The following is a 44,220-nucleotide window of genomic DNA, read 5'->3' as shown; positions in this document are numbered from 1 at the left end:
TGCTCGCGCTGCTGCGCTGGCGTGGCTGAGAGCGCTGGGGCTCAAGATCAAGTCTCACAAGACCTATGCATCATTGATTGCCTGGTCAGCGTGGCGCGCGAGTCGGTCACAGAACGTCACGTCCCGGCGTAGGCCGGGGCCCGTCGACGGAGGCCCTAGCGGGCATCAAGGACATGTTCATGTCCGGGGGCGAGAACGTCTCCTTGACCCTGCTGGCCGCTAGTCGTCGTATCGACGACATGCGTTCGGTGCGGCCCGTCGCCCTCAAGATCATTTCCAATGCATAGGTGCGAGGAGCGGTGGCGGTGGTAGCGGTCAGGCAGAGGGCCGGTGCGGCCAGACGAACCGGGCCTCGAACCAGGTGCGTCCGGTCTCGGCGTTGCGCATGATCGCGACCTCGTAGTCGTCGACGGCGAGGGCGTGCAGGGCTGCCGTGGGGTCAGCACTCCGGCCCTTCTTCGTGAACCTGATCCGGCGGCGGCCGTCGGACAACGGGCTCATCCGTTGCACTAGCTCGTCGATTCGCTCGCGGGCGACGTCCTGGTCCATCAATCAGGTCCTCCTCTCCGGGTAGGACACCCGGCCGCCGGGCGTCGGTGAGGCGGGTCGGTAGCCACCACTCGACGCCGAGGTCGTCGAGCCAAGCTCGGGCGGCGTCGACGCCGTGGCGCTCAGTGACGTCGAGCAGCTCGGCGCGCGCGGGACTCGACGATCTTCCACGAGTGCGAGGGCAGGACCGCAACGTTCTCGCCCTCCAACTCAACGGCGACGATCTCCTCGTCGGTCTGCTCCTCGTCAAGGTCGACGACGTCGCAGCGCAGGTCGTGGTCACGCTGGGACCAGGTGAGCTGACGGCGTCCGCGGATCAGCTCCTCGTACTCGCGGAGCAGGTGGCGGGCGTGCAGGTCGGCGAGCTGCACGACCTGGCCGGTGTCGGGGTTCTCCATCCGGCGGCCCACGGTGGCGTCGTGCATCAGCTCGTAGATCGAGCGGGAGGTGCCGCGCGCGGCCTTGGTCGAGCCCATCACGGCCTCGGAGGCCAGGCCCTTGCAGAGGTAGCGGGCCCAGGCTCCGGAAGTCTCGGAAAGGCCGGCGGATCCGAGGTCGACGCGCTGGACGTCGAGACCGTGCTCCAGGGTCGGGGCGGGCATCCCGGCCCGCACCAGACCGGCCGACCAACGGGCGAACCAGCTCCCGGTCATGGCGTCGACGGCGTCGTCGGACATGGTCTGCTCAACGACGATCAGGGCGTGCACGTGGACGTGCCAGCCGTTGTCCATCGAGCGGGTGACCTCCAAAGCGCGGACCCATCCCCGCAGGCCAGCGGCGTAGTCGCGCTGGGCGGCGCGGCCCCCGGTGACCGCTCCCCACCCCTTGGTCAGCGCGGCCAAGCACTCGGCCAGGGAGTGCTCGCGGTGGTGGCGCATCGTGAGGGTGACCAGCAGCGGGACCCCGCCGGTGCCGACGTGGTGGCCCAGGACCTTCCCGACCTCCTCCGAGCGCTTGGCCGCGATCTTGACCGAGCACTCGGGGCACATCCAGACCGAGCCGCAGGACCAGAGCCCGGAGAACCCGGCGACCCGGCCGGTGGCGCCGGTCGAGCCCTGGGCCGGGGTACCGGTGGCGTCGGTGACCCGCAAGACGACCGAGCCGTCCGGGCGGCCGCCGGGGAGCCCGCAGCTCGCGGTCCGGCCCTGCGCGACCTGCCGCAACCCCTTGCGGATCGCCCACCGCTCAGCCCGGCGATCACTGCGCCGGTCCTGCACCGCGATCGGGTCCGTGCGGTCGAGCTTGGGCAGGGTCTCACGGAGGGTGAGCCAGCTCTGCACCTCACGCCGGACCTGGTCGTGGCCGTCCTGACCTGCAGCGGAAGAGTTGTTCGTGAAAGTGCCAAGGGCCTCGCTGCGCTCGGCCGCCGGGCCCGCGCTTGCGCCTCCGGCGCCGCGCGGCCCGGCTCCGGCTGCAGCAGGGGCCAGGGCATCGCCACGGGCACCTCTGAGCGCGCCGGAGACGGCCGATCGGGCGTCGTGTGTGTGTCGGCGTGGTGCACCGTCCGGTGCCCGTACCGTGGCGATCAGCCACAGCGGAAGACCTCTCCTTTGCAGGGACATCGACTCGGTCCGCCGCTGGTGCAGAGCCCTGGGCGTTCGCGCGCCTGGGGCTCTCGGCTTTCCTGGGGTCCGACAGTGGCCCCGGCGGGCCCCGATCAGGGGCGACACGCCGGGAGCGGTCGGGTCGATCTGCACAAGGGCCTCGCTGCGCTCGGCCGCCGGGCCCGCGCTTGCGCCTCCGGCGCCGCGCGGCCCGGCTCCGGCTGCAGCAGGGGCCAGGGCATCGCCACGGGCACCTCTGAGCGCGCCGGAGACGGCCGATCGGGCGTCGTGTGTGTGTCGGCGTGGTGCACCGTCTCCGGTGCCCGTACCGTGGCGATCAGCCACAGCGGAAGACCTCTCCTTTGCAGGGACATCGACTCGGTCCGCCGCTGGTGCAGAGCCCTGGGCGTTCGCGCGCCTGGGGCTCTCGGCTTTCCTGGGGTCCGACAGTGGCCCCCGGCGGGCCCCGATCAGGGGCGACACGCCGGGAGCGGTCGGGTCGATCTGCACGAGCTCAGGCCGCGATCGCGACGGGGCCGCTCTGGTCCGGCGGGCATGCCGCCCTGACCGCGGCGACGTACTCGGGGTATCCGCCCAGGTAGGGGGCCCGGAAGCGGGTCAGCTCCTCGCCGGGGGCCGACAGCAGGGCGACGCCGGGGCAGGCGACGGTGTGCTGGTCGGCCAGCTCGGCCGGAGCGCCGGGGTGCAGCAGCTCGACCGACGCCCGGTTGTCGGTGCGGAAGGAGATCCGCAGCGAGCACATGGCGCGCTCGAACGCCCCGACGATCGCGGCCTCGGCGCGCTGCACGATCAGCACCAGCCGGTAACCGGCCTTCGCTCCCTCGGCGAGCAGACGCCCGATCAGGGCGCGGATGCGCTTGCCGATCGGGTCCTTGGTCGTCGACGCGGCGTCGGCGACCCGGTAGAGCGCGGCCAGCTCCTCGAGGACGACGACCCGCAGCGGCTGGGCCGGGGTGATCTCGACGGTGTCACGGTCGGCAGGCATCGAGGAGATCCGGGCGTCCATGTCCTCGACCAGGGCCAGCAGGAGCGCTTCGTGGGCGGCCAGGTCGTCGACGCCGGAGACCTGCCACGCGGCGTGCCGGATCCCGGCGAACGGGCGCCAGAGCAGCCCGGTGGGGTCGCTGCCGCAGAGGGTGACCAGCGGGTCGGCGGCGAGCTGGGACAGCAGCCCGTAGGTGAAGACCGACTTCCCGGAGCGGGTGACGCCTTGAACGATGGTGTGGGCGACGTCGGCCCAGGACTGCACGAGATCCCGGGCGGTCTCGTCGCGGCCGAGCAGGACCCGGCCCGGGGCGGCGGGCAGGGGCAGACCCACGGTGCCGTCGAGCGGGTCGGCGCCGAGCAGCTCGATGCGGGCGTGGATCTGCCCGAGGGCGGTGACCCGCAGGGCGACGGCGCCCAGGTGCGGGGCGATGCGCAGCGCGACCCGGCGCAGGTCGCCGAGCAGCTGACCCGGGAGCAGCTGCACCGTCAGCACGACCGGCGGCCCGAGCACGACGTCGACGAGGCGGGGCACGGTCACGGTGGGGCCGGTGACGGTGTCGACCCGGGTGCACAGCCCGGCGCCCTCACAGGCCTGCCGCCAGGCCCACCACAGGGCGTCGACCTCTCGCTCGTCGAGAGCCCGCTCCTGCCGCGCGGTCCAGAATCCCATTTCTCTCCCCATTTCTAGCGATTGTTTTTTGGCGCAGCACGAATGCGGCCCCGCATTCCGAAATGGTCGGGAATGCGGGGTCGACGTCTCTTTCTCTACTTGGCCGGGCGGATCAGGCCGCGTCGCCCTGCGCCTTGCCCGGGCGCGGAGCGGCCTGACCGCGGATCCCGTCCGCGGACCAGCGCGGCGGGGTGAGCTGCCCGGTCTTGCGCTGCACGTAGCCCGGGGTCATCACCAGCCCCTCGAAGTGCAGCGGCTGCCCGAAACCACCGACCGCAGGCTGGTCGTGGGAAGCGACCAGGATCTCGACCACGGCCGTCTTGTCCCGCTCGTCGGCCTGGTCGGCCGGGGTGATCGCCTCGACCCGCCACAAGCCACGACCGTGCTCGTCGACCTCCTGGCGACCCTGCGGGTCGGGGCGCCGCGAGCCGTCGGACAGCTCCACCCACTTCGCCACCGGAATCACGGTGCCGGTGCTGATCAGGGTCACGCGGTCGGTATCGATCGGGTAGCTGCGCATCGTCGTCTCCTGGTGTCTGCGGCCCCGGTACTTAGGTGCCTATGCAGGTCAAGGTAACAGGTGCCTAGGCACCTACGCAACACCGGAGTCCAGGACGGAGAACCGCAGGTCAGAAGCTCAGAGGTTCGTGCTGCTCTCGCTGGTAACGATCACCGGCGCCTCCGGGTAGCAGTAGGTGCCCACCTCGATCGGCCAGCCGCCTTCGACCTGGATCGTGTCGACGATCCGCAGGAGCGGCTCACCCTCACCCACCCGCAGGGACTCGGCTTCCGGAGCGGTCGCGCGGACGATCCCCACAACGTGGTGGTGCCCCGTGAGATCCCGGCCCAGCCTCTCGGCGATGTAGGCCGGCGACCCCTCCGGGATCGAGTCGTCGTCGAGCAGCCGGGCGGTGACGTCGACCTGCTGGTCAAGGAGGGCGGGCAGGAACCATGAGGTCGCGACGGTGTACGGCTGATCGTCCCGGTAGATCACGCGCCGCCGGTAGACAAGCTGGGACGCGACCGTGGCGTCAAGGCAGGCGAGAACGATCTCTGGTGCATCGCTCCCCGGCGCCGTTCCGACGGTGCGTTCGCTGCGCTCGTTAGGCAGGTAGATGGGGCCACCGCTGAGCATCCGGCGCCACATCGCATCCGGGGTGACACCGGTGGTCGAGGACCCGGAGGCGACGATCAGACCAATACCGGGCTCAGTGTAGGCCAGGCCGGTGTTTCGGAGTTGCGCCGCAACCTTGTTAGCCGTTGCCCGGCTAACTCCCAATCCTCCTGAATCTGAACTCCGGTCGGGAGCCTGTCACCCGGAGACAGTTCACCCCTGGCGATTCTCTCCGAAATCGACCGGGCGATCTGCATATAAGGGGCCTCGGCCCGGGCCAACTTGTGGACTGCCATTTCGAGTGTTCCTTCCACTTCTCTCTACTACAGGGTGCCTATGGCTACATGATACCTAGGTACCAACGCAACAGCAGCCTCCCGACGACCAGCGCGCGGTGCACCTCCGCTCCCGCGGTCCGCTGGAAGGGGGGGTCCGCTATTGGACCCCGCCCCTGACCTGCGAGAACGACCTACGCCGGGGCGTCGAACTCGTAGTCGTAGATGTGCCGGTCAGCCGCCGCGACCGAGTCGAAGTACTCGACGACCTTGCCGTCCTGGTCGATGGCGTGGTGGGCCAGGACCACGACTGGAGCTCCTAGTGGGAGGTCCAGCGCGATCGCCTCCTCTTGCGTCGCGAGGCGCGCCCGCAGCCGCTCGCGGTAGCGGACGATCTCGTGGCCGTTGGCCTCCAATAGGCCGTAGATGCCGCCGGGAGCCGTCTGACCGGCGGAGTAGCCGATCTGCCGGTCGACGCTGGCCGGGATGTAGGAGTCCGCGAGCTGGGTCGGGACACCACCAACCCACATCCGCCGGCGCTTGACGACCGCCTCGTCCTCGCCGATGACCTTCGCGACCTCAGAAGAGACCGTCACCGTCTCGACCGGGGACAGTTCCTCGGAGCGCCACTCCAGGCCCAGAGCCTCGGCCTCAGCGGCAAGAGCGCCCTTGCCCTGAGCACGAGCCTCCCGCGAGAACCGGCTGTTCCGGACGGCGATGACCGGCGGCACCTCGCGAACGAACACGCCCTTGCCCTGGCGGGACTCGGTCAGGCCCTCCTGCACCAGGATCGCCAGACCCCGGCGGATGGTCGGACGAGTAGCCGAGGCAAGCTCCTCGATCAGCTCGGACTCGCTGGGGAGCTTGCTGCCTGGTCCATAGGTGCCCTCGGTGATCCGGCCCCGCAGGATATCGGCCACCTGCTGGTAGAGCGGCGTGGACGCCTTCGGGTTCAGCACCATCGATGCCACCTCCTAACTTGTCTGCTTATGTACACAAGCATACCGCTAAACGGGATATTCCCTAGTAGGCGGGGCCCTAACCCCATGCCTCCGGCGGCCACTGCGTGGTGCGCCTCAGCTCCCGCAGTCCCGAGGAGCCTGCGGCCGAGCAGGTGGGCGGGGTGGCTGGGGCGGCTCCGGCTGGCCCTGCGCTCACGTCGGCCCCGGAGGCAGCACGGCCGCCGCAGGACCCGCAAGCCTGGGCAGCTCGACCGCCGGTCGAGCCGAGATGTTGCGGGCCCCACGACGGCCAGGCGCAAGCGCGCCGACGTGACCGCAGACCCAACCTCCGAGGACACCACCTGTCTGGCGACAGGCTAGACGGGTGTGTCGTCGTATCAACGACATCAACGGTTGGCCGTCAAGACGGCAAGACGGTTCGACGGCAATGTCGTTGTTAGGTTGACATGACGTGACGGCGCTGTCGTCGTATAATTTACATATGGACACGGGGAAGGCGATTGACCGGCTGCGAGAGGTTTTTCCACGAGGCGAGATCGAGCACAGCGACACTATCGCGAAAGTCGCATCCGAATATCTTGATGCATTTTATATTCGCATCAAAGATGACGAAGAATACGATTTCAGCGAGGGTGAGCCTGCCGCTCTTTTCGCTATGTGTGAATCGCTGCGTAGTGCTGCCGATAGATACGAGCGGGATTTGCTGCGCACCCTGAAATGGGGGGCAGAAGGTATGACCTGGGAGCAGGTCGCCGAGGCGGTCGACGGGCAGCTCGGCGGCCGGCAGGCGATGCAGAAGCGGTGGACCCGACTCACGGCCGCGACCAGGCGGACGACGACCGGGGACATGCGACGGGGTGCCGCACAGACGTCACACCGTCATGACGGTAACGTCGACGATACGACGACAACGACGGAGTGGTCATGAGACTCACCGTGGGACACCTCAAGGGCGGCCCGGGAAGACGACGACGGCCGTGCACCTGGCGCTCGGGCTGGCCCGGTCCGGGCGGACGCTGCTCGTCGACGCCGACCCGGACCAAGACGGTGCGTTGGCCTGGTCGCAGCTCGCCAAGGATTGGCCAGCGGATCGGTGCATCGTCATCGAGGCAGCCGACCGGCACCTGGCCCGCCAGCTCCGACCAATGCTCGACGACTACACCCACGTGATCCTCGACGCCGGGCCGAAGAACCCGAACCTGTTGCGGCAGGCCCTCACGCTGTCCGAGCACCTGATCGTGCCGCGGGGCCGGGGCGGACCTGGCAGCGATCGAGCAGGTCTTCGAGCTCGCGGCCGAGGCAGACTCTCTGTCCCCGCTGACCGCGTCGCTGCTGCTGGTCGACGTCGACAGCCGGTGGAGGTCCGGGAGCGAGGCGCGGACGTGGGCCGAGGGCGAGGACATCCCGACGATGACCGCGCAGGTGCGCCACCTCGTGGAGTTCGCGGTGGCCCGGGGGACCGCACCCGAGCAGTTGGGCGACTACGAGCTGGTGCTCGACGAACTGATCAAGGAGACCTCGTGATGGCGGAGCGGAAGCGGGCCGGGGCCCGCCGGAGTCTCGCGGCAGCCGCCGGGGCGACCCGTCGTCGATCCGACGACAGCGCCGGTGGTGCGGTGGAACACCCGCAGCACTCGGACCAGATCACGATGCCGGAGCCTGCGGCGGTGACCGAGCCGGTACTGACCCCGCCGGAGCCCCGTCCGGTGCCCCCGGCGAAGCGGGCCGGGTCGAAGTACACGGCGATGCTCGACGACGACGTCGTGGACGCGTTCGAACAGGTGACCCGGATCGCGCGGCGGCGACTCGGGCGGCACGTCGACAAGATCGAGGTGCTGTCCGCGCTGCTGCTGCTCGCCGCCGATGACGCCAGCCTGCGCGATCAGGTGGTCGGAACGATCGGCGCGCGACCCCGGTGACCGAGCTGATCACCGACCGGTTCCCGCCGCCCTGGACCCACAGCGTGCAACACCTCGACGGCGTCCCGGTCCACCACCTGACCGACGCCGACGACGCGACGATCTACCGGGGGCCGGACGGCGACCGGGTGATCGTCTTCTGCCAGCACGCCAACGCCGAGACCGGCATCAGCCCGGTCTAACGAGCTTCCCCCGAGAGGATCGCCACTGCCTGCGCGAACGGGGTCAACGCCCGCCGCCGGGTGCCACCTCGACGGCGTTGAAGGACCAGAAGCCGCGCCAGATAGGCCACGGTGTGCTCCCCGATCGGGAGGACAGCGGTGTAGGTGACAGGATCAGACATGCAGGACCTCGGTGACGGTGTCGATCTGTGCTGGACCGACCGATCTACCGGGGTCCTGCCCCGTTCCCGCTCATCTCACCGCCCTCGGCGTGTCGCCACAACCTCCCACCCCGCTACTGAGAACACCTCAGTGAGCGGGAAAGCCTCGGCTCCGCAACAGCGCGACAGTCCAGTCACGTCCCAGACATCGGGACGCTGTAGTGGCTTGGATCACGAGGGCACTCCCACGACGGAACCCCCTCCACCATGCGCGGCATCAACGGATGCGGATGCCGCGGGCAAGTAGGACGAGGAACCCCGCACTCCAACTCCAGAACACGATCTTGAATCTGCTCGGCAGTCGCCACACACGCCACCTCGTGAGCAACCGAAGTCGTGAAGTGCACCGCGACACTCTCAGCAACAAACGCGCCGCTGACATCCCTACCCGAGTCGATCTCAACTGCAAGGTCCGTCCCCATTTCAAGGCCCGGGCGCGGCGACGACACCGGAGACGGCGACGCCACAAAAACACCACGCACTTCCCAGCCCAACGCGGTCAGCCCCAAGTCTCGAAGAACTCCTTCCGCTAGCCGCCGCGCCCGAGCCTCAACACCCGCCGCAACTTCTAAGACCTGATCTTCCTCGTCGTCAAAAACAATCCACGACCGAAAAGAAGGCCCCTGCTCCTCATTCATCAACGTCAACCGTAAAGAACCAGCGAATACTAGCTTTGCAGTACCACCACCGCCCAGATTGTGGCGATACGTGAAGAGATCCTGATAGTCAAGGACGTCGTTCACAAACACCGGATTCATCGAACCGTGAAAAATATAGTCCGCCGACTCTACATGACTAGAGTTACTCGGCCTCTTTCGCGCCGTTCTGCCACCACTGCAGACCCCTTTCTGTCACCGGTCCAACAACTGTCGACTTCACCGCCGGAGACAGTCTATATCCCCACGCAACCACTCCGTGCGACGGCAGACACGTGAACTGAAGCGACAGAACCCCATTCCGATCTGATCGGTCAAACCCTCTATGGCAGCCCAGGGTTTCAACTCGCTGATAATCTTGAGCCTCGAAAGAAGTAACACTCGTGAAGCGAGAACGGATCTTCTCTGCTTCACTCTGCGGCAACGGCCTATCAAACTCGAGCACAAGATGAGCAAGCCCATCAGGCGAACCTACCTCAACCCGATCCACTTCCCCCGAATCCTGCGCCATTGCAGCAGAAGAAACACTCAATAACAAAAACATCGCCATCCCTGCAGCAAAAATCACCTTCGCTACGGGCAAGACCATTCGTTGTCCAGATTTTCCAATCATCACCAGCTGAGTGAAACATCTCGCTCGCCCGACCCTCAAGAGCCACCACTCGACGGCCCGGACCACCGCCCGGCCGCCACCGGCGGCCACCCAGACCGCACCCCCGACTGAAGATCATCAGTGGATGCATAGGGGCTGGCGGTCCTGGTGGTTGTTGCTGGTGGTTGTTGACCGTGGATCCGGTCAACAACGCCGTGCCGCCGCTGCTGCGCTGGCGTGGCTGAGAGCGCTGGGGCCAAGATCAAGTCTCACAAGACCTATGCATCATTGATTGCCTGGTCAGCGTGGCGCGCGGGTCGGTCACAGAACGTCACGTCCCGGCGTAGGCCGGGCCCGTCGACGGAGGCCCTAGCGGGCATCAAGGGACATGTTCATGTCCGGGGGCGAGAACGTCTCCTTGACCCTGCTGGCCGCTAGTCGTCGTATCGACGACATGCGTTCGGTGCGGCCCGTCGCCCTCAAGATCATTCCAATGCATAGGTGCGAGGAGCGGGCGGTGGTAGCGGTCAGGCAGAGGGCCGGTGCGGCCAGACGAACCGGGCCTCGAACCAGGTGCGTCCGGTCTCGGCGTTGCGCATGATCGCGACCTCGTAGTCGTCGACGGCGAGGGCGTGCAGGGCTGCCGTGGGGTCAGCACTCCGGCCCTTCTTCGTGAACCTGATCCGGCGGCGGCCGTCGGACAACGGGCTCATCCGTTGCACTAGCTCGTCGATTCGCTCGCGGGCGACGTCCTGGTCCATCAGGTCAATCCTCTCCGGGTAGGACACCCGGCCGCCGGGCGTCGGTGAGCGGGTCGGTAGCCACCACTCGACGCCGAGGTCGTCGAGCCAAGCTCGGGCGGCGTCGACGCCGTGGCGCTCAGTGACGTCGAGCAGCTCGGCCGCGCGGGACTCGACGATCTTCCACGAGTGCGAGGGCAGGACCGCAACGTTCTCGCCCTCCAAACTCAACGGCGACGATCTCCTCGTCGGTCTGCTCCTCGTCAAGGTCGACGACGTCGCAGCGCAGGTCGTGGTCACGCTGGGACCAGGTGAGCTGACGGCGTCCGCGGATCAGCTCCTCGTACTCGCGGAGCAGGTGGCGGGCGTGCAGGTCGGCCGAGCTGCACGACCTGGCCGGTGTCGGGGTTCTCCATCCGGCGGCCCACGGTGGCGTCGTGCATCAGCTCGTAGATCGAGCGGGAGGTGCCGCGCGCGGCCTTGGTCGAGCCCATCACGGCCTCGGAGGCCAGGCCCTTGCAGAGGTAGCGGGCCCAGGCTCCGGAAGTCTCGGAAAGGCCGGCGGATCCGAGGTCGACGCGCTGGACGTCGAGACCGTGCTCCAGGGTCGGGGCGGGCATCCCGGCCCGCACCAGACCGGCCGACCAACGGGCGAACCAGCTCCCGGTCATGCGTCGACGGCGTCGTCGGACATGGTCTGCTCAACGACGATCAGGGCGTGCACGTGGACGTGCCAGCCGTTGTCCATCGAGCGGTGACCTCCAAAGCGCGGACCCATCCCCGCAGGCCAGCGGCGTAGTCGCGCTGGGCGGCGCGGCCCCCGGTGACCGCTCCCCACCCCTTGGTCAGCGCGGCCAAGCACTCGGCCAGGGAGTGCTCGCGGTGGTGGCGCATCGTGAGGGTGACCAGCAGCGGGACCCCGCCGGTGCCGACGTGGTGGCCCAGGACCTTCCCGACCTCCTCCGAGCGCTTGGCCGCGATCTTGACCGAGCACTCGGGCACATCCAGACCGAGCCGCAGGACCAGAGCCCGGAGAACCCGGCGACCCGGCCGGTGGCGCCGGTCGAGCCCTGGGCCGGGGTACCGGTGGCGTCGGTGACCCGCAAGACGACCGAGCCGTCCGGGCGGCCGCCGGGGAGCCCGCAGCTCGCGGTCCGGCCCTGCGCGACCTGCCGCAACCCCTTGCGGATCGCCCACCGCTCAGCCGGCGATCACTGCGCCGGTCCTGCACCGCGATCGGGTCCGTGCGGTCGAGCTTGGGCAGGGTCTCACGGAGGGTGAGCCAGCTCTGCACCTCACGCCGGACCTGGTCGTGGCCGTCCGACCTGCAGCGGAAGAGTTGTTCGTGAAAGTGCCAAGGGGCCTCGCTGCGCTCGGCCGCCGGGCCCGCGCTTGCGCCTCCGGCGCCGCGCGGCCCGGCTCCGGCTGCAGCAGGGCCAGGGCATCGCCACGGGCCACCTCTGAGCGCGCCGGAGACGGCCGATCGGGCGTCGTGTGTGTGTCGGCGTGGTGCACCGTCTCCGGTGCCCGTACCGTGGCGATCAGCCACAGCGGAAGACCTCTCCTTTGCAGGGACATCGACTCGGTCCGCCGCTGGTGCAGAGCCCTGGGCGTTCGCGCGCCTGGGGCTCTCGGCTTTCCTGGGGTCCGACAGTGGCCCCCGGCGGGCCCCGATCAGGGGCGACACGCCGGGAGCGGTCGGGTCGATCTGCACAAGGGCCTCGCTGCGCTCGGCCGCCGGGCCCGCGCTTGCGCCTCCGGCGCCGCGCGGCCCGGCTCCGGCTGCAGCAGGGGCCAGGGCATCGCCACGGGCACCTCTGAGCGCGCCGGAGACGGCCGATCGGGCGTCGTGTGTGTGTCGGCGTGGTGCACCGTCTCCGGTGCCCGTACCGTGGCGATCAGCCACAGCGGAAGACCTCTCCTTTGCAGGGACATCGACTCGGTCCGCCGCTGGTGCAGAGCCCTGGGCGTTCGCGCGCCTGGGGCTCTCGGCTTTCCTGGGGTCCGACAGTGGCCCCCGGCGGGCCCCGATCAGGGGCGACACGCCGGGAGCGGTCGGGTCGATCTGCACGAGCTCAGGCCGCGATCGCGACGGGGCCGCTCTGGTCCGGCGGGCATGCCGCCCTGACCGCGGCGACGTACTCGGGGTATCCGCCCAGGTAGGGGGCCCGGAAGCGGGTCAGCTCCTCGCCGGGGGCCGACAGCAGGGCGACGCCGGGGCAGGCGACGGTGTGCTGGTCGGCCAGCTCGGCCGGAGCGCCGGGGTGCAGCAGCTCGACCGACGCCCGGTTGTCGGTGCGGAAGGAGATCCGCAGCGAGCACATGGCGCGCTCGAACGCCCCGACGATCGCGGCCTCGGCGCGCTGCACGATCAGCACCAGCCGGTAACCGGCCTTCGCTCCCTCGGCGAGCAGACGCCCGATCAGGGCGCGGATGCGCTTGCCGATCGGGTCCTTGGTCGTCGACGCGGCGTCGGCGACCCGGTAGAGCGCGGCCAGCTCCTCGAGGACGACGACCCGCAGCGGCTGGGCCGGGGTGATCTCGACGGTGTCACGGTCGGCAGGCATCGAGGAGATCCGGGCGTCCATGTCCTCGACCAGGGCCAGCAGGAGCGCTTCGTGGGCGGCCAGGTCGTCGACGCCGGAGACCTGCCACGCGGCGTGCCGGATCCCGGCGAACGGGCGCCAGAGCAGCCCGGTGGGGTCGCTGCCGCAGAGGGGTGACCAGCGGGTCGGCGGCGAGCTGGGACAGCAGCCCGTAGGTGAAGACCGACTTCCCGGAGCGGGTGACGCCTTGAACGATGGTGTGGGCGACGTCGTCGGCCCAGGACTGCACGAGATCCCGGGCGGTCTCGTCGCGGCCGAGCAGGACCCGGCCCGGGGCGGCGGGCAGGGGCAGACCCACGGTGCCGTCGAGCGGGTCGGCGCCGAGCAGCTCGATGCGGGCGTGGATCTGCCCGAGGGCGGTGACCCGCAGGGCGACGGCGCCCAGGTGCGGGGCGATGCGCAGCGCGACCCGGCGCAGGTCGCCGAGCAGCTGACCCGGGAGCAGCTGCACCGTCAGCACGACCGGCGGCCCGAGCACGACGTCGACGAGGCGGGGCACGGTCACGGTGGGGCCGGTGACGGTGTCGACCCGGGTGCACAGCCCGGCGCCCTCACAGGCCTGCCGCCAGGCCCACCACAGGGCGTCGACCTCTCGCTCGTCGAGAGCCCGCTCCTGCCGCGCGGTCCAGAATCCCATTTCTCTCCCCATTTCTAGCGATTGTTTTTTGGCGCAGCACGAATGCGGCCCCGCATTCCGAAATGGTCGGGAATGCGGGGTCGACGTCTCTTTCTCTACTTGGCCGGGCGGATCAGGCCGCGTCGCCCTGCGCCTTGCCCGGGCGCGGAGCGGCCTGACCGCGGATCCCGTCCGCGGACCAGCGCGGCGGGGTGAGCTGCCCGGTCTTGCGCTGCACGTAGCCCGGGGTCATCACCAGCCCCTCGAAGTGCAGCGGCTGCCCGAACCACCGACCGCAGGCTGGTCGTGGGAAGCGACCAGGATCTCGACCACGGCCGTCTTGTCCCGCTCGTCGGCCTGGTCGGCCGGGGTGATCGCCTCGACCCGCCACAAGCCACGACCGTGCTCGTCGACCTCCTGGCGACCCTGCGGGTCGGGGCGCCGCGAGCCGTCGGACAGCTCCACCCACTTCGCCACCGGAATCACGGTGCCGGTGCTGATCAGGGTCACGCGGTCGGTATCGATCGGGTAGCTGCGCATCGTCGTCTCCTGGTGTCTGCGGCCCCGGTACTTAGGTGCCTATGCAGGTCAAGGTAACAGGTGCCTAGGCACCTACGCAACACCGGAGTCCAGGACGGAGAACCGCAGGTCAGAAGCTCAGAGGTTCGTGCTGCTCTCGCTGGTAACGATCACCGGCGCCTCCGGGTAGCAGTAGGTGCCCACCTCGATCGGCCAGCCGCCTTCGACCTGGATCGTGTCGACGATCCGCAGGAGCGGCTCACCCTCACCCACCCGCAGGGACTCGGCTTCCGGAGCGGTCGCGCGGACGATCCCCACAACGTGGTGGTGCCCCGTGAGATCCCGGCCCAGCCTCTCGGCGATGTAGGCCGGCGACCCCTCCGGGATCGAGTCGTCGTCGAGCAGCCGGGCGGTGACGTCGACCTGCTGGTCAAGGAGGGCGGGCAGGAACCATGAGGTCGCGACGGTGTACGGCTGATCGTCCCGGTAGATCACGCGCCGCCGGTAGACAAGCTGGGACGCGACCGTGGCGTCAAGGCAGGCGAGAACGATCTCTGGTGCATCGCTCCCCGGCGCCGTTCCGACGGTGCGTTCGCTGCGCTCGTTAGGCAGGTAGATGGGGCCACCGCTGAGCATCCGGCGCCACATCGCATCCGGGGTGACACCGGTGGTCGAGGACCCGGAGGCGACGATCAGACCAATACCGGGCTCAGTGTAGGCCAGGCCGGTGTTTCGGAGTTGCGCCGCAACCTTGTTAGCCGTTGCCCGGCTAACTCCCCAATCCTCCTGAATCTGAACTCCGGTCGGGAGCCTGTCACCCGGAGACAGTTCACCCCTGGCGATTCTCTCCGAAATCGACCGGGCGATCTGCATATAAGGGGCCTCGGCCCGGGCCAACTTGTGGACTGCCATTTCGAGTGTTCCTTCCACTTCTCTCTACTACAGGGTGCCTATGGCTACATGATACCTAGGTACCAACGCAACAGCAGCCTCCCGACGACCAGCGCGCGGTGCACCTCCGCTCCCGCGGTCCGCTGGAAGGGCGGGGTCCGCTATTGGACCCCGCCCCTGACCTGCGAGAACGACCTACGCCGGGGCGTCGAACTCGTAGTCGTAGATGTGCCGGTCAGCCGCCGCGACCGAGTCGAAGTACTCGACGACCTTGCCGTCCTGGTCGATGGCGTGGTGGGCCAGGACCACGACTGGAGCTCCTAGTGGGAGGTCCAGCGCGATCGCCTCCTCTTGCGTCGCGAGGCGCGCCCGCAGCCGCTCGCGGTAGCGGACGATCTCGTGGCCGTTGGCCTCCAATAGGCCGTAGATGCCGCCGGGAGCCGTCTGACCGGCGGAGTAGCCGATCTGCCGGTCGACGCTGGCCGGGATGTAGGAGTCCGCGAGCTGGGTCGGGACACCACCAACCCACATCCGCCGGCGCTTGACGACCGCCTCGTCCTCGCCGATGACCTTCGCGACCTCAGAAGAGACCGTCACCGTCTCGACCGGGGACAGTTCCTCGGAGCGCCACTCCAGGCCCAGAGCCTCGGCCTCAGCGGCAAGAGCGCCCTTGCCCTGAGCACGAGCCTCCCGCGAGAACCGGCTGTTCCGGACGGCGATGACCGGCGGCACCTCGCGAACGAACACGCCCTTGCCCTGGCGGGACTCGGTCAGGCCCTCCTGCACCAGGATCGCCAGACCCCGGCGGATGGTCGGACGAGTAGCCGAGGCAAGCTCCTCGATCAGCTCGGACTCGCTGGGGAGCTTGCTGCCTGGTCCATAGGTGCCCTCGGTGATCCGGCCCCGCAGGATATCGGCCACCTGCTGGTAGAGCGGCGTGGACGCCTTCGGGTTCAGCACCATCGATGCCACCTCCTAACTTGTCTGCTTATGTACACAAGCATACCGCTAAACGGGATATTCCCTAGTAGGCGGGGCCCTAACCCCATGCCTCCGGCGGCCACTGCGTGGTGCGCCTCAGCTCCCGCAGTCCCGAGGAGCCTGCGGCCGAGCAGGTGGGCGGGGTGGCTGGGGCGGCTCCGGCTGGCCCTGCGCTCACGTCGGCCCCGGAGGGCAGCACGGCCGCCGCAGGACCCGCAAGCCTGGGCAGCTCGACCGCCGGTCGAGCCGAGATGTTGCGGGCCCCACGACGGCCGTGCAGGCGCAAGCGCGCCGACGTGACCGCAGACCCAACCTCCGAGGACACCACCTGTCTGGCGACAGGCTAGACGGGTGTGTCGTCGTATCAACGACATCAACGGTTGGCCGTCAAGACGGCAAGACGGTTCGACGGCAATGTCGTTGTTAGGTTGACATGACGTGACGGCGCTGTCGTCGTATAATTTACATATGGACACGGGGAAGGCGATTGACCGGCTGCGAGAGGTTTTTCCACGAGGCGAGATCGAGCACAGCGACACTATCGCGAAAGTCGCATCCGAATATCTTGATGCATTTTATATTCGCATCAAAGATGACGAAGAATACGATTTCAGCGAGGGTGAGCCTGCCGCTCTTTTCGCTATGTGTGAATCGCTGCGTAGTGCTGCCGATAGATACGAGCGGGATTTGCTGCGCACCCTGAAATGGGGGGCAGAAGGTATGACCTGGGAGCAGGTCGCCGAGGCGGTCGACGGGCAGCTCGGCGGCCGGCAGGCGATGCAGAAGCGGTGGACCCGACTCACGGCCGCGACCAGGCGGACGACGACCGGGGACATGCGACGGGGTGCCGCACAGACGTCACACCGTCATGACGGTAACGTCGACGATACGACGACAACGACGGAGTGGTCATGAGACTCACCGTGGGACACCTCAAGGGCGGCACCGGGAAGACGACGACGGCCGTGCACCTGGCGCTCGGGCTGGCCCGGTCCGGGCGGACGCTGCTCGTCGACGCCGACCCGGACCAAGACGGTGCGTTGGCCTGGTCGCAGCTCGCCAAGGATTGGCCAGCGGATCGGTGCATCGTCATCGAGGCAGCCGACCGGCACCTGGCCCGCCAGCTCCGACCAATGCTCGACGACTACACCCACGTGATCCTCGACGCCGGGCCGAAGAACCCGAACCTGTTGCGGCAGGCCCTCACGCTGTCCGAGCACCTGATCGTGCCGGTGCGGCCGACCGGGGCGGACCTGGCAGCGATCGAGCAGGTCTTCGAGCTCGCGGCCGAGGCAGACTCTCTGTCCCCGCTGACCGCGTCGCTGCTGCTGGTCGACGTCGACAGCCGGTGGAGGTCCGGGAGCGAGGCGCGGACGTGGGCCGAGGGCGAGGACATCCCGACGATGACCGCGCAGGTGCGCCACCTCGTGGAGTTCGCGGTGGCCCGGGGGACCGCACCCGAGCAGTTGGGCGACTACGAGCTGGTGCTCGACGAACTGATCAAGGAGACCTCGTGATGGCGGAGCGGAAGCGGGCCGGGGCCCGCCGGAGTCTCGCGGCAGCCGCCGGGGCGACCCGTCGTCGATCCGACGACAGCGCCGGTGGTGCGGTGGAACACCCGCAGCACTCGGACCAGATCACGATGCCGGAGCCTGCGGCGGTGACCGAGCCGGTACTGACCCCGCCGGAGCCCCGTCCGGTGCCCCCGGCGAAGCGGGCCGGGTCGAAGTACACGGCGATGCTCGACGACGACGTCGTGGACGCGTTCGAACAGGTGACCCGGATCGCGCGGCGGCGACTCGGGCGGCACGTCGACAAGATCGAGGTGCTGTCCGCGCTGCTGCTGCTCGCCGCCGATGACGCCAGCCTGCGCGATCAGGTGGTCGGAACGATCGGCGCGCGACCCCGGTGACCGAGCTGATCACCGACCGGTTCCCGCCGCCCTGGACCCACAGCGTGCAACACCTCGACGGCGTCCCGGTCCACCACCTGACCGACGCCGACGACGCGACGATCTACCGGGGGCCGGACGGCGACCGGGTGATCGTCTTCTGCCAGCACGCCAACGCCGAGACCGGCATCAGCCCGGTCTAACGAGCTTCCCCCGAGAGGATCGCCACTGCCTGCGCGAACGGGGTCAACGCCCGCCGCCGGGTGCCACCTCGACGGCGTTGAAGGACCAGAAGCCGCGCCAGATAGGCCACGGTGTGCTCCCCGATCGGGAGGACAGCGGTGTAGGTGACAGGATCAGACATGCAGGACCTCGGTGACGGTGTCGATCTGTGCTGGACCGACCCGATCTACCGGGGTCCTGCCCCGTTCCCGCTCATCTCACCGCCCTCGGCGTGTCGCCACAACCTCCCACCCCGCTACTGAGAACACCTCAGTGAGCGGGAAAGCCTCGGCTCCGCAACAGCGCGACAGTCCAGTCACGTCCCAGACATCGGGACGCTGTAGTGGCTTGGATCACGAGGGCACTCCCACGACGGAACCCCCTCCACCATGCGCGGCATCAACGGATGCGGATGCCGCGGGCAAGTAGGACGAGGAACCCCGCACTCCAACTCCAGAACACGATCTTGAATCTGCTCGGCAGTCGCCACACACGCCACCTCGTGAGCAACCGAAGTCGTGAAGTGCACCGCGACACTCTCAGCAACAAACGCGCCGCTGACATCCCTACCCGAGTCGATCTCAACTGCAAGGTCCGTCCCCATTTCAAGGCCCGGGCGCGGCGACGACACCGGAGACGGCGACGCCACAAAAACACCACGCACTTCCCAGCCCAACGCGGTCAGCCCCAAGTCTCGAAGAACTCCTTCCGCTAGCCGCCGCGCCCGAGCCTCATCAACACCCGCCGCAACTTCTAAGACCTGATCTTCCTCGTCGTCAAAAACAATCCACGACCGAAAAGAAGGCCCCTGCTCCTCATTCATCAATACGTCAACCGTAAAGAACCAGCGAATACTAGCTTTGCAGTACCACCACCGCCCAGATTGTGGCGATACGTGAAGAGATCCTGATAGTCAAGGACGTCGTTCACAAACACCGGATTCATCGAACCGTGAAAAATATAGTCCGCCGACTCTACATGACTAGAGTTACTCGGCCTCTTCGCGCCGTTCTGCCACCACTGCAGACCCCTTTCTGTCACCGGTCCAACAACTGTCGACTTCACCGCCGGAGACAGTCTATATCCCCACGCAACCACTCCGTGCGACGGCAGACACGTGAACTGAAGCGACAGAACCCCATTCCGATCTGATCGGTCAAACCCTCTATGGCAGCCCAGGGTTTCAACTCGCTGATAATCTTGAGCCTCGAAAGAAGTAACACTCGTGAAGCGAGAACGGATCTTCTCTGCTTCACTCTGCGGCAACGGCCTATCAAACTCGAGCACAAGATGAGCAAGCCCATCAGGCGAACCTACCTCAACCCGATCCACTTCCCCCGAATCCTGCGCCATTGCAGCAGAAGAAACACTCAATAACAAAAACATCGCCATCCCTGCAGCAAAAATCACCTTCGCTACGGGCAAGACCATTCGTTGTCCAGATTTTCCAATCATCACCAGCTGAGTGAAACATCTCGCTCGCCCGACCCTCAAGAGCCACCACTCGACGGCCCGGACCACCGCCCGGCCGCCACCGGCGGCCACCCAGACCGCACCCCCGACTGAAGATCATCAGTGGATGCATAGGGGCTGGCGGTCCTGGTGGTTGTTGCTGGTGGTTGTTGACCGTGGATCGGTCAACAACGCCGTGCTCGCGCTGCTGCGCTGGCGTGGCTGAGAGCGCTGGGGCTCAAGATCAAGTCTCACAAGACCTATGCATCATTGATTGCCTGGTCAGCGTGGCGCGCGAGTCGGTCACAGAACGTCACGTCCCGGCGTAGGCCGGGGCCCGTCGACGGAGGCCCTAGCGGGCATCAAGGACATGTTCATGTCCGGGGGCGAGAACGTCTCCTTGACCCTGCTGGCCGCTAGTCGTCGTATCGACGACATGCGTTCGGTGCGGCCCGTCGCCCTCAAGATCATTTCCAATGCATAGGTGCGAGGAGCGGTGGCGGTGGTAGCGGTCAGGCAGAGGGCCGGTGCGGCCAGACGAACCGGGCCTCGAACCAGGTGCGTCCGGTCTCGGCGTTGCGCATGATCGCGACCTCGTAGTCGTCGACGGCGAGGGCGTGCAGGGCTGCCGTGGGGTCAGCACTCCGGCCCTTCTTCGTGAACCTGATCCGGCGGCGGCCGTCGGACAACGGGCTCATCCGTTGCACTAGCTCGTCGATTCGCTCGCGGGCGACGTCCTGGTCCATCAGGTCAATCCTCTCCGGGTAGGACACCCGGCCGCCGGGCGTCGGTGAGGCGGGTCGGTAGCCACCACTCGACGCCGAGGTCGTCGAGCCAAGCTCGGGCGGCGTCGACGCCGTGGCGCTCAGTGACGTCGAGCAGCTCGGCCGCGCGGGACTCGACGATCTTCCACGAGTGCGAGGGCAGGACCGCAACGTTCTCGCCCTCCAACTCAACGGCGACGATCTCCTCGTCGGTCTGCTCCTCGTCAAGGTCGACGACGTCGCAGCGCAGGTCGTGGTCACGCTGGGACCAGGTGAGCTGACGGCGTCCGCGGATCAGCTCCTCGTACTCGCGGAGCAGGTGGCGGGCGTGCAGGTCGGCGAGCTGCACGACCTGGCCGGTGTCGGGGTTCTCCATCCGGCGGCCCACGGTGGCGTCGTGCATCAGCTCGTAGATCGAGCGGGAGGTGCCGCGCGCGGCCTTGGTCGAGCCCATCACGGCCTCGGAGGCCAGGCCCTTGCAGAGGTAGCGGGCCCAGGCTCCGGAAGTCTCGGAAAGGCCGGCGGATCCGAGGTCGACGCGCTGGACGTCGAGACCGTGCTCCAGGGTCGGGGCGGGCATCCCGGCCCGCACCAGACCGGCCGACCAACGGGCGAACCAGCTCCCGGTCATGGCGTCGACGGCGTCGTCGGACATGGTCTGCTCAACGACGATCAGGGCGTGCACGTGGACGTGCCAGCCGTTGTCCATCGAGCGGGTGACCTCCAAAGCGCGGACCCATCCCCGCAGGCCAGCGGCGTAGTCGCGCTGGGCGGCGCGGCCCCCGGTGACCGCTCCCCACCCCTTGGTCAGCGCGGCCAAGCACTCGGCCAGGGAGTGCTCGCGGTGGTGGCGCATCGTGAGGGTGACCAGCAGCGGGACCCCGCCGGTGCCGACGTGGTGGCCCAGGACCTTCCCGACCTCCTCCGAGCGCTTGGCCGCGATCTTGACCGAGCACTCGGGGCACATCCAGACCGAGCCGCAGGACCAGAGCCCGGAGAACCCGGCGACCCGGCCGGTGGCGCCGGTCGAGCCCTGGGCCGGGGTACCGGTGGCGTCGGTGACCCGCAAGACGACCGAGCCGTCCGGGCGGCCGCCGGGGAGCCCGCAGCTCGCGGTCCGGCCCTGCGCGACCTGCCGCAACCCCTTGCGGATCGCCCACCGCTCAGCCCGGCGATCACTGCGCCGGTCCTGCACCGCGATCGGGTCCGTGCGGTCGAGCTTGGGCAGGGTCTCACGGAGGGTGAGCCAGCTCTGCACCTCACGCCGGACCTGGTCGTGGCCGTCCTGACCTGCAGCGGAAGAGTTGTTCGTGAAAGTGCCAAGGGCCTCGCTGCGCTCGGCCGCCGGGCCCGCGCTTGCGCCTCCGGCGCCGCGCGGCCCGGCTCCGGCTGCAGCAGGGGCCAGGGCATCGCCACGGGCACCTCTGAGCGCGCCGGAGACGGCCGATCGGGCGTCGTGTGTGTGTCGGCGTGGTGCACCGTCTCCGGTGCCCGTACCGTGGCGATCAGCCACAGCGGAAGACCTCTCCTTTGCAGGGACATCGACTCGGTCCGCCGCTGGTGCAGAGCCCTGGGCGTTCGCGCGCCTGGGGCTCTCGGCTTTCCTGGGGTCCGACAGTGGCCCCCGGCGGGCCCCGATCAGGGGCGACACGCCGGGAGCGGTCGGGTCGATCTGCACAAGGGCCTCGCTGCGCTCGGCCGCCGGGCCCGCGCTTGCGCCTCCGGCGCCGCGCGGCCCGGCTCCGGCTGCAGCAGGGGCCAGGGCATCGCCACGGGCACCTCTGAGCGCGCCGGAGACGGCCGATCGGGCGTCGTGTGTGTGTCGGCGTGGTGCACCGTCTCCGGTGCCCGTACCGTGGCGATCAGCCACAGCGGAAGACCTCTCCTTTGCAGGGACATCGACTCGGTCCGCCGCTGGTGCAGAGCCCTGGGCGTTCGCGCGCCTGGGGCTCTCGGCTTTCCTGGGGTCCGACAGTGGCCCCCGGCGGGCCCCGATCAGGGGCGACACGCCGGGAGCGGTCGGGTCGATCTGCACGAGCTCAGGCCGCGATCGCGACGGGGCCGCTCTGGTCCGGCGGGCATGCCGCCCTGACCGCGGCGACGTACTCGGGGTATCCGCCCAGGTAGGGGGCCCGGAAGCGGGTCAGCTCCTCGCCGGGGGCCGACAGCAGGGCGACGCCGGGGCAGGCGACGGTGTGCTGGTCGGCCAGCTCGGCCGGAGCGCCGGGGTGCAGCAGCTCGACCGACGCCCGGTTGTCGGTGCGGAAGGAGATCCGCAGCGAGCACATGGCGCGCTCGAACGCCCCGACGATCGCGGCCTCGGCGCGCTGCACGATCAGCACCAGCCGGTAACCGGCCTTCGCTCCCTCGGCGAGCAGACGCCCGATCAGGGCGCGGATGCGCTTGCCGATCGGGTCCTTGGTCGTCGACGCGGCGTCGGCGACCCGGTAGAGCGCGGCCAGCTCCTCGAGGACGACGACCCGCAGCGGCTGGGCCGGGGTGATCTCGACGGTGTCACGGTCGGCAGGCATCGAGGAGATCCGGGCGTCCATGTCCTCGACCAGGGCCAGCAGGAGCGCTTCGTGGGCGGCCAGGTCGTCGACGCCGGAGACCTGCCACGCGGCGTGCCGGATCCCGGCGAACGGGCGCCAGAGCAGCCCGGTGGGGTCGCTGCCGCAGAGGGTGACCAGCGGGTCGGCGGCGAGCTGGGACAGCAGCCCGTAGGTGAAGACCGACTTCCCGGAGCGGGTGACGCCTTGAACGATGGTGTGGGCGACGTCGTCGGCCCAGGACTGCACGAGATCCCGGGCGGTCTCGTCGCGGCCGAGCAGGACCCGGCCCGGGGCGGCGGGCAGGGGCAGACCCACGGTGCCGTCGAGCGGGTCGGCGCCGAGCAGCTCGATGCGGGCGTGGATCTGCCCGAGGGCGGTGACCCGCAGGGCGACGGCGCCCAGGTGCGGGGCGATGCGCAGCGCGACCCGGCGCAGGTCGCCGAGCAGCTGACCCGGGAGCAGCTGCACCGTCAGCACGACCGGCGGCCCGAGCACGACGTCGACGAGGCGGGGCACGGTCACGGTGGGGCCGGTGACGGTGTCGACCCGGGTGCACAGCCCGGCGCCCTCACAGGCCTGCCGCCAGGCCCACCACAGGGCGTCGACCTCTCGCTCGTCGAGAGCCCGCTCCTGCCGCGCGGTCCAGAATCCCATTTCTCTCCCCATTTCTAGCGATTGTTTTTTGGCGCAGCACGAATGCGGCCCCGCATTCCGAAATGGTCGGGAATGCGGGGTCGACGTCTCTTTCTCTACTTGGCCGGGCGGATCAGGCCGCGTCGCCCTGCGCCTTGCCCGGGCGCGGAGCGGCCTGACCGCGGATCCCGTCCGCGGACCAGCGCGGCGGGGTGAGCTGCCCGGTCTTGCGCTGCACGTAGCCCGGGGTCATCACCAGCCCCTCGAAGTGCAGCGGCTGCCCGAAACCACCGACCGCAGGCTGGTCGTGGGAAGCGACCAGGATCTCGACCACGGCCGTCTTGTCCCGCTCGTCGGCCTGGTCGGCCGGGGTGATCGCCTCGACCCGCCACAAGCCACGACCGTGCTCGTCGACCTCCTGGCGACCCTGCGGGTCGGGGCGCCGCGAGCCGTCGGACAGCTCCACCCACTTCGCCACCGGAATCACGGTGCCGGTGCTGATCAGGGTCACGCGGTCGGTATCGATCGGGTAGCTGCGCATCGTCGTCTCCTGGTGTCTGCGGCCCCGGTACTTAGGTGCCTATGCAGGTCAAGGTAACAGGTGCCTAGGCACCTACGCAACACCGGAGTCCAGGACGGAGAACCGCAGGTCAGAAGCTCAGAGGTTCGTGCTGCTCTCGCTGGTAACGATCACCGGCGCCTCCGGGTAGCAGTAGGTGCCCACCTCGATCGGCCAGCCGCCTTCGACCTGGATCGTGTCGACGATCCGCAGGAGCGGCTCACCCTCACCCACCCGCAGGGACTCGGCTTCCGGAGCGGTCGCGCGGACGATCCCCACAACGTGGTGGTGCCCCGTGAGATCCCGGCCCAGCCTCTCGGCGATGTAGGCCGGCGACCCCTCCGGGATCGAGTCGTCGTCGAGCAGCCGGGCGGTGACGTCGACCTGCTGGTCAAGGAGGGCGGGCAGGAACCATGAGGTCGCGACGGTGTACGGCTGATCGTCCCGGTAGATCACGCGCCGCCGGTAGACAAGCTGGGACGCGACCGTGGCGTCAAGGCAGGCGAGAACGATCTCTGGTGCATCGCTCCCCGGCGCCGTTCCGACGGTGCGTTCGCTGCGCTCGTTAGGCAGGTAGATGGGGCCACCGCTGAGCATCCGGCGCCACATCGCATCCGGGGTGACACCGGTGGTCGAGGACCCGGAGGCGACGATCAGACCAATACCGGGCTCAGTGTAGGCCAGGCCGGTGTTTCGGAGTTGCGCCGCAACCTTGTTAGCCGTTGCCCGGCTAACTCCCCAATCCTCCTGAATCTGAACTCCGGTCGGGAGCCTGTCACCCGGAGACAGTTCACCCCTGGCGATTCTCTCCGAAATCGACCGGGCGATCTGCATATAAGGGGCCTCGGCCCGGGCCAACTTGTGGACTGCCATTTCGAGTGTTCCTTCCACTTCTCTCTACTACAGGGTGCCTATGGCTACATGATACCTAGGTACCAACGCAACAGCAGCCTCCCGACGACCAGCGCGCGGTGCACCTCCGCTCCCGCGGTCCGCTGGAAGGGCGGGGTCCGCTATTGGACCCCGCCCCTGACCTGCGAGAACGACCTACGCCGGGGCGTCGAACTCGTAGTCGTAGATGTGCCGGTCAGCCGCCGCGACCGAGTCGAAGTACTCGACGACCTTGCCGTCCTGGTCGATGGCGTGGTGGGCCAGGACCACGACTGGAGCTCCTAGTGGGAGGTCCAGCGCGATCGCCTCCTCTTGCGTCGCGAGGCGCGCCCGCAGCCGCTCGCGGTAGCGGACGATCTCGTGGCCGTTGGCCTCCAATAGGCCGTAGATGCCGCCGGGAGCCGTCTGACCGGCGGAGTAGCCGATCTGCCGGTCGACGCTGGCCGGGATGTAGGAGTCCGCGAGCTGGGTCGGGACACCACCAACCCACATCCGCCGGCGCTTGACGACCGCCTCGTCCTCGCCGATGACCTTCGCGACCTCAGAAGAGACCGTCACCGTCTCGACCGGGGACAGTTCCTCGGAGCGCCACTCCAGGCCCAGAGCCTCGGCCTCAGCGGCAAGAGCGCCCTTGCCCTGAGCACGAGCCTCCCGCGAGAACCGGCTGTTCCGGACGGCGATGACCGGCGGCACCTCGCGAACGAACACGCCCTTGCCCTGGCGGGACTCGGTCAGGCCCTCCTGCACCAGGATCGCCAGACCCCGGCGGATGGTCGGACGAGTAGCCGAGGCAAGCTCCTCGATCAGCTCGGACTCGCTGGGGAGCTTGCTGCCTGGTCCATAGGTGCCCTCGGTGATCCGGCCCCGCAGGATATCGGCCACCTGCTGGTAGAGCGGCGTGGACGCCTTCGGGTTCAGCACCATCGATGCCACCTCCTAACTTGTCTGCTTATGTACACAAGCATACCGCTAAACGGGATATTCCCTAGTAGGCGGGGCCCTAACCCCATGCCTCCGGCGGCCACTGCGTGGTGCGCCTCAGCTCCCGCAGTCCCGAGGAGCCTGCGGCCGAGCAGGTGGGCGGGGTGGCTGGGGCGGCTCCGGCTGGCCCTGCGCTCACGTCGGCCCCGGAGGGCAGCACGGCCGCCGCAGGACCCGCAAGCCTGGGCAGCTCGACCGCCGGTCGAGCCGAGATGTTGCGGGCCCCACGACGGCCGTGCAGGCGCAAGCGCGCCGACGTGACCGCAGACCCAACCTCCGAGGACACCACCTGTCTGGCGACAGGCTAGACGGGTGTGTCGTCGTATCAACGACATCAACGGTTGGCCGTCAAGACGGCAAGACGGTTCGACGGCAATGTCGTTGTTAGGTTGACATGACGTGACGGCGCTGTCGTCGTATAATTTACATATGGACACGGGGAAGGCGATTGACCGGCTGCGAGAGGTTTTTCCACGAGGCGAGATCGAGCACAGCGACACTATCGCGAAAGTCGCATCCGAATATCTTGATGCATTTTATATTCGCATCAAAGATGACGAAGAATACGATTTCAGCGAGGGTGAGCCTGCCGCTCTTTTCGCTATGTGTGAATCGCTGCGTAGTGCTGCCGATAGATACGAGCGGGATTTGCTGCGCACCCTGAAATGGGGGGCAGAAGGTATGACCTGGGAGCAGGTCGCCGAGGCGGTCGACGGGCAGCTCGGCGGCCGGCAGGCGATGCAGAAGCGGTGGACCCGACTCACGGCCGCGACCAGGCGGACGACGACCGGGGACATGCGACGGGGTGCCGCACAGACGTCACACCGTCATGACGGTAACGTCGACGATACGACGACAACGACGGAGTGGTCATGAGACTCACCGTGGGACACCTCAAGGGCGGCACCGGGAAGACGACGACGGCCGTGCACCTGGCGCTCGGGCTGGCCCGGTCCGGGCGGACGCTGCTCGTCGACGCCGACCCGGACCAAGACGGTGCGTTGGCCTGGTCGCAGCTCGCCAAGGATTGGCCAGCGGATCGGTGCATCGTCATCGAGGCAGCCGACCGGCACCTGGCCCGCCAGCTCCGACCAATGCTCGACGACTACACCCACGTGATCCTCGACGCCGGGCCGAAGAACCCGAACCTGTTGCGGCAGGCCCTCACGCTGTCCGAGCACCTGATCGTGCCGGTGCGGCCGACCGGGGCGGACCTGGCAGCGATCGAGCAGGTCTTCGAGCTCGCGGCCGAGGCAGACTCTCTGTCCCCGCTGACCGCGTCGCTGCTGCTGGTCGACGTCGACAGCCGGTGGAGGTCCGGGAGCGAGGCGCGGACGTGGGCCGAGGGCGAGGACATCCCGACGATGACCGCGCAGGTGCGCCACCTCGTGGAGTTCGCGGTGGCCCGGGGGACCGCACCCGAGCAGTTGGGCGACTACGAGCTGGTGCTCGACGAACTGATCAAGGAGACCTCGTGATGGCGGAGCGGAAGCGGGCCGGGGCCCGCCGGAGTCTCGCGGCAGCCGCCGGGGCGACCCGTCGTCGATCCGACGACAGCGCCGGTGGTGCGGTGGAACACCCGCAGCACTCGGACCAGATCACGATGCCGGAGCCTGCGGCGGTGACCGAGCCGGTACTGACCCCGCCGGAGCCCCGTCCGGTGCCCCCGGCGAAGCGGGCCGGGTCGAAGTACACGGCGATGCTCGACGACGACGTCGTGGACGCGTTCGAACAGGTGACCCGGATCGCGCGGCGGCGACTCGGGCGGCACGTCGACAAGATCGAGGTGCTGTCCGCGCTGCTGCTGCTCGCCGCCGATGACGCCAGCCTGCGCGATCAGGTGGTCGGAACGATCGGCGCGCGACCCCGGTGACCGAGCTGATCACCGACCGGTTCCCGCCGCCCTGGACCCACAGCGTGCAACACCTCGACGGCGTCCCGGTCCACCACCTGACCGACGCCGACGACGCGACGATCTACCGGGGGCCGGACGGCGACCGGGTGATCGTCTTCTGCCAGCACGCCAACGCCGAGACCGGCATCAGCCCGGTCTAACGAGCTTCCCCCGAGAGGATCGCCACTGCCTGCGCGAACGGGGTCAACGCCCGCCGCCGGGTGCCACCTCGACGGCGTTGAAGGACCAGAAGCCGCGCCAGATAGGCCACGGTGTGCTCCCCGATCGGGAGGACAGCGGTGTAGGTGACAGGATCAGACATGCAGGACCTCGGTGACGGTGTCGATCTGTGCTGGACCGACCCGATCTACCGGGGTCCTGCCCCGTTCCCGCTCATCTCACCGCCCTCGGCGTGTCGCCACAACCTCCCACCCCGCTACTGAGAACACCTCAGTGAGCGGGAAAGCCTCGGCTCCGCAACAGCGCGACAGTCCAGTCACGTCCCAGACATCGGGACGCTGTAGTGGCTTGGATCACGAGGGCACTCCCACGACGGAACCCCCTCCACCATGCGCGGCATCAACGGATGCGGATGCCGCGGGCAAGTAGGACGAGGAACCCCGCACTCCAACTCCAGAACACGATCTTGAATCTGCTCGGCAGTCGCCACACACGCCACCTCGTGAGCAACCGAAGTCGTGAAGTGCACCGCGACACTCTCAGCAACAAACGCGCCGCTGACATCCCTACCCGAGTCGATCTCAACTGCAAGGTCCGTCCCCATTTCAAGGCCCGGGCGCGGCGACGACACCGGAGACGGCGACGCCACAAAAACACCACGCACTTCCCAGCCCAACGCGGTCAGCCCCAAGTCTCGAAGAACTCCTTCCGCTAGCCGCCGCGCCCGAGCCTCATCAACACCCGCCGCAACTTCTAAGACCTGATCTTCCTCGTCGTCAAAAACAATCCACGACCGAAAAGAAGGCCCCTGCTCCTCATTCATCAATACGTCAACCGTAAAGAACCAGCGAATACTAGCTTTGCAGTACCACCACCGCCCAGATTGTGGCGATACGTGAAGAGATCCTGATAGTCAAGGACGTCGTTCACAAACACCGGATTCATCGAACCGTGAAAAATATAGTCCGCCGACTCTACATGACTAGAGTTACTCGGCCTCTTCGCGCCGTTCTGCCACCACTGCAGACCCCTTTCTGTCACCGGTCCAACAACTGTCGACTTCACCGCCGGAGACAGTCTATATCCCCACGCAACCACTCCGTGCGACGGCAGACACGTGAACTGAAGCGACAGAACCCCATTCCGATCTGATCGGTCAAACCCTCTATGGCAGCCCAGGGTTTCAACTCGCTGATAATCTTGAGCCTCGAAAGAAGTAACACTCGTGAAGCGAGAACGGATCTTCTCTGCTTCACTCTGCGGCAACGGCCTATCAAACTCGAGCACAAGATGAGCAAGCCCATCAGGCGAACCTACCTCAACCCGATCCACTTCCCCCGAATCCTGCGCCATTGCAGCAGAAGAAACACTCAATAACAAAAACATCGCCATCCCTGCAGCAAAAATCACCTTCGCTACGGGCAAGACCATTCGTTGTCCAGATTTTCCAATCATCACCAGCTGAGTGAAACATCTCGCTCGCCCGACCCTCAAGAGCCACCACTCGACGGCCCGGACCACCGCCCGGCCGCCACCGGCGGCCACCCAGACCGCACCCCCGACTGAAGATCATCAGTGGATGCATAGGGGCTGGCGGTCCTGGTGGTTGTTGCTGGTGGTTGTTGACCGTGGATCGGTCAACAACGCCGTGCTCGCGCTGCTGCGCTGGCGTGGCTGAGAGCGCTGGGGCTCAAGATCAAGTCTCACAAGACCTATGCATCATTGATTGCCTGGTCAGCGTGGCGCGCGAGTCGGTCACAGAACGTCACGTCCCGGCGTAGGCCGGGGCCCGTCGACGGAGGCCCTAGCGGGCATCAAGGACATGTTCATGTCCGGGGGCGAGAACGTCTCCTTGACCCTGCTGGCCGCTAGTCGTCGTATCGACGACATGCGTTCGGTGCGGCCCGTCGCCCTCAAGATCATTTCCAATGCATAGGTGCGAGGAGCGGTGGCGGTGGTAGCGGTCAGGCAGAGGGCCGGTGCGGCCAGACGAACCGGGCCTCGAACCAGGTGCGTCCGGTCTCGGCGTTGCGCATGATCGCGACCTCGTAGTCGTCGACGGCGAGGGCGTGCAGGGCTGCCGTGGGGTCAGCACTCCGGCCCTTCTTCGTGAACCTGATCCGGCGGCGGCCGTCGGACAACGGGCTCATCCGTTGCACTAGCTCGTCGATTCGCTCGCGGGCGACGTCCTGGTCCATCAGGTCAATCCTCTCCGGGTAGGACACCCGGCCGCCGGGCGTCGGTGAGGCGGGTCGGTAGCCACCACTCGACGCCGAGGTCGTCGAGCCAAGCTCGGGCGGCGTCGACGCCGTGGCGCTCAGTGACGTCGAGCAGCTCGGCCGCGCGGGACTCGACGATCTTCCACGAGTGCGAGGGCAGGACCGCAACGTTCTCGCCCTCCAACTCAACGGCGACGATCTCCTCGTCGGTCTGCTCCTCGTCAAGGTCGACGACGTCGCAGCGCAGGTCGTGGTCACGCTGGGACCAGGTGAGCTGACGGCGTCCGCGGATCAGCTCCTCGTACTCGCGGAGCAGGTGGCGGGCGTGCAGGTCGGCGAGCTGCACGACCTGGCCGGTGTCGGGGTTCTCCATCCGGCGGCCCACGGTGGCGTCGTGCATCAGCTCGTAGATCGAGCGGGAGGTGCCGCGCGCGGCCTTGGTCGAGCCCATCACGGCCTCGGAGGCCAGGCCCTTGCAGAGGTAGCGGGCCCAGGCTCCGGAAGTCTCGGAAAGGCCGGCGGATCCGAGGTCGACGCGCTGGACGTCGAGACCGTGCTCCAGGGTCGGGGCGGGCATCCCGGCCCGCACCAGACCGGCCGACCAACGGGCGAACCAGCTCCCGGTCATGGCGTCGACGGCGTCGTCGGACATGGTCTGCTCAACGACGATCAGGGCGTGCACGTGGACGTGCCAGCCGTTGTCCATCGAGCGGGTGACCTCCAAAGCGCGGACCCATCCCCGCAGGCCAGCGGCGTAGTCGCGCTGGGCGGCGCGGCCCCCGGTGACCGCTCCCCACCCCTTGGTCAGCGCGGCCAAGCACTCGGCCAGGGAGTGCTCGCGGTGGTGGCGCATCGTGAGGGTGACCAGCAGCGGGACCCCGCCGGTGCCGACGTGGTGGCCCAGGACCTTCCCGACCTCCTCCGAGCGCTGGCCGCGATCTTGACCGAGCACTCGGGGCACATCCAGACCGAGCCGCAGGACCAGAGCCCGGAGAACCCGGCGACCCGGCCGGTGGCGCCGGTCGAGCCCTGGGCCGGGGTACCGGTGGCGTCGGTGACCCGCAAGACGACCGAGCCGTCCGGGCGGCCGCCGGGGAGCCCGCAGCTCGCGGTCCGGCCCTGCGCGACCTGCCGCAACCCCTTGCGGATCGCCCACCGCTCAGCCCGGCGATCACTGCGCCGGTCCTGCACCGCGATCGGGTCCGTGCGGTCGAGCTTGGGCAGGGTCTCACGGAGGGTGAGCCAGCTCTGCACCTCACGCCGGACCTGGTCGTGGCCGTCCTGACCTGCAGCGGAAGAGTTGTTCGTGAAAGTGCCAAGGGCCTCGCTGCGCTCGGCCGCCGGGCCCGCGCTTGCGCCTCCGGCGCCGCGCGGCCCGGCTCCGGCTGCAGCAGGGGCCAGGGCATCGCCACGGGCACCTCTGAGCGCGCCGGAGACGGCCGATCGGGCGTCGTGTGTGTGTCGGCGTGGTGCACCGTCTCCGGTGCCCGTACCGTGGCGATCAGCCACAGCGGAAGACCTCTCCTTTGCAGGGACATCGACTCGGTCCGCCGCTGGTGCAGAGCCCTGGGCGTTCGCGCGCCTGGGGCTCTCGGCTTTCCTGGGGTCCGACAGTGGCCCCCGGCGGGCCCCGATCAGGGGCGACACGCCGGGAGCGGTCGGGTCGATCTGCACAAGGGCCTCGCTGCGCTCGGCCGCCGGGCCCGCGCTTGCGCCTCCGGCGCCGCGCGGCCCGGCTCCGGCTGCAGCAGGGGCCAGGGCATCGCCACGGGCACCTCTGAGCGCGCCGGAGACGGCCGATCGGGCGTCGTGTGTGTGTCGGCGTGGTGCACCGTCTCCGGTGCCCGTACCGTGGCGATCAGCCACAGCGGAAGACCTCTCCTTTGCAGGGACATCGACTCGGTCCGCCGCTGGTGCAGAGCCCTGGGCGTTCGCGCGCCTGGGGCTCTCGGCTTTCCTGGGGTCCGACAGTGGCCCCCGGCGGGCCCCGATCAGGGGCGACACGCCGGGAGCGGTCGGGTCGATCTGCACGAGCTCAGGCCGCGATCGCGACGGGGCCGCTCTGGTCCGGCGGGCATGCCGCCCTGACCGCGGCGACGTACTCGGGGTATCCGCCCAGGTAGGGGGCCCGGAAGCGGGTCAGCTCCTCGCCGGGGGCCGACAGCAGGGCGACGCCGGGGCAGGCGACGGTGTGCTGGTCGGCCAGCTCGGCCGGAGCGCCGGGGTGCAGCAGCTCGACCGACGCCCGGTTGTCGGTGCGGAAGGAGATCCGCAGCGAGCACATGGCGCGCTCGAACGCCCCGACGATCGCGGCCTCGGCGCGCTGCACGATCAGCACCAGCCGGTAACCGGCCTTCGCTCCCTCGGCGAGCAGACGCCCGATCAGGGCGCGGATGCGCTTGCCGATCGGGTCCTTGGTCGTCGACGCGGCGTCGGCGACCCGGTAGAGCGCGGCCAGCTCCTCGAGGACGACGACCCGCAGCGGCTGGGCCGGGGTGATCTCGACGGTGTCACGGTCGGCAGGCATCGAGGAGATCCGGGCGTCCATGTCCTCGACCAGGGCCAGCAGGAGCGCTTCGTGGGCGGCCAGGTCGTCGACGCCGGAGACCTGCCACGCGGCGTGCCGGATCCCGGCGAACGGGCGCCAGAGCAGCCCGGGGGGTCGCTGCCGCAGAGGGTGACCAGCGGGTCGGCGGCGAGCTGGGACAGCAGCCCGTAGGTGAAGACCGACTTCCCGGAGCGGGTGACGCCTTGAACGATGGTGTGGGCGACGTCGTCGGCCCAGGACTGCACGAGATCCCGGGCGGTCTCGTCGCGGCCGAGCAGGACCCGGCCCGGGGCGGCGGGCAGGGGCAGACCCACGGTGCCGTCGAGCGGGTCGGCGCCGAGCAGCTCGATGCGGGCGTGGATCTGCCCGAGGGCGGTGACCCGCAGGGCGACGGCGCCCAGGTGCGGGGCGATGCGCAGCGCGACCCGGCGCAGGTCGCCGAGCAGCTGACCCGGGAGCAGCTGCACCGTCAGCACGACCGGCGGCCCGAGCACGACGTCGACGAGGCGGGGCACGGTCACGGTGGGGCCGGTGACGGTGTCGACCCGGGTGCACAGCCCGGCGCCCTCACAGGCCTGCCGCCAGGCCCACCACAGGGCGTCGACCTCTCGCTCGTCGAGAGCCCGCTCCTGCCGCGCGGTCCAGAATCCCATTTCTCTCCCCATTTCTAGCGATTGTTTTTTGGCGCAGCACGAATGCGGCCCCGCATTCCGAAATGGTCGGGAATGCGGGGTCGACGTCTCTTTCTCTACTTGGCCGGGCGGATCAGGCCGCGTCGCCCTGCGCCTTGCCCGGGCGCGGAGCGGCCTGACCGCGGATCCCGTCCGCGGACCAGCGCGGCGGGGTGAGCTGCCCGGTCTTGCGCTGCACGTAGCCCGGGGTCATCACCAGCCCCTCGAAGTGCAGCGGCTGCCCGAAACCACCGACCGCAGGCTGGTCGTGGGAAGCGACCAGGATCTCGACCACGGCCGTCTTGTCCCGCTCGTCGGCCTGGTCGGCCGGGGTGATCGCCTCGACCCGCCACAAGCCACGACCGTGCTCGTCGACCTCCTGGCGACCCTGCGGGTCGGGGCGCCGCGAGCCGTCGGACAGCTCCACCCACTTCGCCACCCGGAATCACGGTGCCGGTGCTGATCAGGGTCACGCGGTCGGTATCGATCGGGTAGCTGCGCATCGTCGTCTCCTGGTGTCTGCGGCCCCGGTACTTAGGTGCCTATGCAGGTCAAGGTAACAGGTGCCTAGGCACCTACGCAACACCGGAGTCCAGGACGGAGAACCGCAGGTCAGAAGCTCAGAGGTTCGTGCTGCTCTCGCTGGTAACGATCACCGGCGCCTCCGGGTAGCAGTAGGTGCCCACCTCGATCGGCCAGCCGCCTTCGACCTGGATCGTGGTCGACGATCCGCAGGAGCGGCTCACCCTCACCCACCCGCAGGGACTCGGCTTCCGGAGCGGTCGCGCGGACGATCCCCACAACGTGGTGGTGCCCCGTGAGATCCCGGCCCAGCCTCTCGGCGATGTAGGCCGGCGACCCCTCCGGGATCGAGTCGTCGTCGAGCAGCCGGGCGGTGACGTCGACCTGCTGGTCAAGGAGGGCGGGCAGGAACCATGAGGTCGCGACGGTGTACGGGCTGATCGTCCCGGTAGATCACGCGCCGCCGGTAGACAAGCTGGGACGCGACCGTGGCGTCAAGGCAGGCGAGAACGATCTCTGGTGCATCGCTCCCCCGGCGCCGTTCCGACGGTGGTTCGCTGCGCTCGTTAGGCAGGTAGATGGGGCCACCGCTGAGCATCCGGCGCCACATCGCATCCGGGGTGACACCGGTGGTCGAGGACCCGGAGGCGACGATCAGACCAATACCGGGCTCAGTGTAGGCCAGGCCGGTGTTTCGGAGTTGCGCCGCAACCTTGTTAGCCGTTGCCCGGCTAACTCCCCAATCCTCCTGAATCTGAACTCCGGTCGGGAGCCTGTCACCCGGAGACAGTTCACCCTGGCGATTCTCTCCGAAATCGACCGGGGCGATCTGCATATAAGGGGCCTCGGCCCGGGCCAACTTGTGGACTGCCATTTCGAGTGTTCCTTCCACTTCTCTCTACTACCAGGGTGCCTATGGCTACATGATACCTAGGTACCAACGCAACAGCAGGCCTCCCGACGGACCAGCGCGCGGTGCCCTCCGCTCCCGCGGTCCGCTGGAAGGGCGGGGTCCGCTATTGGACCCCGCCCCTGACCTGCCGAGAACGACCTACGCCGGGGCGTCGAACTCGTAGTCGTAGATGTGCCGGTCAGCCGCCGCGACCGATCGAAGTACTCGACGACCTTGCCGTCCTGGTCGATGGCGTGGTGGGCCAGGACCACGACTGGAGCTCCTAGTGGGAGGTCCAGCGCGATCGCCTCCTCTTGGCGTCGCGAGGCGCGCCCGCAGCCGCTCGCGGTAGCGGACGATCTCGTGCCGTTGGCCTCCAATAGGCCGTAGATGCCGCCGGGAGCCGTCTGACCGGCGGAGTAGCCGATCTGCCGGTCGACGCTGGCCGGGATGAGGAGTCCGCGAGCTGGGTCGGGACACCACCAACCCACATCCGCCGGCGCTTGACGACCGCCTCGTCCTCGCCGATGACCTGCGACCTCAGAAGAGGACCGTCACCGTCTCGACCGGGGACAGTTCCTCGGAGCGCCACTCAGGCCCAGAGCCTCCGGCCTCAGCGGCAAGAGCGCCCTTGCCTGAGCACGAGCCTCCGCGAGAACCGGCTGTTCCGGACGGCGATGACCGGCGGCACCTCGCGAACGAAACACGCCCTTGCCCTGGCGGGACTCGGTCAGGCCCTCCTGCACCAGGATCGCCAGACCCCGGCGGATGGTCGGACGAGTAGCCGAGGCAAGCTCCTCGATCAGCTCGGACTCGCTGGGGAGCTTGCTGCCTGGTCCATAGGTGCCCTCGGTGATCCGGCCCCGCAGGATATCGGCCACCTGCTGGTAGAGCGGCGTGGACGCCTTCGGGTTCAGCACCATCGATGCCACCTCCTAACTTGTCTGCTTATGTACACAAGCATACCGCTAAACGGGATATTCCCTAGTAGGCGGGGCCCTAACCCATGCCTCGGCGGCCACTGCGTGGTGCGCCTCAGCTCCCGCAGTCCGAGGAGCCTGCGGCCGAGCAGGTGGGCGGGGTGGCTGGGGGCGGCTCCGGCTGGCCCTGCGCTCACGTCGGCCCGGAGGGCAGCACGGCCGCCGCAGGACCCGCAAGCCTGGGCAGCTCGACCGCCGGTCGAGCCGAGATGTTGCGGGCCCCACGACGGCCGTGCAGGCGCAAGCGCGCCGACGTGACCGCAGACCCAACCTCCGAGGACACCACCTGTCTGGCGACAGGCTAGACGGGTGTGTCGTCGTATCAACGACATCAACGGTTGGCCGTCAAGACGGCAAGACGGTTCGACGGGCAATGTCGTTGTTAGGTTGACATGACGTGACGGCGCTGTCGTCGTATAATTTACATATGGACACGGGGAAGGCGATTGACCGGCTGCGAGAGGTTTTTTCCACGAGGCGAGATCGAGCACAGCGACACTATCGCGAAAAGTCGCATCCGAATATCTTGATGCATTTTATATTCGCATCAAAGATGACGAAGAATACGATTTCAGCGAGGGTGAGCCTGCCGCTCTTTTCGCTATGTGTGAATCGCTGCGTAGTGCTGCCGATAGATACGAGCGGGATTTGCTGCGCACCCTGAAATGGGGGGCAGAAGGTATGACCTGGGAGCAGGTCGCCGAGGCGGTCGACGGGCAGCTCGGCGGCCGGCAGGCGATGCAGAAGCGGTGGACCCCGACTCACGGCCGCGACCAGGCGGACGACGACCGGGGACATGCGACGGGGTGCCGCACAGACGTCACACCGTCATGACGGTAACGTCGACGATACGACGACAACGACGGGAGTGGTCATGAGACTCACCGTGGGACACCTCAAGGGCGGCACCGGGAAGACGACGACGGCCGTGCACCTGGCGCTCGGGCTGGCCCGGTCCGGGCGGACGCTGCTCGTCGACGCCGACCCGGACCAAGACGGTGCGTTGGCCTGGTCGCAGCTCGCCAAGGATTGGCCAGCGGATCGGTGCATCGTCATCGAGGCAGCCGACCGGCACCTGGCCCGCCAGCTCCGACCAATGCTCGACGACTACACCCACGTGATCCTCGACGCCGGGCCGAAGAACCCGAACCTGTTGCGGCAGGGCCCTCACGCTGTCCGAGCACCTGATCGTGCCGGTGCGGCCGACCGGGGCGGACCTGGCAGCGATCGAGCAGGTCTTCGAGCTCGCGGCCGAGGCAGACTCTCTGTCCCCGCTGACCGCGTCGCTGCTGCTGGTCGACGTCGACAGCCGGTGGAGGTCCGGGAGCGAGGCGCGGACGTGGCCGAGGGCGAGGACATCCCGACGATGACCGCGCAGGTGCGCCACCTCGTGGAGTTCGCGGTGGCCCGGGGGACCGCACCCGAGCAGTTGGGCGACTACGAGCTGGTGCTCCGACGAACTGATCAAGGAGACCTCGTGATGGCGGAGCGGAAGCGGGCCGGGGCCCGCCGGAGTCCTCGCGGCAGCCGCCGGGGCGACCCGTCGTCGATCCGACGACAGCGCCGGTGGTGCGGTGGAACACCCGCAGCACTCGGACCAGATCACGATGCCGGAGCCTGCGGCGGTGACCGAGCCGGTACTGACCCCGCGGAGCCCCGTCCGGTGCCCCCGGCGAAGCGGGGCCGGGTCGAAGTACACGGCGATGCTCGACGACGACGTCGTGGACGCGTTCGAACAGGTGACCCGGAATCGCGCGCGGCGACCTCGGGCGGCACGTCGACAAGATCGGAGGTGCTGTCCGCGCTGCTGCTGCTCGCCGCCGATGACGCCAGCCTGCGCGATCAGGTGGTCGGAACGATCGGCGCGCCGACCCCGGTGACCCGAGCTGATCACCGACCGGTTCCCGCCGCCCTGGACCACAGCGTGCAACACCTCGACGGCGTCCCGGTCCCCCACCTGACCGACGCCGACGACGCGACGATCTACCGGGGGCCGGACGGCGACCGGGTGATCGTCTTCTGCCAGCACGCCAACGCCGAGACCGGCATCAGCCCGGTCTAACGAGCTTCCCCCGAGAGGATCGCCACTGCCTGCGCGAACGGGGTCAACGCCCGCCGCCGGGTGCCACCTCGACGGCGTTGAAGGACCAGAAGCCGCGCCAGATAGGCCACGGTGTGCTCCCCGATCGGGAGGACAGCGGTGTAGGTGACAGGATCAGACATGCAGGACCTCGGTGACGGTGTCGATCTGTGCTGGACCGACCCGATCTACCGGGGTCCTGCCCCGTTCCCGCTCATCTCACCCCCTCGGCGTGTCGCCACAACCTCCCACCCCGCTACTGAGAACACCTCAGTGAGCGGGAAAGCCTCGGCTCCGCAACAGCGCGACAGTCCAGTCACGTCCCAGACATCGGGACGCTGTAGTGGCTTGGATCACGAGGGCACTCCCACGACGGAACCCCCTCCACCATGCGCGGCATCAACGGATGCGGATGCCGCGGGCAAGTAGGACGAGGAACCCCGCACTCCAACTCCAGAACACGATCTTGAATCTGCTCGGCAGTCGCCACACACGCCACCTCGTGAGCAACCGAAGTCGTGAAGTGCACCGCGACACTCTCAGCAACAAACGCGCCGCTGACATCCCTACCCGAGTCGATCTCAACTGCAAGGTCCGTCCCCATTTCAAGGCCCGGGCGCGGCGACGACACGGAGACGGCGACGCCACAAAAACACCACGCACTTCCCAGCCCAACGCGGTCAGCCCCAAGTCTCGAAGAACTCCTTCCGCTAGCCGCCGCGCCCGAGCCTCATCAACACCCGCCGCAACTTCTAAGACCTGATCTTCCTCGTCGTCAAAAAAATCCACGACCGAAAAGAAGGCCCCTGCTCCTCATTCATCAATACGTCAACCGTAAAGAACCAGCGAATACTAGCTTTGCAGTACCACCACCGCCCAGATTGTGGCGATACGTGAAGAGATCCTGATAGTCAAGGACGTCGTTCACAAACACCGGATTCATCGAACCGTGAAAAATATAGTCCGCCGACTCTACATGACTAGAGTTACTCGGCCTCTTCGCGCCGTTCTGCCACACTGCAGACCCCTTTCTGTCACCGGTCCAACAACTGTCGACTTCACCGCCGGAGACAGTCTATATCCCCACGCAACCACTCCGTGCGACGGCAGACACGTGAACTGAAGCGACAGAACCCCATTCCGATCTGATCGGTCAAACCCTCTATGGCAGCCCAGGGTTTCAACTCGCTGATAATCTTGAGCCTCGAAAGAAGTAACACTCGTGAAGCGAGAACGGATCTTCTCTGCTTCACTCTGCGGCAACGGCCTATCAAACTCGAGCACAAGATGAGCAAGCCCATCAGGCGAACCTACCTCAACCCGATCCACTTCCCCCGAATCCTGCGCCATTGCAGCAGAAGAAACACTCAATAACAAAAACATCGCCATCCCTGCAGCAAAAATCACCTTCGCTACGGGCAAGACCATTCGTTGTCCAGATTTTCCAATCATCACCAGCTGAGTGAAACATCTCGCTCGCCCGACCCTCAAGAGCCACCACTCGACGGCCCGGACCACCGCCCGGCCGCCACCGGCGGCCACCCAGACCGCACCCCCGACTGAAGATCATCAGTGGATGCATAGGGGCTGGCGGTCCTGGTGGTTGTTGCTGGTGGTTGTTGACCGTGGATCGGTCAACAACGCCGTGCTCGCGCTGCTGCGCTGGCGTGGCTGAGAGCGCTGGGGCTCAAGATCAAGTCTCACAAGACCTATGCATCATTGATTGCCTGGTCAGCGTGGCGCGCGAGTCCGGTCACAGAACGTCACGTCCCGGCGTAGGCCGGGGCCCGTCGACGGAGGCCCTAGCGGGCATCAAGGACATGTTCATGTCCGGGGGCGAGAAACGTCTCCTTGACCCTGCTGGCCGCTAGTCGTCGTATCGACGACATGCGTTCGGTGCGGCCCGTCGCCTCAAGATCATTTCCAATGCATAGGTGCGAGGAGCGTGGCGGTGGTAGCGGTCAGCAGAGGGGCCGGTGCGGCCAGACGAACCGGGCCTCGAACCAGGTGCGTCCGGTCTCGGCGTTGCGCATGATCGCGACCTCGTAGTCGTCGACGGCGAGGGCGTGCAGGGCTGCCGTGGGGTCAGCACTCCGGCCCTTCTTCGTGAACCTGATCCGCCGGCGGCCGTCGGACAACGGGCTCATCCGTTGCACTAGCTCGTCGATTCGCTCGCGGGCGACGTCCTGGTCCATCAGGTCAATCCTCTCCGGGTAGGACACCCGGCCGCCGGGCGTCGGTGAGGCGGGTCGGTAGCCACCACTCGACGCCGAAGGTCGTCGAGCCAAGCTCGGCGGCGTCGACGCCGTGGCGCTCAGTGACGTCGAGCAGCTCGGCCGCGCGGGACTCGACGATCTTCCACGAGTGCGAGGGCAGGACCGCAACGTTCTCGCCCTCCAACTCAACGGCGACGATCTCCTCGTCGGTCTGCTCCTCGTCAAGGTCGACGACGTCGCAGCGCAGGTCGTGGTCACGCTGGACCAGGTGAGCTGACGGCGTCCGCGGATCAGCTCCTCTACTCGCGGAGCAGGTGGCGGGCGTGCAGGTCGGCGAGCTGCACGACCTGCCGGTGTCGGGGTTCTCCATCCGGCGGCCCACGGTGGCGTCGTGCATCAGCTCGTAGATCGAGCGGGAGGTGCCGCGCCGGCCTTGGTCGAGCCCATCACGGCCTCGGAGGCCAGGCCCTTGCAGAGGTAGCGGGCCCAGGCTCCGGAAGTCTCGGAAAGGCCGGCGGATCCGAGGTCGACGCGCTGGACGTCGAGACCGTGCTCCAGGGTCGGGGCGGGCATCCCGGCCCGCACCAGACCGGCCGACCAACGGGCGAACCAGCTCCCGGTCATGGCGTCGACGGCGTCGTCGGACATGGTCTGCTCAACGACGATCAGGGCGTGCACGTGGACGTGCCAGCCGTTGTCCATCGAGCGGGACCTCCAAAGCGCGGACCCATCCCCGCAGGCCAGCGGCGTAGTCGCGCTGGGCGGCGCGGCCCCGGTGACCGCTCCCCACCCCTGGTCAGCGCGGCCAACACTCGGCCAGGGAGTGCTCGCGGGTGGTGGCGCATCGTGAGGGTGACCAGCAGCGGGACCCCGCCGTGCCGACGTGGTGGCCCAGGACCTTCCCGACCTCCTCGAGCGCTTGGCCGCGATCCTTGACCGGAGCACTCGGGGCACATCCAGACCGAGCCGCAGGACCAGAGCCCGGAGAACCCGGCGACCCGGCCGGTGGCGCCGGTCGAGCCCTGGGCCGGGGTACCGGTGGCGTCGTGACCCGCAAGAGACCAGCCGGTCCGGCGCCCCGGGGAGCCCCGCAGCTCGCGGTCCGGCCCTGCGCGACCTGCCGCAACCCCCTTGCGGTCGCCCACCGCTCAGCCCGGCGATCACTGCCCCCGGTCCTGCACCGCGATCGGGTCCGTGCGGTCGAGCTTGGCAGGGTCTCACGGAGGGGAGCCAGCTCTGCACCTCACGCCGGACCTGGTCGTGGCCGTCCTGCCTGCAGCGGAGAGTTGTTCGTGAAATGCCCAGGGCCTCGCTGCCGCTCGGCCGCCGGGCCGCGCTTGCGCTCCGGCGCCGCGCGGCCCGGCTCCGGCTGCAGCAGGGGCCAGGGCATCGCCACGGGCACCCATCTGAGCGCGCCGGAGACGGCCGATCGGGCGTCGTGTGTGTGTCGGCGTGGTGCACCGTCTCCGGTGCCCGTACCGTGGCGATCAGCCACAGCGGAAGACCTCTCCTTTGCAGGGACATCGACTCGGTCCGCCGCTGGTGCAGCCCTGGGCGTTCGCGCGCCTGGGGCTCTCGGCTTTCCTGGGGTCCGACAGTGGCCCCCGGCGGGCCCCGATCAGGGGCGACACGCCGGGAGCGGTCGGGTCGATCTGCACAAGGGCCTCGCTGCGCTCGGCCGCCGGGCCCGCGCTTGCGCCTCCGGCGCCGCGCGGCCCGGCTCCGGCTGCAGCAGGGGCCAGGGCATCGCCACGGGCACCTCTGAGCGCGCCGGAGACGGCCGATCGGGCGTCGTGTGTGTGTCGGCGTGGTGCACCGTCTCCGGTGCCCGTACCGTGGCGATCAGCCACAGCGGAAGACCTCTCCTTTGCAGGGACATCGACTCGGTCCGCCGCTGGTGCAGAGCCCTGGGCGTTCGCGCGCCTGGGGCTCTCGGCTTTCCTGGGGTCCGACAGTGGCCCCGGCGGGCCCCGATCAGGGGCGACACGCCGGGAGCGGTCGGGTCGATCTGCACGAGCTCAGGCCGCGATCGCGACGGGGCCGCTCTGGTCCGGCGGGCATGCCGCCCTGACCGCGGCGACGTACTCGGGGTATCCGCCCAGGTAGGGGGCCCGGAAGCGGGTCAGCTCCTCGCCGGGGGCCGACAGCAGGGCGACGCCGGGGCAGGCGACGGTGTGCTGGTCGGCCAGCTCGGCCGGAGCGCCGGGGTGCAGCAGCTCGACCGACGCCCGGTTGTCGGTGCGGAAGGAGATCCGCAGCGAGCACATGGCGCGCTCGAACGCCCCGACGATCGCGGCCTCGGCGCGCTGCACGATCAGCACCAGCCGGTAACCGGCCTTCGCTCCCTCGGCGAGCAGACGCCCGATCAGGGCGCGGATGCGCTTGCCGATCGGGTCCTTGGTCGTCGACGCGGCGTCGGCGACCCGGTAGAGCGCGCCAGCTCCTCGAGGACGACCCGCAGCGGCTGGGCCGGGGTGATCTCGACGGTGTCACGGTCGGCAGGCATCGAGGAGATCCGGGCGTCCATGTCCTCGACCAGGGCCAGCAGGAGCGCTTCGTGGGCGGCCAGGTCGTCGACGCCGGAGACCTGCCACGCGGCGTGCCGGATCCCGGCGAACGGGCGCCAGAGCAGCCCGGTGGGGTCGCTGCCGCAGAGGGTGACCAGCGGGTCGGCGGCGAGCTGGGACAGCAGCCCGTAGGTGAAGACCGACTTCCCGGAGCGGGTGACGCCTTGAACGATGGTGTGGGCGACGTCGTCGGCCCAGGACTGCACGAGATCCCGGGCGGTCTCGTCGCGGCCGAGCAGGACCCGGCCCGGGGCGGCGGGCAGGGGCAGACCCACGGTGCCGTCGAGCGGGTCGGCGCCGAGCAGCTCGATGCGGGCGTGGATCTGCCCGAGGGCGGTGACCCGCAGGGCGACGGCGCCCAGGTGCGGGGCGATGCGCAGCGCGACCCGGCGCAGGTCGCCGAGCAGCTGACCCGGGAGCAGCTGCACCGTCAGCACGACCGGCGGCCCGAGCACGACGTCGACGAGGCGGGGCACGGTCACGGTGGGGCCGGTGACGGTGTCGACCCGGGTGCACAGCCCGGCGCCCTCACAGGCCTGCCGCCAGGCCCACCACAGGGCGTCGACCTCTCGCTCGTCGAGAGCCCGCTCCTGCCGCGCGGTCCAGAATCCCATTTCTCTCCCCATTTCTAGCGATTGTTTTTTGGCGCAGCACGAATGCGGCCCCGCATTCCGAAATGGTCGGGAATGCGGGGTCGACGTCTCTTTCTCTACTTGGCCGGGCGGATCAGGCCGCGTCGCCCTGCGCCTTGCCCGGGCGCGGAGCGGCCTGACCGCGGATCCCGTCCGCGGACCAGCGCGGCGGGGTGAGCTGCCCGGTCTTGCGCTGCACGTAGCCCGGGGTCATCACCAGCCCCTCGAAGTGCAGCGGCTGCCCGAAACCACCGACCGCAGGCTGGTCGTGGGAAGCGACCAGGATCTCGACCACGGCCGTCTTGTCCCGCTCGTCGGCCTGGTCGGCCGGGGTGATCGCCTCGACCCGCCACAAGCCACGACCGTGCTCGTCGACCTCCTGGCGACCCTGCGGGTCGGGGCGCCGCGAGCCGTCGGACAGCTCCACCCACTTCGCCACCGGAATCACGGTGCCGGTGCTGATCAGGGTCACGCGGTCGGTATCGATCGGGTAGCTGCGCATCGTCGTCTCCTGGTGTCTGCGGCCCCGGTACTTAGGTGCCTATGCAGGTCAAGGTAACAGGTGCCTAGGCACCTACGCAACACCGGAGTCCAGGACGGAGAACCGCAGGTCAGAAGCTCAGAGGTTCGTGCTGCTCTCGCTGGTAACGATCACCGGCGCCTCCGGGTAGCAGTAGGTGCCCACCTCGATCGGCCAGCCGCCTTCGACCTGGATCGTGTCGACGATCCGCAGGAGCGGCTCACCCTCACCCACCCGCAGGGACTCGGCTTCCGGAGCGGTCGCGCGGACGATCCCCACAACGTGGTGGTGCCCCGTGAGATCCCGGCCCAGCCTCTCGGCGATGTAGGC

General features: G+C 68.4%; 50 protein-coding genes and 1 pseudogene. 15 read left to right on the top strand and 36 right to left on the bottom strand.

Going from position 1 to position 44,220, the window contains the following annotated elements; all coding sequences use genetic code 11:
- Positions 1-315 precede the first annotated feature (315 nt).
- The 6 genes from Ae717Ps2_RS31735 to Ae717Ps2_RS31710 form a co-directional block, all read right to left on the bottom strand.
- Positions 316-549, bottom strand: coding sequence for a hypothetical protein (locus tag Ae717Ps2_RS31735; RefSeq protein WP_075334670.1), 234 nt, complete (start codon positions 547-549; stop codon positions 316-318).
- Between the two features lie 122 nt (positions 550-671).
- Complete coding sequence (locus tag Ae717Ps2_RS31730) at positions 672-1,829, bottom strand: protein rep (protein WP_075334685.1); 1,158 nt, start codon at positions 1,827-1,829, stop codon at positions 672-674.
- 778 nt (positions 1,830-2,607) lie between these two features.
- Positions 2,608-3,771: an FtsK/SpoIIIE domain-containing protein gene (locus Ae717Ps2_RS31725; RefSeq protein ID WP_075334684.1), complete on the bottom strand. Its 1,164-nt coding sequence runs from the start codon at positions 3,769-3,771 to the stop codon at positions 2,608-2,610.
- 112 nt (positions 3,772-3,883) lie between these two features.
- A complete protein-coding gene (locus Ae717Ps2_RS31720) occupies positions 3,884-4,291 on the bottom strand; it encodes a hypothetical protein (RefSeq protein WP_075334656.1) in 408 nt (135 codons plus the stop codon).
- A gap of 117 nt (positions 4,292-4,408) precedes the next feature.
- Complete coding sequence (locus Ae717Ps2_RS31715) at positions 4,409-5,050, bottom strand: UTRA domain-containing protein (RefSeq protein ID WP_304442464.1); 642 nt, start codon at positions 5,048-5,050, stop codon at positions 4,409-4,411.
- A gap of 304 nt (positions 5,051-5,354) precedes the next feature.
- A complete protein-coding gene (locus Ae717Ps2_RS31710; protein ID WP_075334674.1) occupies positions 5,355-6,122 on the bottom strand; it encodes a GntR family transcriptional regulator in 768 nt (255 codons plus the stop codon).
- Between the two features lie 451 nt (positions 6,123-6,573).
- On the opposite strand from Ae717Ps2_RS31710, the gene Ae717Ps2_RS31705 reads away from it, so the two are divergent.
- From Ae717Ps2_RS31705 to Ae717Ps2_RS31695, 3 genes are all read left to right on the top strand, one after another.
- On the top strand, positions 6,574-7,050 hold the full coding sequence (locus Ae717Ps2_RS31705; RefSeq protein ID WP_143510773.1) for a hypothetical protein: 477 nt from the start codon (positions 6,574-6,576) through the stop codon (positions 7,048-7,050).
- A 595-nt stretch (positions 7,051-7,645) separates the two neighbouring features.
- The gene (locus Ae717Ps2_RS31700; protein ID WP_075334672.1) at positions 7,646-8,041 is read left to right on the top strand and encodes a hypothetical protein; all 396 of its coding nucleotides are present in this window, start codon (positions 7,646-7,648) and stop codon (positions 8,039-8,041) included.
- On the top strand, positions 8,038-8,223 hold the full coding sequence (locus Ae717Ps2_RS31695) for a hypothetical protein (RefSeq protein WP_075334671.1): 186 nt from the start codon (positions 8,038-8,040) through the stop codon (positions 8,221-8,223). Before Ae717Ps2_RS31700 ends, Ae717Ps2_RS31695 begins: the two co-directional genes overlap by 4 nt.
- Positions 8,224-8,557: 334 nt before the next feature.
- On the opposite strand, the gene Ae717Ps2_RS36795 is transcribed toward Ae717Ps2_RS31695, so the two are convergent.
- From Ae717Ps2_RS36795 to Ae717Ps2_RS31655, 9 genes are all read right to left on the bottom strand, one after another.
- Complete coding sequence (locus tag Ae717Ps2_RS36795; RefSeq protein ID WP_143510777.1) at positions 8,558-9,172, bottom strand: hypothetical protein; 615 nt, start codon at positions 9,170-9,172, stop codon at positions 8,558-8,560.
- 1,026 nt (positions 9,173-10,198) lie between these two features.
- Positions 10,199-10,642, bottom strand: a complete 444-nt coding sequence (locus Ae717Ps2_RS31690; protein ID WP_143510775.1) for a hypothetical protein — start codon at positions 10,640-10,642, stop codon at positions 10,199-10,201.
- Between the two features lie 65 nt (positions 10,643-10,707).
- Positions 10,708-11,082 carry a hypothetical protein gene (locus Ae717Ps2_RS31685; protein ID WP_075334681.1) on the bottom strand — a complete coding sequence of 125 codons (375 nt, stop codon included), beginning with the start codon at positions 11,080-11,082 and terminating at the stop codon, positions 10,708-10,710.
- A 40-nt stretch (positions 11,083-11,122) separates the two neighbouring features.
- On the bottom strand, positions 11,123-11,413 hold the full coding sequence (locus Ae717Ps2_RS31680; RefSeq protein ID WP_075334680.1) for a hypothetical protein: 291 nt from the start codon (positions 11,411-11,413) through the stop codon (positions 11,123-11,125).
- Positions 11,414-12,486: 1,073 nt separating this feature from the next.
- Positions 12,487-12,999 (bottom strand): hypothetical protein, encoded by a 513-nt coding sequence (locus Ae717Ps2_RS31675; protein ID WP_075334668.1) that lies wholly within the window; start codon positions 12,997-12,999, stop codon positions 12,487-12,489.
- On the bottom strand, positions 12,962-13,654 hold the full coding sequence (locus tag Ae717Ps2_RS31670; RefSeq protein WP_075334679.1) for a hypothetical protein: 693 nt from the start codon (positions 13,652-13,654) through the stop codon (positions 12,962-12,964). The genes Ae717Ps2_RS31675 and Ae717Ps2_RS31670 overlap by 38 nt, the downstream gene beginning before the upstream one ends.
- Positions 13,655-13,885: 231 nt before the next feature.
- Complete coding sequence (locus tag Ae717Ps2_RS31665) at positions 13,886-14,173, bottom strand: hypothetical protein (RefSeq protein ID WP_075334678.1); 288 nt, start codon at positions 14,171-14,173, stop codon at positions 13,886-13,888.
- Positions 14,174-14,290: 117 nt separating this feature from the next.
- A complete protein-coding gene (locus Ae717Ps2_RS31660) occupies positions 14,291-15,064 on the bottom strand; it encodes a GntR family transcriptional regulator (RefSeq protein ID WP_075334675.1) in 774 nt (257 codons plus the stop codon).
- A gap of 174 nt (positions 15,065-15,238) precedes the next feature.
- Positions 15,239-16,006 carry a GntR family transcriptional regulator gene (locus tag Ae717Ps2_RS31655; RefSeq protein ID WP_075334674.1) on the bottom strand — a complete coding sequence of 256 codons (768 nt, stop codon included), beginning with the start codon at positions 16,004-16,006 and terminating at the stop codon, positions 15,239-15,241.
- 456 nt (positions 16,007-16,462) lie between these two features.
- Between Ae717Ps2_RS31655 and Ae717Ps2_RS31650 the strand changes: the two genes are divergently transcribed.
- Genes Ae717Ps2_RS31650 through Ae717Ps2_RS31635 form a run of 4 tightly spaced genes read left to right on the top strand, consistent with a single transcriptional unit; the run spans position 16,463 to position 18,118 of the window.
- Positions 16,463-16,939 carry a hypothetical protein gene (locus tag Ae717Ps2_RS31650; RefSeq protein WP_143510773.1) on the top strand — a complete coding sequence of 159 codons (477 nt, stop codon included), beginning with the start codon at positions 16,463-16,465 and terminating at the stop codon, positions 16,937-16,939.
- Positions 16,936-17,541 carry a ParA family protein gene (locus Ae717Ps2_RS31645; protein ID WP_075334686.1) on the top strand — a complete coding sequence of 202 codons (606 nt, stop codon included), beginning with the start codon at positions 16,936-16,938 and terminating at the stop codon, positions 17,539-17,541. Before Ae717Ps2_RS31650 ends, Ae717Ps2_RS31645 begins: the two co-directional genes overlap by 4 nt.
- Complete coding sequence (locus tag Ae717Ps2_RS31640) at positions 17,541-17,936, top strand: hypothetical protein (protein ID WP_075334672.1); 396 nt, start codon at positions 17,541-17,543, stop codon at positions 17,934-17,936. Before Ae717Ps2_RS31645 ends, Ae717Ps2_RS31640 begins: the two co-directional genes overlap by 1 nt.
- Complete coding sequence (locus Ae717Ps2_RS31635; protein ID WP_075334671.1) at positions 17,933-18,118, top strand: hypothetical protein; 186 nt, start codon at positions 17,933-17,935, stop codon at positions 18,116-18,118. The genes Ae717Ps2_RS31640 and Ae717Ps2_RS31635 overlap by 4 nt, the downstream gene beginning before the upstream one ends.
- 841 nt (positions 18,119-18,959) lie before the next feature.
- Here the strand turns inward: Ae717Ps2_RS31635 and Ae717Ps2_RS36790 are convergent.
- The 7 genes from Ae717Ps2_RS36790 to Ae717Ps2_RS31605 all read right to left on the bottom strand — a co-directional run bounded on the left by Ae717Ps2_RS36790 (position 18,960) and on the right by Ae717Ps2_RS31605 (position 25,912).
- Complete coding sequence (locus Ae717Ps2_RS36790) at positions 18,960-19,682, bottom strand: hypothetical protein (protein WP_143510771.1); 723 nt, start codon at positions 19,680-19,682, stop codon at positions 18,960-18,962.
- A gap of 419 nt (positions 19,683-20,101) precedes the next feature.
- Positions 20,102-20,335 (bottom strand): hypothetical protein, encoded by a 234-nt coding sequence (locus Ae717Ps2_RS31630; protein WP_075334670.1) that lies wholly within the window; start codon positions 20,333-20,335, stop codon positions 20,102-20,104.
- Positions 20,336-20,339: 4 nt separating this feature from the next.
- Positions 20,340-21,611, bottom strand: a complete 1,272-nt coding sequence (locus Ae717Ps2_RS31625) for a protein rep (protein WP_075334677.1) — start codon at positions 21,609-21,611, stop codon at positions 20,340-20,342.
- Positions 21,612-22,392: 781 nt separating this feature from the next.
- Positions 22,393-23,559: an FtsK/SpoIIIE domain-containing protein gene (locus Ae717Ps2_RS31620; protein ID WP_075334676.1), complete on the bottom strand. Its 1,167-nt coding sequence runs from the start codon at positions 23,557-23,559 to the stop codon at positions 22,393-22,395.
- A 112-nt stretch (positions 23,560-23,671) separates the two neighbouring features.
- The gene (locus tag Ae717Ps2_RS31615) at positions 23,672-24,079 is read right to left on the bottom strand and encodes a hypothetical protein (protein WP_075334656.1); all 408 of its coding nucleotides are present in this window, start codon (positions 24,077-24,079) and stop codon (positions 23,672-23,674) included.
- 117 nt (positions 24,080-24,196) lie between these two features.
- Positions 24,197-24,970, bottom strand: a complete 774-nt coding sequence (locus Ae717Ps2_RS31610) for a GntR family transcriptional regulator (protein ID WP_075334675.1) — start codon at positions 24,968-24,970, stop codon at positions 24,197-24,199.
- Positions 24,971-25,144: 174 nt separating this feature from the next.
- Positions 25,145-25,912 carry a GntR family transcriptional regulator gene (locus tag Ae717Ps2_RS31605; protein WP_075334674.1) on the bottom strand — a complete coding sequence of 256 codons (768 nt, stop codon included), beginning with the start codon at positions 25,910-25,912 and terminating at the stop codon, positions 25,145-25,147.
- Positions 25,913-26,368: 456 nt separating this feature from the next.
- Between Ae717Ps2_RS31605 and Ae717Ps2_RS31600 the strand changes: the two genes are divergently transcribed.
- From Ae717Ps2_RS31600 to Ae717Ps2_RS31585, 4 genes are read left to right on the top strand one after another with little or no spacing between them, the layout of a single operon-like run.
- The gene (locus tag Ae717Ps2_RS31600) at positions 26,369-26,845 is read left to right on the top strand and encodes a hypothetical protein (protein WP_143510773.1); all 477 of its coding nucleotides are present in this window, start codon (positions 26,369-26,371) and stop codon (positions 26,843-26,845) included.
- Positions 26,842-27,447, top strand: coding sequence for a ParA family protein (locus Ae717Ps2_RS31595; RefSeq protein ID WP_075334686.1), 606 nt, complete (start codon positions 26,842-26,844; stop codon positions 27,445-27,447). The genes Ae717Ps2_RS31600 and Ae717Ps2_RS31595 overlap by 4 nt, the downstream gene beginning before the upstream one ends.
- Positions 27,447-27,842 carry a hypothetical protein gene (locus tag Ae717Ps2_RS31590; protein ID WP_075334672.1) on the top strand — a complete coding sequence of 132 codons (396 nt, stop codon included), beginning with the start codon at positions 27,447-27,449 and terminating at the stop codon, positions 27,840-27,842. The genes Ae717Ps2_RS31595 and Ae717Ps2_RS31590 overlap by 1 nt, the downstream gene beginning before the upstream one ends.
- The gene (locus Ae717Ps2_RS31585; RefSeq protein WP_075334671.1) at positions 27,839-28,024 is read left to right on the top strand and encodes a hypothetical protein; all 186 of its coding nucleotides are present in this window, start codon (positions 27,839-27,841) and stop codon (positions 28,022-28,024) included. The genes Ae717Ps2_RS31590 and Ae717Ps2_RS31585 overlap by 4 nt, the downstream gene beginning before the upstream one ends.
- A gap of 841 nt (positions 28,025-28,865) precedes the next feature.
- On the opposite strand, the gene Ae717Ps2_RS36785 is transcribed toward Ae717Ps2_RS31585, so the two are convergent.
- From Ae717Ps2_RS36785 to Ae717Ps2_RS36780, 4 genes are all read right to left on the bottom strand, one after another.
- Positions 28,866-29,588, bottom strand: coding sequence for a hypothetical protein (locus Ae717Ps2_RS36785; protein ID WP_143510771.1), 723 nt, complete (start codon positions 29,586-29,588; stop codon positions 28,866-28,868).
- A gap of 419 nt (positions 29,589-30,007) precedes the next feature.
- Positions 30,008-30,241, bottom strand: coding sequence for a hypothetical protein (locus Ae717Ps2_RS31580; protein ID WP_075334670.1), 234 nt, complete (start codon positions 30,239-30,241; stop codon positions 30,008-30,010).
- A gap of 4 nt (positions 30,242-30,245) precedes the next feature.
- The gene (locus Ae717Ps2_RS31575; RefSeq protein ID WP_075334669.1) at positions 30,246-31,214 is read right to left on the bottom strand and encodes a protein rep; all 969 of its coding nucleotides are present in this window, start codon (positions 31,212-31,214) and stop codon (positions 30,246-30,248) included.
- 1,083 nt (positions 31,215-32,297) lie between these two features.
- Positions 32,298-32,810 (bottom strand): hypothetical protein, encoded by a 513-nt coding sequence (locus Ae717Ps2_RS36780; RefSeq protein ID WP_075334668.1) that lies wholly within the window; start codon positions 32,808-32,810, stop codon positions 32,298-32,300.
- A gap of 203 nt (positions 32,811-33,013) precedes the next feature.
- Here Ae717Ps2_RS36780 and Ae717Ps2_RS36775 point away from each other — a divergent pair, with 203 nt between their 5' ends.
- The gene (locus tag Ae717Ps2_RS36775) at positions 33,014-33,481 is read left to right on the top strand and encodes a hypothetical protein (RefSeq protein ID WP_143510768.1); all 468 of its coding nucleotides are present in this window, start codon (positions 33,014-33,016) and stop codon (positions 33,479-33,481) included.
- A 94-nt stretch (positions 33,482-33,575) separates the two neighbouring features.
- Here the strand turns inward: Ae717Ps2_RS36775 and Ae717Ps2_RS31560 are convergent, their stop codons facing one another.
- Positions 33,576-33,920 carry a hypothetical protein gene (locus tag Ae717Ps2_RS31560; protein WP_075334666.1) on the bottom strand — a complete coding sequence of 115 codons (345 nt, stop codon included), beginning with the start codon at positions 33,918-33,920 and terminating at the stop codon, positions 33,576-33,578.
- Between the two features lie 239 nt (positions 33,921-34,159).
- On the opposite strand from Ae717Ps2_RS31560, the gene Ae717Ps2_RS31555 reads away from it, so the two are divergent.
- Positions 34,160-34,420, top strand: coding sequence for a hypothetical protein (locus Ae717Ps2_RS31555; RefSeq protein ID WP_075334665.1), 261 nt, complete (start codon positions 34,160-34,162; stop codon positions 34,418-34,420).
- Here the strand turns inward: Ae717Ps2_RS31555 and Ae717Ps2_RS31550 are convergent.
- Positions 34,395-34,877 carry a GntR family transcriptional regulator gene (locus Ae717Ps2_RS31550; protein WP_075334664.1) on the bottom strand — a complete coding sequence of 161 codons (483 nt, stop codon included), beginning with the start codon at positions 34,875-34,877 and terminating at the stop codon, positions 34,395-34,397. The two genes, Ae717Ps2_RS31555 and Ae717Ps2_RS31550, sit on opposite strands and share 26 nt — an antisense overlap.
- 572 nt (positions 34,878-35,449) lie before the next feature.
- On the bottom strand, positions 35,450-35,818 hold the full coding sequence (locus Ae717Ps2_RS31545) for a GntR family transcriptional regulator (RefSeq protein WP_075334663.1): 369 nt from the start codon (positions 35,816-35,818) through the stop codon (positions 35,450-35,452).
- 853 nt (positions 35,819-36,671) lie between these two features.
- On the opposite strand from Ae717Ps2_RS31545, the pseudogene Ae717Ps2_RS40655 reads away from it, so the two are divergent.
- A pseudogene (locus Ae717Ps2_RS40655) lies at positions 36,672-36,821 on the top strand (hypothetical protein); the annotation flags it as partial.
- Between the two features lie 846 nt (positions 36,822-37,667).
- Complete coding sequence (locus Ae717Ps2_RS39600) at positions 37,668-37,937, top strand: hypothetical protein (RefSeq protein WP_233147864.1); 270 nt, start codon at positions 37,668-37,670, stop codon at positions 37,935-37,937.
- 1,979 nt (positions 37,938-39,916) lie between these two features.
- On the opposite strand, the gene Ae717Ps2_RS31535 is transcribed toward Ae717Ps2_RS39600, so the two are convergent.
- The 7 genes from Ae717Ps2_RS31535 to Ae717Ps2_RS31505 form a co-directional block, all read right to left on the bottom strand.
- A complete protein-coding gene (locus Ae717Ps2_RS31535; RefSeq protein WP_075334661.1) occupies positions 39,917-40,150 on the bottom strand; it encodes a hypothetical protein in 234 nt (77 codons plus the stop codon).
- Positions 40,151-40,154: 4 nt separating this feature from the next.
- On the bottom strand, positions 40,155-40,568 hold the full coding sequence (locus Ae717Ps2_RS31530; protein ID WP_075334660.1) for a hypothetical protein: 414 nt from the start codon (positions 40,566-40,568) through the stop codon (positions 40,155-40,157).
- Positions 40,568-40,873, bottom strand: a complete 306-nt coding sequence (locus Ae717Ps2_RS31525) for a hypothetical protein (RefSeq protein WP_075334659.1) — start codon at positions 40,871-40,873, stop codon at positions 40,568-40,570. The genes Ae717Ps2_RS31530 and Ae717Ps2_RS31525 overlap by 1 nt, the downstream gene beginning before the upstream one ends.
- A gap of 1,316 nt (positions 40,874-42,189) precedes the next feature.
- Positions 42,190-42,492: a hypothetical protein gene (locus Ae717Ps2_RS31520; RefSeq protein WP_075334658.1), complete on the bottom strand. Its 303-nt coding sequence runs from the start codon at positions 42,490-42,492 to the stop codon at positions 42,190-42,192.
- A 44-nt stretch (positions 42,493-42,536) separates the two neighbouring features.
- Positions 42,537-43,352 carry an FtsK/SpoIIIE domain-containing protein gene (locus Ae717Ps2_RS31515; protein ID WP_075334657.1) on the bottom strand — a complete coding sequence of 272 codons (816 nt, stop codon included), beginning with the start codon at positions 43,350-43,352 and terminating at the stop codon, positions 42,537-42,539.
- Between the two features lie 112 nt (positions 43,353-43,464).
- Positions 43,465-43,872, bottom strand: coding sequence for a hypothetical protein (locus Ae717Ps2_RS31510; protein WP_075334656.1), 408 nt, complete (start codon positions 43,870-43,872; stop codon positions 43,465-43,467).
- Between the two features lie 117 nt (positions 43,873-43,989).
- Positions 43,990-44,220 (bottom strand): UTRA domain-containing protein (locus Ae717Ps2_RS31505; RefSeq protein WP_143510766.1); only part of this gene is annotated, 231 nt, incomplete at its 5' end.

This window comes from Pseudonocardia sp. Ae717_Ps2, from assembly GCF_001932475.1.
Lineage (GTDB): Bacteria > Actinomycetota > Actinomycetes > Mycobacteriales > Pseudonocardiaceae > Pseudonocardia.
Note: the sequence above shows the minus strand (reverse complement) of the source record. Positions and strands in the feature narration are given on the sequence as shown.

What these genes read in the sequence shown, in the direction of transcription:
- Ae717Ps2_RS31735 (WP_075334670.1), bottom strand. Translation starts at nt 549, where the DNA reads ATGGACCAGGACGTCGCCCGCGAGCGAATCGACGAGCTAGTGCAACGG.
- Ae717Ps2_RS31725 (WP_075334684.1), bottom strand. Translation starts at nt 3,771, where the DNA reads ATGGGATTCTGGACCGCGCGGCAGGAGCGGGCTCTCGACGAGCGAGAG.
- Ae717Ps2_RS31720 (WP_075334656.1), bottom strand. Translation starts at nt 4,291, where the DNA reads ATGCGCAGCTACCCGATCGATACCGACCGCGTGACCCTGATCAGCACC.
- Ae717Ps2_RS31710 (WP_075334674.1), bottom strand. Translation starts at nt 6,122, where the DNA reads ATGGTGCTGAACCCGAAGGCGTCCACGCCGCTCTACCAGCAGGTGGCC.
- Ae717Ps2_RS31700 (WP_075334672.1), top strand. Translation starts at nt 7,646, where the DNA reads ATGGCGGAGCGGAAGCGGGCCGGGGCCCGCCGGAGTCTCGCGGCAGCC.
- Ae717Ps2_RS31685 (WP_075334681.1), bottom strand. Translation starts at nt 11,082, where the DNA reads ATGACCGGGAGCTGGTTCGCCCGTTGGTCGGCCGGTCTGGTGCGGGCC.
- Ae717Ps2_RS31675 (WP_075334668.1), bottom strand. Translation starts at nt 12,999, where the DNA reads ATGGACGCCCGGATCTCCTCGATGCCTGCCGACCGTGACACCGTCGAG.
- Ae717Ps2_RS31670 (WP_075334679.1), bottom strand. Translation starts at nt 13,654, where the DNA reads ATGGGATTCTGGACCGCGCGGCAGGAGCGGGCTCTCGACGAGCGAGAG.
- Ae717Ps2_RS31665 (WP_075334678.1), bottom strand. Translation starts at nt 14,173, where the DNA reads ATGCGCAGCTACCCGATCGATACCGACCGCGTGACCCTGATCAGCACC.
- Ae717Ps2_RS31660 (WP_075334675.1), bottom strand. Translation starts at nt 15,064, where the DNA reads ATGGCAGTCCACAAGTTGGCCCGGGCCGAGGCCCCTTATATGCAGATC.
- Ae717Ps2_RS31655 (WP_075334674.1), bottom strand. Translation starts at nt 16,006, where the DNA reads ATGGTGCTGAACCCGAAGGCGTCCACGCCGCTCTACCAGCAGGTGGCC.
- Ae717Ps2_RS31645 (WP_075334686.1), top strand. Translation starts at nt 16,936, where the DNA reads ATGAGACTCACCGTGGGACACCTCAAGGGCGGCACCGGGAAGACGACG.
- Ae717Ps2_RS31640 (WP_075334672.1), top strand. Translation starts at nt 17,541, where the DNA reads ATGGCGGAGCGGAAGCGGGCCGGGGCCCGCCGGAGTCTCGCGGCAGCC.
- Ae717Ps2_RS31630 (WP_075334670.1), bottom strand. Translation starts at nt 20,335, where the DNA reads ATGGACCAGGACGTCGCCCGCGAGCGAATCGACGAGCTAGTGCAACGG.
- Ae717Ps2_RS31620 (WP_075334676.1), bottom strand. Translation starts at nt 23,559, where the DNA reads ATGGGATTCTGGACCGCGCGGCAGGAGCGGGCTCTCGACGAGCGAGAG.
- Ae717Ps2_RS31615 (WP_075334656.1), bottom strand. Translation starts at nt 24,079, where the DNA reads ATGCGCAGCTACCCGATCGATACCGACCGCGTGACCCTGATCAGCACC.
- Ae717Ps2_RS31610 (WP_075334675.1), bottom strand. Translation starts at nt 24,970, where the DNA reads ATGGCAGTCCACAAGTTGGCCCGGGCCGAGGCCCCTTATATGCAGATC.
- Ae717Ps2_RS31605 (WP_075334674.1), bottom strand. Translation starts at nt 25,912, where the DNA reads ATGGTGCTGAACCCGAAGGCGTCCACGCCGCTCTACCAGCAGGTGGCC.
- Ae717Ps2_RS31595 (WP_075334686.1), top strand. Translation starts at nt 26,842, where the DNA reads ATGAGACTCACCGTGGGACACCTCAAGGGCGGCACCGGGAAGACGACG.
- Ae717Ps2_RS31590 (WP_075334672.1), top strand. Translation starts at nt 27,447, where the DNA reads ATGGCGGAGCGGAAGCGGGCCGGGGCCCGCCGGAGTCTCGCGGCAGCC.
- Ae717Ps2_RS31580 (WP_075334670.1), bottom strand. Translation starts at nt 30,241, where the DNA reads ATGGACCAGGACGTCGCCCGCGAGCGAATCGACGAGCTAGTGCAACGG.
- Ae717Ps2_RS36780 (WP_075334668.1), bottom strand. Translation starts at nt 32,810, where the DNA reads ATGGACGCCCGGATCTCCTCGATGCCTGCCGACCGTGACACCGTCGAG.
- Ae717Ps2_RS31550 (WP_075334664.1), bottom strand. Translation starts at nt 34,877, where the DNA reads ATGGCAGTCCACAAGTTGGCCCGGGCCGAGGCCCCTTATATGCAGATC.
- Ae717Ps2_RS31545 (WP_075334663.1), bottom strand. Translation starts at nt 35,818, where the DNA reads ATGGTGCTGAACCCGAAGGCGTCCACGCCGCTCTACCAGCAGGTGGCC.
- Ae717Ps2_RS31535 (WP_075334661.1), bottom strand. Translation starts at nt 40,150, where the DNA reads ATGGACCAGGACGTCGCCCGCGAGCGAATCGACGAGCTAGTGCAACGG.
- Ae717Ps2_RS31530 (WP_075334660.1), bottom strand. Translation starts at nt 40,568, where the DNA reads ATGCACGACGCCACCGTGGGCCGCCGGATGGAGAACCCCGACACCGGC.
- Ae717Ps2_RS31525 (WP_075334659.1), bottom strand. Translation starts at nt 40,873, where the DNA reads ATGGACAACGGCTGGCACGTCCACGTGCACGCCCTGATCGTCGTTGAG.
- Ae717Ps2_RS31515 (WP_075334657.1), bottom strand. Translation starts at nt 43,352, where the DNA reads ATGGGATTCTGGACCGCGCGGCAGGAGCGGGCTCTCGACGAGCGAGAG.
- Ae717Ps2_RS31510 (WP_075334656.1), bottom strand. Translation starts at nt 43,872, where the DNA reads ATGCGCAGCTACCCGATCGATACCGACCGCGTGACCCTGATCAGCACC.